This is a genomic window from Rosenbergiella collisarenosi (assembly GCF_018494085.1).
Taxonomy (GTDB): domain Bacteria; phylum Pseudomonadota; class Gammaproteobacteria; order Enterobacterales; family Enterobacteriaceae; genus Rosenbergiella; species Rosenbergiella collisarenosi.
The window spans coordinates 230,686-286,940 of sequence record NZ_JABBFP010000003.1 but is presented as its reverse complement, the minus strand read 5'-3'; the positions used below and the strand labels follow the sequence as shown (position 1 = coordinate 286,940).

Below are 56,255 nucleotides of genomic sequence, written 5' to 3'. Positions count from 1 at the left end.
GCTGAGTAAACATTGGGTCCACAGGTGATGCGGACTGTTCCTGCCGGTTAATCACGCAGTACGGTCAGAATATCCAGTTTGGCTCAAATTTCATCAATACGACTCCCTATAGCCAACAGCAGTCGTTCTCCAGCTGACGTCGGCGATACGCTGCGGGTGGTTCGCGTCAGTAGGCGAATTTGCATACGATCTTCAAGTGCAGAAATCGCCTGACTGAGGGCGGGTTAGGTGATACCCCACTGTGCAGTGGCACGGGTAAAACTGCTTTCACGGGCGACTGTGATAAAATAAAGAAGGCCGTTCAGGTTGCGTTTCATCAAAGACAGCCCTCATTAATAAGCAGTAGTTATAAATCCAATAAGTATTCATTAGCTAGTAATGATGTCCTTTGCGTGTAAAATTTCCAACAACTGATTGAACTGATTAACAACCCTAATAGTAGGGTAAATATTCTCAGCAGGGAATTCCTCATCAGGTGTGGTGGAAATCTTTACGTGACGCCAATAAAGCTAAGGCAGCCGCTATCACCAATAAGAGGCTACTAATGGTAAAAGTGCTTTGATAGCCGCTGTGGTCAAATGCTAATCCGCCGATTGTTGAGCCAAGTGCGATGGACAGCTGCACCACGGCAACCATCAGACCACCGCCAGCCTCCGCATCTTCCGGCAAAGTTCTGGCGATCCATGTCCACCAACCGGTAGGCGCGGCAGTGGCGACTAATCCCCATAAGCCAAGCAGCGGTGCAACAATCCATATGCTGTGACCAAAAGCGATCAGGGCGACGGCAATGACCGCCATCAGTAAAGGGATAGCAATAAGCGTGGAATAAAAGCCGGATTTTAAAAATAGGCCAATCATCAGGGTACCAATAAAGCCAGCAACACCGATGGTCAGCAAGATGAACGACAACGTGGTGATATTCACCTGCGTTACTGTTTCAAGGAACGGACGCAGGTAGGTAAACAAAGAAAACTGCCTCATAAAGAACAATCCACAGGCTGCAAGCCCAACGGCCACAACAGGGTTAGCAAAAAGGCGAAAAACAGTGCCGGTACGCTTATCTTCTTTATCCGCTGGCATTGTCGGCAGGCTGAACCACTGCCAGATAAAAGCAATCACCGCGACCGGAACGATACAAAAGAATGCACCCCGCCAGCCGATGACTGATCCCAGATAACTCCCCAGTGGGGCGGCTATAACAGTTGCCAGCGCGTTGCCCCCGTTAAAAACAGCCAGTGCACGGGGAACCTGATGCTGAGGAACCAGGCGAATAGCCGTGGCGGCAGATAGCGACCAGAATCCACCAATAACAATACCGATCAGCGCACGACCCACCATATAAATCAGATAACTGGGTGCTAACGCGACAATAGCGCCGGAAATCGCCATCAATGCAGTCATACTCAACAGCAATATCTTGCGGTTGAGCCCCCCGGCCAGTGTAGAGATAGAGAGACTCGTTATTACCGCAAACACGCCGGAAATAGCGATCCCCTGGCCACCCAGTCCCTCACTGACACCTAATTCTCCCGAAATAGGTGTTAGCAGACTGACAGGCATAAATTCTGAAGCAATTAGTGCAAAGACGCATAATGTCATTGCCAATACGCCGCTCCAGTACGCGCGCTCTTTGTGAAGATATGAGTCTCTCGACGGTGTGGTCATAAATTGCTGACTCCGAATCCCCCCGGCAGTTTTCAGTTAAGCCGGGGCCGGACGCTATTCACAGGAATAACGTCAGAAAATGAAAGGTGAAGTACGATGAAAAAAGCAACGGCATTAATTCACCATCACTGACGCATCTATTGTTGGAAATTTTACACGCAAGGTACATCATTACTAGCTAATGAATGCTTAATGACATCCACCATTAACAGGAGGATGTCAGCGCAGTTGATTATTTCAAATTAGTCTTAAAGAACTGATCGAATTTTGCCCACGGAATTTTGCCCGCAGCGTTGTCATAGAGGTCCACATGGTTAGCCCCAGGGATAATCACGAGTTCTTTTTGTTTACTACCGACGGCTTTGTATGCATCTTCAGCAAAATAGCGTGAGTGAGCTTTTTCTCCCGTTACGATAAGTGTAGGGATAGTAATTTCGTTTGCATAGCTCAGCAGCGGCATATTCATAAATGATAACGGCATTGTCGCATTCCAGGCACCGGCAGAGTTAACGGAGCGTTCGTGGAAACCGCGTGGCATCCGGTAATAATCAAAAAACTCTTTCAGTACCAGGTTAGGATTTGCCGGCAATGCTTCAGGAAGAATACGGTCAGATGCACTGACATTACCCTTCTCGTCCACGCTGATATCATGGCTACCAGGGGCGAAAGAACCCGTTTTTGCATCCTTCCAGCGCTGGTTGTTCAGGTACTGCAACACAGCACGACGATCGGTGGTGGAATAACGGTCCTTGCCATCGCCCACACCGTGGCCCATTGCGCGGCTCATGTCATACATCACGCTGGTCGCCACGGCCTTAATGCGGGTATCCATAGCTGCATCATTGAGCGCCATCCCACCCCAGCCGCAGATCCCGAGTAAACCGATGCGGGTGCGATCCACTTCTTTCTGTAATCCCAGGAAATCAACTGCAGCACTGAAGTCCTCAGTATTGATGTCCGGAGACGCGACATTACGCGGGTAACCACCGCTTTCACCGGTATAAGATGGGTCGAAAGCCAGTGTCACAAATCCGTGCTCAGCCAGCGTCTGCGCATACAGTCCGCTTGATTGTTCTTTGACAGCACCAAAAGGACCGCTTACGGCAATCGCCGCCAGTTGACGATCGCCCCGGTCTTTGGGAATGTAAAGGTCGCCGACTAACGTGATGCCATAGCGGGTCTGAAAAGTCACTTTACGGTGATCGACTTTGTTGCTTTGTGCAAACGTTTTGTCCCATTTGTCAATCACCGACACAGGGGCGGTGGGATTAGTTGGTGCTGCATAACTCATACTGGCGACTCCACTTAATGCGGTACACAGCAACATAGTTGCTGTCAGTTTTTTGGGTGCGAACGTAATCATAAAACATCTCCTGAAACACAGGTTGTGGATACAGAACAACCGGCGGACAACGTGATTTACTTAGTCAACTTGGCCGTCGTGTGGACGGGGTTACACTGATGCTCTGGGCAAACGCGCCGAAAGACAACATGGAGAAAACGCAGATGCCTACTTCGTTTCAATGCGCTAATTATACTCAGCATAAAAAAGATGATTAGAGGGGGTGATTAGATAACATTTATATCATATAGTTATTAATCTAATGGTTAAGGTATGGCCACTGAGCGAATTTATGCCTCCAGGGGGAAGTGATGGCAAAGAGGGGAAACTATAACGACCTCTATTTTTTCATGTTGGTTGTTCGGGAAGGGAGTTTTACCGCGGCAGCTCAGCGGCTGGGTCTGGCACAGTCCGGCATAAGTCGGGCAATCCGCGAGCTGGAAGCCAGGCTGGGCGTGCGACTGCTGGTTCGCACCACGCGTAAATTATCGCTGACTCAGGCTGGTGAACAGCTCTACCAGGCAACCCTGTCGGGATTTGACTCCCTGAATCAGGGGCTGGCCACCCTGGCATATTACCGCAACACTCCGTCCGGAACCGTTAGGATCAATGTCAGCCAGCACTGCATTGATAAAGTTCTGCTACCCAGGCTTGCCGTGTTTCAGCTGCGCTACCCGGATATCCGCTTGGAGCTAATCACAGAAAACCGGTTTGTGAATATCATTGATAAACGGTTTGATGCCGGGATTCGTCTTGGGTCGGATGTCGGGGAGGGAATGGTCGCCGTGCGGATCACCTCCGGCATGGAAATGGCGGTGGTCGGAACACCTGACCATATCCGGCGCTATGGTTTTCCGCATACCCCGGATGACCTGGTGTCACACCCCTGTATTGCGTATCAGTTTGCCGACGGTAGCCTTTATCAGTGGGAGCTTAATCAAGACAATAAAAAAATCACCCACCGGCCACAGGGACAGTGGGTATTTTCTGACAGCTACATGGAGGCTGAAGCGGCCAGACGGGGACTGGGGCTGGCCTATGTTCCGGAAGAGTTGGTCACCGACGACCTTACAAGTGGAAAATTAATCAGGGTATTACAGCCTTACAGTATTTCACTTGAAGGGTCATACCTGTATTACCCCCATCGCGACGTGTCACCAGCCCTAAGGGTGATTATTGATACGCTGAAAATCTGACAGCCCCCGGAAAGCACCGAAAGCGGTTCGTTTAACGTGCGTTTTTCGCTCAACACTGCCTGTCAACCTAGTCCGAATACCACAGCTCAGGTACACAAAAAACAACCTTAACGTACAGTAATTTTCGATATCCAAACTGCCCCTTATTACTAATATTCACACTTTACTTAAGGAAATAAATTACTAGTTATCAAACCCAAGCAGCAAAAAGTTGCTGCCTGAGCGGCTTAATGGATATATGAAGTCACTATGTTAGCGGCCTTTGCAAGAACATCCTTTCTTGGCAGTGCATCTTGCTGGAACTGAGTAAAGTAAACGACCAGAATGATAGGGTTATGTTTTTCAGTCCACATCACGGCCACATCATTGGTGGTGCCATAATCACCCGAGCCAGTCTTATCCGCCACTGTCCAGTTTGTGGGAACTCCCGCTTTTATACTGGCGTTACCTGTGGTGTTACCTTTCATCCATTGGGTTAATAGGTCGCGTTTATCTTTTTCTAATCCGTTACCCAAGGTCAATTTTTGAAGCGTGTGGGCCATCGCATAAGGGGTACTCGTATCCCTCTCATCCCCGGGGAGTGACGTATTCAAACTCGGTTCATTGCGTGTGAGTAAAAATAGTCGGTCACCCAATGTACGAGCAAATGCATTAATTGCGCCGATGCCACCGGCCTGCCGTAATAATAAATTCATCGCAGTATTATCGCTATATTGTAATGCAGCCTGACTGAGTGTCGAAACTGTCATGCGTTTGCCGACATTCTGTCCCGTTATAGGATTATAATTAGTAAGATCATTTTGTTGAATTGTCATCGCTATATTCATGGTCAGCGGGTTCGTTTGGCTGTCATGAAGGAGTTTAGCGACAACTAAAACTTTACCCGTACTGCAAAACGGAAATCGCTCATCGCCCTTATATGAATAGCTATCGTTATGGATGGGATCGATGAGGTAAACCCCTAATCGTCCAGGCACTGATGCTTCAAGCTGCGCTAACTGGGCGCTTATATTTTCGTCACGAGTCGTCATGGCGGCATCCGCGGATGAAGAAAATAGGGCGGTGATCATGGTTGAAAAGAGAACGGTAAAGAGGGAAAAGGCGATCGAACGTGAAGTTTTCATGGTTACTCAAAAGTTACTTACTATTAATTCAGAACTATAAAATAGTTACTATATGAATAATAGCTTAACTCTGAAAGTCATAACGAATAGCGTGGATATTACGGTCAGGGTTGATTAATTTTCTATGGGTGGGGAAGGGATTAATACCGCAACTTCTGCGCGAGTTTACGAAAAAAAGCCCTAATCCAAAGATTAGGGCTAACCGATTAGGCTTTAATGCGATTGCCGTTAGGCAGTGTGTTCACTCCCCACATACCGGCTACTGAACTGATGATCGCTCCTAATAGTAAGGCGATAAAGGACCATAAAGAGACCTTGGCGGCGGCTTTTGCAGCTGCGTCGGCTTTCTGTTTGGCTTCTTGTTTAAACTGCGCATACTGCGCTTTAGCTTGATTCACCTTATCTTGCAGCTGATCGATACTCTGATTAGCCTGTTGTACGGCTTTATCACGCGCTTGAATGAAGTTATCGACCGCTTGATCCGCTTGCTCTGGAGTCATGGAAGTATTTTGCGCTAATGCATTTTTAACATCATCACGATTAACAGACTTGCTAATGGTCTCGGTGCGAGATTTTAATTTATCTGTTAATTGGCTAATGATTTGGTCGCTATTTTCTGGATGAGTAGCAAATGCTTTACCGGCTTCCATCACATCATCGCCAGCTTGTTGCAGCTGATTTTGTAAGTATTCAGGTTGTAGCTCGGGAACATTCGATTTTCTTAGTGCATTGACGATATCTTGATTCGGATTGGCTGTCTCGATCTTGGTATTGATACCGAGTTTATCAAACAGGTCTTTTCCAAAATCAGCGCTATTTGCCACGGCTTTACCCGCGCCGCTGACAACCGTGCCTGCTCCTGACGCCACGGATCCAACCGCGCTACCCGTTAGTTTCAACAGGCCACCGACGGCTGAGAACCCTAATACGGTTGCCACGATTAGCGTGGTTCCCCAGATAAGGAATCCATGAATTAGGCCATCAGCACCCGCTAAGCGCCCGGCAACAAATCCGCCGGCAGCCAGACTGATGATTAATGCGACCACCGTCCAAATCATTACCGCCTTATCAGCACCATTAACGATATCATCTTGCGTCGGAGAGAGTAGCGAGAAGCCTAAACTTGCCCCAAGCGTGGTTAAGAGTAAGGAAACGGCGAGTACGGTAATGACACCCGCGATAATACTGCCCCATGAGATACGATTGGTAAGAGTGACTGCACGATTTAATTCCATCTTTAACTCCATTTTAAAAAGGATTACCCACTGATCACTCTAGACTAAAACTAGGATAATTCTAATATTGATGATTAAATCTGATATATGACACGCTATTCTCTCGTAGAACCCACCGAATTTCTGCGCTACCCTATGGCGTATTAACAACGAATAAGTAAATAGGTTCCCAATGTCTCAGTCCAAACGCAAATTCTGGATGATCACGTTGCTAGCAGTCATCGTCGTTCCTTGCCTAATTATGGCCGCATTATTGATTACCGTGATGTATGTAAAACCCTACTAGCCTTAACCTCTGGGAAGAGAAAGCTTTGGATCGTAGTAGGCAAAATTCCTTATCTTGCATTCAACCCCACCATCTTTGCGTAGATGTCGCAGTCAGGGGCAAGTTGTGTACTAAGCAATAGAGTCTCTAAAACGCCTTTACGGCTAACATTTTATCTGATTGATTAAGGGTTCTATTCCTTATGAGGCAATTTTGATGGAACATACTTACCACTCTACGATTATCTGGACCGGAAACTTAGGGAAGGGGACGGCGAACTATCGAGCCTATGCGCGAACATGGGATATTGCCGTGGAGGGAAAGGCCCCTATCGCCTGTTCTAATGATCCGTTACTCGGCGGTGATCCTAGCAAGATGAACCCGGAGGACCTGCTTATCTCATCGCTTTCTGCGTGCCATATGCTGTGGTATTTACATCTAGCCGCCGAAGCGGGTGTTACCGTTGTCGCCTATCAGGATAGTCCACAAGCGGTTGGGGAAGTCTTGGCGAGTGGGGCGGGGCGTTTCCTCTCGGCCACCTTAGCGCCGACTATTACCGTGCTACCGGGGACGGATCTAGACGTGGCGGAGGCACTCCATCAGCGTATTCATCAGGTTTGTTTTATCGCCCGCTCCGTTAACTTTCCGGTTGATTACCACACGACATTTATTATTGCAGGATAAGATTAAGGTTATTAAAGCCGATAGGGAGAAGGGAATTGCAGCGACTATCTTCACTAGTGCGGGACATAAAGATAACAGATTGGGTGAATATTAATCAGTTATTGGGTGCATTAGTCGCAACGTTACCGATATTGATTTTTTCTCTCCTTAAAAGGGATGATTTTTATTTATCGGGATGTGTTATCGCCACGGCTTTCTTTTATATCTTTGCGGTCGAAGAACAGTGGTGGAAAGTAGGCGTAGTGATCGGCATAAGCTACTGTTATATGCTGGCGTTTCTTTACTGGGGAGCGATATCGATAGTTGTCTATTACGGGCTAATTATTAGCGTTTCATTTTTGCCCGTTATCCTGCGGGTAGCCACGATTAAAAAGTCCTCGGGTCTCTACGCTGTAGTGGCAATACTCTTTTTTTCGATGCCCATTATCGAGCAACCCGTCCAGCATAATCTTACTGATTTTCACCTACTGTTTATTGTTAGTACACTTCCCGCGGGTTTACTTTTTTTATGCACCCAACGATGTAAACGAGTTACCGACGAACGTGTCGATATTTCGTGGCGTGAGAATCTTGCAGAGTGTCTGGCGCTTGCGATGTCGTTAGCGGTTAGCATGCTGGCTGTCATCAGTGTGGGCCAGCCGGTGACACCCATGCTGATCTGGTCTTGTTTGGTGATTAATAGTTGCCAATTTTCCTTCGCTAAAAATAAATTTCTCGACCGATTCCTACCGGGAATTACGGGAGTCGTCATCGGCTATTGCTTAGGTTTTTGGGTCCAAGGGAATAGTGTTATTTTTTATTTAGCCAGTCTTTTGACCTTATTATCCTTAGTCGCCGCTAAGCAGTACCGCAATGGGTTTTTCTTGCGATGTGTATGTTTTCCGTTGTCGATCTGTGCAGCCTCCCAATCCGATGGCGTTATTTTGGAGAGAGTCTTCGATATTATTTTAGGGGGAACCCTAGGCTTATTCGCCGTGTTTGTCTGCCATAGACTCTGCAAGGTTAAGTAATATTAAAAGAATACGATCCCTAATATTTCTGTGAGCACTATCACGTTGTGGTAGGCGATCGGCCGTGTTTACTCGATGATCTTTCTATAATCAGTCCACGACTATTTAATCTTTAACTCGGTAATTATTATCATGGAGAGACAATGAAAAAACTTCTTGCGCTAGGCCTCGTTATTTTTACGAGCTTATTATTGACGGGATGCGGGCAAACGAAGCCTGAAGATGTGGCGAAAAATTTCTATCAGGCGTTAGAAGATAAAAATGTCGATAAAGCGTACGGTATGCTTTACCTCGATACCAAGGCCTCACAGCATGAGATGGAAACTAAAGGCAAGTTGCAAATGATCGTGGGTGAAGTCTCTTCGCGCATCGAGCAGAAAGGCGGGACGCAGTCCATTGAGGTCGGCGATGTGGCAACGAAAGAGGACAACGCTCGCGTACAGTTACATATCACCTTTAACAATAAAACTCAGAGCGACGAGACCTTTAACTTACGCAAACAAAACGATGAGTGGAAGATCCGTTTATAGGGGCTGCGCCCTGATTTTGGGTTTACCGCTGCTTTGTTGGGGGAACCGTGTTCCCCCCTTGGTGGAGAGTGGTGATTTAGTCTTTCGTACCGGCGATGAGGCAATCAGCTCGGTCATCACCAGCATGGATAGCAGTGGTTTCAGCCATGTTGGGATACTTTATCTTGACCATCAACAGTACTATGTTATTCACGCCACGCCTGCTGAGCATCCCGGTGCGCGCGATGAAGTTGTCGTCGATACTCTCGAGTTTTTTAAGGCCCGCGCGAAATATCATCGTGTTGCTTACTATCATGTTAGCGCACCCGAACTTTCCCATCGTGCCGCCGTTAACGCGGCACTAGCCCAACGTGGTAGACCGTTCTCTGTGCTAGATGCACGAGGGATATATTGTACAGAGCTCGTCGACCAGGCCTGGGCAGCGGCAGGGTATCCACTCACCCAGGGACGTAAAACGTTACATTTGCCTGGCGCGACGGTAGAACTGATCCTTCCCCAACACCTGATTGCCTCACCAAGGCTAAAAAATATCGCTGCGACGCAATAAACTTTATATTTCTACCCCTAATTCAACATTGACCTTGCTATAAGGCTAGAAAACGATGAACTCCCCTAAGGTGACCCTGGTGACTGGCGGTTCGCGCGGAATCGGTAAGGCGACAGCCTTACTGCTGGCTGAGCGCGGACATCGGCTCTGTATCAATTATCGACAGCGTGAGGCAGAGGCGCTGGCGGTGGTGGAGACCATTCGTGAGCGCGGCGGGACCGCTATCGCCATTCGCGCGGATATTTCAGATGAGCAGCAGATTATTGAGTTGTTCACCCAAATCGATCAGCAGTTAGGGCCGATTACCGGCTTAGTGAATAATGCCGCACGGCTATTTACACAGGCAACCGTCGAGCAACTAGCGGCGAATCGCCTACACCAGCTGTTTGCCGCGAATATTAGTGGCTCTATCTTGTGTGCACGCGAAGCGGTAAAGCGGATGTCCACCCTGCATCAAGGGCTGGGTGGGGCGATTGTTAATGTCTCTTCTGCAGCATCAAGGCTGGGTTCGCCTTTCGAATATACCGATTATGCTGCGTCTAAGGGGGCAATCGATACCTTTACTCGTGGATTGAGTCTCGAGGTCGCCGGCGCGGGGATTCGGGTTAATGCGGTGCGTCCCGGCTTTATCTACACTGAGATGCATGCGCAAGGTGGGGAAGCGGGTCGCGTCGATCGCCTGGGGTCACAGCTCCCAATGGGGCGTGGCGGGCAACCTATCGAGGTAGCCTATGCGATCGCGTGGCTATTGTCCGATGAGGCCTCTTATGTGACGGGCAGCTTTATCGATCTCGCTGGTGGTAGATAACCCAAGTATTGCAAGTTTCCCTAAAATAGGTAGACTGGTCTGTCTATTTTAGGAGGTAGTTATGTCGGCGAAGCAAAAAATACGAGATGCGGCTCATACGCTGTTCTATAACCAAGGGATCCATGCCACCGGTATAGATAGCATTATCAAACGAGCAGGAGTGGCGAAACAGAGTTTTTATAATCACTACACTTCTAAGCAGGAGTTAGTGCTGGATTATCTCGATCTGCGTCATCAGCAGTGGCTCGACCTTTATGCCTTACGATTGCAGCACGCCACCTCGGCCCGTGATCGGATCCTAGCAGTCTACGACGCCTACCAAGATCATGCGGAGCATCGTTACGAAAACGGCTTTCGCGGGTGTGGTCTACTCAATGCCGCAGCGGAGTTTCCTGTTGCGTCGCCCGAGCGTCAGCGCGTGGCTGAACAGAAAGCGCAGATTCAGCGGTTTATCGAAGTGGCCCTCGCAGATCTAAAGCCAACGCTAGGTGACCAAGCAGGATATCTGGCACAGGAGTTTGCGTTTCTACTGGAAGGAAGTATTAGTCTGGCGGGCCTGACGGGCCATTCTGCACTAATCACTCAGGCTAAAGCCAGCGTCGAACAGCGTTTGGAGGTGCTATGAACCCCTCAACGATCGGTAATGGTTATGTGGTGATTGCTGCCCTATTGTGGGGCACGACCGGTACGGCAGCCCGTCTCGCACCGGCTCTCAGCCCGATAACTATCGCAGCGGTGGCAATGGGTATAGGCGGCCTACTACAAGCGTTGCTGGCGTGGTCTGCTATCACCACATCGCTATCTCTGCTTGCAAAACAGCGTCGTCTACTCGTCTCAGGAGCGTGCGCGGTAGCTATCTATCCGCTGGCTTTCTACAGCGCCATGGATTTTGCCGGAGTGGCGGTGGGAACCGTGGTATCGATTGGATCGGCACCGCTCTTCTCTGCCTTTATCGAAAACCGTCTAGAGCGTAGCCCACTTTCTAAACAGTGGTGGCTTGGCGCGATAATCGGTGTGAGTGGGATAATTCTTCTGGCGCAAAACCCTCATTCAACTACCCATGCTGCGAGCGATAGCGCGATTCATTTCATAACCGGCATTGGCTTAGGGCTCGTTGCGGGTCTTACCTATGCGTTTTACTCGTGGACAGCGAGAAATATGATGATGCAAGGCATGACAAGCCGTGCCGCGATGGGAGCCACCTTTGGCCTAGGCGGTCTATTACTCCTGCCGTTACTCGTCTATACCGGCGCGCCACTTGTCCATGCGTGGCGTAATGCCGCGGTGGGCGGCTATATGGCGCTATTTCCGATGTGCGTAGGGTATCTCTGCTACGGCGCCGGTTTGGCGAGAATAAAGTCGAGTGTTGCAACGGCTATCACATTACTTGAGCCGGTGGTTGCCGCCTTGCTTGCCGTCATGGTCTTAAATGAGGCGCTATCCCCAAGCGCATGGTTAGGGATAGCATTAATTGTCGGTAGTCTGGGCGTGATTGCATGGCCCACGCGACGTATTACGGCGTAGTGAGATTACGTGGCCCCGCCTGTCCGTAATCGAACGCTGCAAAGCGTTGCGCGAACAGCTTCAACTGCGGCGGAGCATCGAGTGGCTCGAAGCGTAGCTCGATAAATACGGCTCCGGTTCGGTGCTCTGCCGCCGCTAATGCACGCTCTAGCGATAACTCATCATCCACGATAAAACAGTGTGTAGGTTGAGTCTTATCAAACACCGCGGGTAACTGCGTATAGTGCCAATCACTCACGTCATTATAAGGGGCCCGCGCCCCTAAAATTAACCGCTCGATGGTATAGCCTCGATTATTAATCAGAAAAATTATCGGTGATAGTCGCTGCTGGAGAATAGTAGAGAGTTCTTGAGCAGTTAACTGAAAGGAGCCGTCTCCAATAAATAGTAGATGACGTTGTGCAGGGCGGGCGAGCTGCGAACCCAAGAGTGCGGGAAGCGTAAAGCCGATAGAACCCCAGATAATCTGCGAGATATAGTGCGCGCCAGTAGGAAGTCTTAGGCTTGACGCGCCACTGTGAGAGGTTCCAGCCTCGCCGATAATCACGTCATCCGGGCGTAAGAAATCCTGTATTTTTTCCCAGAAATAGGCTTGCGAAAAAGCGATGTCCGCCGCTGGCGTTACACTTTTTTCACGCGAGAGGAGCGGTGCCACTGCGCGGTTATCGGGCAATGCACAGAGCAATGCCGTCAATAGCTGTTTTAGCATAACGCCGGGAAACTCCTCTCCCTGAATCGCGACATCAAAGCGTCTCATCTCGATCAGCCGCTCCACCGGTAGCTGCTGGCTAAATAATCCCGTATTACAGTCCGTCAGCCGCAGTCCAATACCTATAATGCAGGTCGACTGGTGGAGGCACGCTTTGACATGGGGGAGGCTAGCATCGCCTGCATAGACGCCAAGATAGTTGGGCGAGTGCTCGTTGGCGATCCCCTTTGCACTAGGAAGTACGGCATAGGGGATCGCCAGTTTTTCTGCCAAGGCGTGTACGAGGTCGATGACGCCAAAACGATAAGCATCGCTATCCAGTAATAAGACGGGTTTCTCCGCGTGTCGGTAATGTTCGGTTAGCCTATCCACGACGCGGGCTAACTGATGGGGATCGCTGGCAGGCTCCGACAAGATCAGGGGGGTGACAGGGACCTCGATCAATAGATGCGTAATGTCTGAAGGCAGTTGTAGATGGACCGGTCGACGCTCTAACCAACAGACCTGTAGGAGTCGGTCGATTTCCATTACGGCGTTAGCGGGGGTAATACGGGTCTGGCCGACGGTGAATTCGGCGACACAGCGGCCAATGTTGTCGTAGTCTCCGTCTACCAGGGTGTGGTGGAGCAGCGCGCGTTGGTTTACGGCATGTAAAGGGGGAAGACCACTGATGTGTATCACGGGGATATTTTCGGCATAAGCCCCTGCGAGACCATTTAAGGCACTAAGGTCACCGACCCCCCAAGTGGTTAGAAAAGCCCCTATGCCGTTATTACGCGCATAGCCATCGGCGGCGTAGGCGGCGTTTAACTCATTACAATTGTTGATAAATTTAATAGGGGATGGAGAAAGTAATTGTTCGAGAAAAGAGAGGTTGAAATCGCCGGGTACTCCAAAGAGATGCTTGATGCCAATCTCATGTAATCGGCGAATTAAAAACTGTCCTATTTGCATTTGCATCGATGACACTCCCTCGTTACAGTGAAGAATGATTAGTGCATTAAATTAGAAATTTTAATCAGTCTAGCCGGAATTCAGCGCACGAAGGGTGCATGTTTAGAGGATAGTGGCCGTTATATGCATGAATAATGCAGGAGAGATATGGATAATTTTGATTGGAAGATTATTTCAGCGCTACAGCTCGATGGTCGGCTGACGAATCAAGAGATTGGTGAGAAAGTCGGGCTATCTGCCTCGCAGTGTTCACGTCGGCGTACTGCCTTAGAAGAGTCTGGGATCATTATGGGTTATTCGGCGCGGGTGAATGGTCATGCCATTGGCCTGCAAGTGCTTGCTTATGTACATATCAACCTACGCGCTCACGACCCGTATTCGATGGCGAGTTTTCAACAGATCATCGAGGCACAAGCCGCTATTCAAGAAGTACATATGGTGAGTGGGGAGGCCGATTATCTGCTGAAAATCGTGGCCAGTAATCTCGAGCAGCTCGCCGATTTCATCTCGCATAAACTGCTAGCCAGCGAGGTAATAAGCCATGTGAAATCGTTTGTGGTGTTAAAAAAGCTCAAGCAGGTGAGCCAACTGCCCACTCGACCCGTTTAGCGTAACGATTGCTCGCAGGCGTGGCGTAGCTGCTCGTGTTGATAAGGAGGGAGGGGCGCTATCATCATACGCTGGTAACTAATGCAGGCCGCAGTGGAACGCTGCATGGTAGCCTGTTTTGCCTGACAGCCGCTTAGGATGCTGGCGACTAAGACTATCCCTAATACGTGAATGCGCATAACTTTATTCCTTCTCGGCAATGAAACATTTATATAACAATTGTGACCGGTAACGCTGCAAAGAACATTACATAACATTACTATATATTTACATAAATAGTGTTTATTGGGATGCTCATATGAACGAACAGTCGATTCGGCAGCGTAAAGCAAAGTACTTCACTTGGTTTGTTGGCGGGATCGCCGCCCTCTCGGGGTTACTCTTTGGCCTAGATATTGGGGTGATTGCTGGCGCGCTCCCTTTTCTGGCTCACGATCTCTCCATTTCTAACCATCAGCAAGAGTGGGTCGTAAGTGCGATGATGTTTGGGGCAGCGATTGGCGCTCTCACCGCCGGCTGGATGTCTTATCGTCTAGGCCGTAAAAAAAGCATCCTTACAGGGGCGGTGCTGTTCGTTATCGGTTCTCTATGGTCGGCCTTCTCACCCGATGTCACAAGCTTAGTATGTGCGCGAGTATTGCTCGGTCTAGCCGTCGGGTTCGCCTCGTATACCGCACCACTGTATATTGCCGAGATTGCGCCAGAACGTTATCGCGGCTCGATGATCTCCATGTATCAGATGATGTTAACTACAGGCATCGTCGTCGCCTTCTTATCAGATGCGGCGTTAAGTTATAGCGGCAACTGGCGACTCATGTTAGGCGTTATCGCGCTACCCGCTCTGGTACTGTTTATCGGAGTACTCTTCTTGCCTAACAGCCCCCGCTGGTTAGCGGCGACCGGTCGCTATCATGATGCGCAGAAGGTACTGGAGCGTCTACGTAGTAGCGATAGCCAGGCGCAGCAAGAATTGAACGAAATTCGTGAAAGTTTACAGGTTAAGCAGAGTGGTTGGGCATTGTTTCGATCCAATACTAATTTTCGCCGCTCGGTCGGTCTGGGGGTGTTGCTGCAAGTGATGCAACAGTTTACTGGTATGAACGTCGTCATGTACTACGCGCCGAAAATTTTTGCGATTGCGGGATTTGCGAGTACTTCCCAGCAGATGTGGGGGACGGTGATCGTCGGCATCACCAATATGCTCGCAACACTCATCGCGGTAGGATTGGTAGACCGGTGGGGAAGAAAACCCATGCTGTTTACGAGCTTCTTAGTGATGGCCGTTGGGATGGGAGCCTTAGGACTCTTTATTCACATGGGGATCCACTCGTTAGCGGTGCAGTATGCCTCAATCATCATGTTATTACTGTTTATCGTCGGATTTGCGATGGCAGCAGGTCCGGTAATATGGCTACTCTGTTCAGAAGTACAGCCGCTGAAAGGACGGGACTTTGGCATCACGCTTTCGACGACCACTAACTGGGTAGCAAATATGATCGTGGGCGCCACTTTCCTGACGTTACTCGACAGTTTTGGTAACGCGAATACGTTTTGGCTGTACGGTGCATTAAACGTATTGTTTATTGTCATTACGGTGTGGTTAGTACCGGAGACCAAGAATGTCTCGCTTGAACATATCGAACGTAACTTAATGCAAGGCAAAGCATTGCGCCATATCGGTAAGTAGTTGACGAATGAGAGTGAGTAGAATCACTCTCATTCAATTACATTATTCTGCGACGAGCCACATATCCGCCTCTTCAAACATCTCTTCCAACATACGATTAAGCTTTTCGCGATCACTTTTGCTTGCATCGCTGTTTAAGGCATTAGCTTGCATTGGTTTTACTCTGACCTCTGCGTCGGGAAAGAGGCGTCTTACGCGCTGGGTTAACTCTTGCAGAATGATGTCCGCAGCGTTATCGAGTCCAGCAACATTTCTTTTGTCATACACTAATTCTACGTACATAGCTCACCCAATAACTGTATAGATAACCAGTATATTGCCTCGCGGATAAGTGCTTGTCAAGTAGGCATTTTGTGGGTTTTAGACATAATTTTCGGCTTAGCATAAGGTGGAGTAAGGATTAATCCTCTATGCTAGGGAATAGTGAAATTTTCTCTCTCAGATAACCCTGGAGCCTCTATGAAAGCGATAGTCTATCGTGATCCTCAATTACCGATTACTGATCCCCAAGCCCTGTATGAAATTGATACGCCGACCCCGACGCCGGGCGAGCGCGATCTGCTGGTGAAAATCGCGGCCCTTTCAGTAAACCCTATCGATACTAAAATTCGCCGTACGGCACAGACCGATGAACCGCGTATATTGGGATGGGATGCAGTGGGTGAGGTAGTCGCCGTCGGCGATAAGGTGAGCTTATTCTCACCGGGAGACAAGGTGTACTACGCGGGTTCATTAATACGCCCGGGGACCAACGCAGAATATCACTTGGTCGATGAGCGCATCGTCGCCAAAAAACCGGTGAAATGCAGCGATGCTGAAGCGGCGGCATTACCGCTGACCGCGTTAACCGCGTGGGAGCTGTTGTTTGATAGGCTCGATGTAGACACGCAACAGGAGAAAACGCTACTGATTATCGGTGCCGCCGGGGGCGTGGGTTCAATACTGACGCAACTGGCCAGTAAATTGACGAAGTTGCGGGTGATTGGCACTGCATCTCGGCCGGAGACGGCAGACTGGGTGCGTACCTTTGGCGCAGATCACGTCATCGATCATACCCACCCACTCAGTGAAGAACTCGCGAAGATTGATATTCAGCAGGTCGATTATGTCGCGAGCCTGACTCACACCGATAGTCACTACGATGAGATCGTCAAAATACTCGCCCCACAAGGCAAGTTAGGCTTGATCGATGATCCAAAATCTCTCGATGCGTTACCGCTGAAGCGTAAAGCGATTTCTCTGCATTGGGAGCTGATGTTTACGCGCTCGCTATTCGAGACGCCGGATATGATCCGCCAGCATGAAATCTTAAGCCAAGTGGCGACGCTAATTGATGAAGGCGTACTCACGACGACGCTCGCCGAGCAGTATGGGACCATCAATGCTGCTAATCTGCGCAAGGCGCATGCCATGATTGAGAGCAATAAGGCGAAAGGTAAGATTGTCTTAGAGGGCTTTTAAGACCTGTGGTCGAGGGGGGCTTTAACCCCCTCTATCATCGTTTTTTACTAGAACTGCGCCACTTCCTCTGCAGTCAGTGCCAGCGATTGACGGGCACCGCTCTGTGACGCTTTCACTGCCGCTTCGATAACCGCCATAACGGCTAATGCCTCAACAGGGGTGACCGGGTTCTTACCGCCTGGGCTCAGTGCATCGACGATACCTTGGTAGTAACGACTCTGATCTCCAGCGGGTGTGGGCAGATAGGTGGCTTCCCCTTGTGCTGAGTAATGGATAAGCTCATCACCATCTTTGCCCCATTCGCTAGATCCAGGGCGTAATCCAGAGACCAGCTGAGCCTCTTGCTGATCGGCCTCACGTTTAACTAAACTCCCTGCATGGCCATGTACCACAAAGCGTAAGCTACCACCTGCCGCAAGCATCGAGCAGTGGAGGATTACGCGGTGTTTGGGATAGTTAAGGACAACGTGAGCCCAATCATCAATTTTCGCGCCTTGTCTCAATAGGCTGATGTTACCGTCGACGGTGTCTGGTAGCCCGAAAAGTTGTAAGGCCTGATCAACCAGATGTGGGCCAATATCAAACCATAAGCCACTACCGGGTTGGGCATGTTCGCGCCAACGGTCACGAACCTCTGGGCGAAAACGATCGATATGCGATTCGAACTGAGCCACTTCACCAATTTTACCCGCTTCGATGGCGTGCTTAATGACGAGATAGTCACTGTCCCAACGACGATTATGGAATACGGAAAGGAGGCGCTGTTGGTGATCGGCCACCTGTATCAGTTCGCGAGCTTCAGCTAGATCCAGGGTAAAAGGCTTATCCACGATGACATGTTTGTTAGCGAGCAGCGCCCTTTTTGCCAATGGGGCATGGGTTGAGTTGGGGCTGGCGATGACGACGATATCGATATCAGGGTGAGTCACCGCCTGTTCTGGGCTAGCTATAACTTCGACATCTGGGTAATCGTGGTGTACTTTCTGGCTGTCGCTGGAAGCAATAACGGTTAATTCCAGTCCTTGAGTCGCCGCAATCAATGGCGCATGAAAGGTTTTGCCTACAAAGCCATAGCCGATCAAGGCGACCTTGAGCGGTGACACTTTTGGTAATGGTACCTGACTCATAGTGCTTCCTTTAAGTAGAGGGATGTAGCCGATTTGTTAATTCTGTAACCCTAGCAGGTTAGCGTTGGAACGTGAACCCTAACAACACTCTTGCTTTCATTACCTCACCTGTCTAAGGTGTTAATAACCTTCACTTAATGAGTATAGCACTATGCAGACATCCCTCAGTTGTCGCCCCAAAGTGTTAAAAAAATCTGGGTTACTTCTAGCGCTAGCGTTCAGTTGTATCAGCCCCTTTGCGACAGCTGAAGCGCTGACCGTGACTTATGCGGGCTCGATGGGCGTGGTGATGGATAATGGTCTCGGTCCGGATTTCGCGAAAACTCACCATGTTGACTATCAAGGTCAGGGGCAAGGGGCATACGCAATGGCACGTCTGCTGGCTGCGAAGAAGGTGGTGGCGGATGTATTTGTCTCAATTACCCCTGGCCCGATTGATGTGCTTAAACAAGCCGGTCTCGTCGGTCAAGCCCAGCCAGTGGCGAGTACACGAATGGTCATCGCCTATAATCCGCATAGTCGCTTCGCACAACAACTGGCGCAGTCCACAACGGCGCAACCCTGGTGGAAAACCTTGTCCGAACCGGGGCTGCGCTTTGGGCGGACAGATCCTACCAGCGATCCACAGGGACAAAACATTATTTTTACCCTGAAGCTTGCCGAGAAGTATTACCACCAACCAGGCCTAGCGCAGAAAATTATGGGGGAAGTCATTAACCCGCAACAGATCGCGGCGGAAGGTGGTCTGCTCGCTCGCTTACAAGCGGGGCAGGTGGACGCCGCATCGGGTTATGAGAGTGCCACGCGTTCAGCGAAATTACCTTATATCGTACTACCGGACGAGATTAACCTCAGTAATCCCGATTATAGCCAGCGCTGGTATGATACTGTTAGCTTTGAGGTAGCGGATAAGCAGGGCAAAGCGAAGACTTATCGGCCTCAACCGTTAGTGTTTTACGCGGTAGTCCTCAAAAATTCTCCTCATCCCCAACTTGCACAGCAATTCGTTGATTATTTAACGAGCGCACAGGCGCAAAAAATCTTTAAGGAAAACGGCTATGATCAACCTAAGGGTAAGTCATTTTAACCCTGCGCAGAGAGTCGCAGCGTCGCAATGTTAGCGCGTAGCCTGATGTTTCCAGCATTAGGCCTCTTAGCCGTGCCGTTTATTGCGTTATTAATCGTCACCCCATGGCACGATTTTCATTTAGCGTATGGCGATGGCCGAGCTGTCTGGACCTCGCTAACGCTTAGCGCTATCAGTCTTCCTCTCGTCGTGCTACTGGGTACGCCTGTAGCATTGTGGTTGGCGAGAACGGCCTCATCGTGGCGTGTGGCGGTTGAAATCGGGATATTGATCCCGCTACTCACCCCCCCGCTGGCGATGGGGATCCTATTGGTGACCGCTTACGGGCCTTACGGAACATTGGGGGAGGCGATTACCCGACTTGGTATCAACCTCACGAATACGCCTGCGGCATTTGTCATAGCGCAGCTGTATGCCGCGTTGCCTTTTTATATCCTGATGGCGCGTACCACTTTTGCAACGGTGCCAAGGGAGGTCGATGAGGTCGCTCAAACATTGGGGGCAAGTCGCGGACAACTTTTCTGGCGGGTTACACTGCCTTTGGCCAGAGCGGGGCTCCTCAATAGTCTTTCTCTCGCTTGGGCGAGGGCGCTTGGCGAATTCGGAATAGTAATGATTTTTTGCTATTTTCCGCAAGGGATCCCGGTAAAACTCTATGTTGACCTACAAAATAGCGGTGTTGAGGCGGTGTACGCGCTGCTATGGATTTTGCTATTAACGAGTTTGCCTTTTCCGTTGTGGTGTTTTTATCGCGCACAGAAGATCCGATGCTAGCCCGCACTGCGCGGGCATTCGCTTAATAGACAGAGTTTTCGCCTGTAGGGCGGGTCTTGAATCGACGATGCAGCCACATATATTGCTCGGGTGCCATCATGACACAACGCTCGACCAAGCGATTGAGGGCGGTTGCCGTACCGACATCTGAATCAAGGGGTATATCGTCAGCCTCGGGTAGGATAACCATCTCGTAGCCTTGATTGTTAGCTAGGCGTCGCGCCAGAAAAGGAATAATCGCCGGTTGTCCCATGCGAATCAACGCATAACTGCCTTTGGTAGAAGCCGCCTGCTCCATGGCAAAAAACGGCGCAAACACGCTGCTTTTAGGGCCATAATCGTGATCGGGTGCGTACCACAGAATATCGCCTTGTTTCAACGCGCGTAGCATCCCCTTCACATCGCGGCGATTCAGCATTGCTTTATTCGACCGCATACGACCATAAGTTTGTAACCAATCGAGTAGCGGGTTGTTATTGGGACGGTAGACGCCAACCCCCGGATTATAGATACCGAAAATTCGTGCGCCCAATTCGAGGGTCAGAAAGTGCACGCCGAGTAGCAGGATACCTTTACCTTCCTGCTGAGCTTTAGAGATATGCTCAAGTCCGGTCACTTTAAAATGTTTTTTTACGCGCTGATCGGACCAAAACCATGCCATTCCGGTTTCAAATAACGCCATCCCGACAGACTCAAAATTCTTTTTTAGTAGCTGCGCGCGTTCGCTCTCCGATTTTTCAGGAAAGCAGAGTTGTAGATTGCGTGCGGCAACATAAACGCGCTCGGTCATCACTTTCATCGCCAAACGGCCGACAAAGGGTCCCAAGGTATTTAGGCAGCGATAAGGAAGTTGCACCACCAAATAGAGTGTAGCAATCCCACACCACAGCAGAAAATAACGTGGATGCAATAATTGACGACTAAACTTAGGTAAAATGGTCATAATAAACCCTGATCATCTAAATAAATTTCAACACTATACCCGGTAGTATACCGTAACTTACGAGCTTTTGCTGGGCCGGGTTTGTAAAAGCTCGCCATATCAGTGAGATGAGGAGTATGACTACGGAACATACTGTATCTATCAAGCGCCATGCCTTTGCTACACTTAAGAGGACTATCAATAAAGAGAACCATTATGGCCCGTGAACATGAGAGTGAGCTTTATCGCTACCCGCAGCAGCTAAGAGATACGCTTGAACACCTACCGCGTACGCCTGGTGTCTATTTCTTTTGGGCGGCGAATAGTCATATTCCCCTCTATATTGGTAAGAGCGTCAATATTCGATCTCGCGTTCTCTCGCATTTACGTACGGTACGTGAAGCGAAGCTGTTACGACAAACGGATAGAATAACCTTCACAGAAACCGCCGGCGATATTGGCGCGCAACTACTTGAAGCAACCTTAATTAAACAGCTTATCCCTTTGCACAATAAACAGTTACGTAAACAGCGAGCACTTTTTTCTCTTCAGTGGAAAGAGACGGGTATCGCCTTTGTGAGTTCCACTGAACATAACTTTGCACGAACGCCAAACCTCTACGGATTGTTTCGTAATAAACGTGCAGCCATGGAGTTTATTCGTAATCTCGCCGATGCCCAGCAGCTCTGCTTGGCGACACTAGGTATTGAAACTCAGCAACGTGGACGCGGTTGTTTTCGCTCCATGCTCGGGAAGTGTCGCGGCGTCTGCCAGGGTAAGGAGAGTATAGAAGAGCATAATCGCCGAGCGCTAGAGGCGTTATCGTCGTGGCAGATTAAGATGTGGCCTTATGAGGGAAGGGTGGCGCTCCATGAGCAGCGTGAAGGATTTAACGACTACCACATCATTGATCACTGGCGATATATCAATACCGTTAATCAACTGGGTAAACTCCCTCAAGAGAAGCACGAGAATAGTTTCGATGGCGATAGTTACCGTATCTTATGTCGCGCATTGTTCAGCGGCGTAGAGGTGATCCCTCTCGACTAGAGGAGTTGCCAAAAAAAAGGTAAGTGACGCAGGTCGCTTACCTATTTTAGTGTGGTAAAAGGTCAAGTCATAATGGCAAAGTGCATATCTTCAATTAACAATGCACCCTGGCGTAATATTGTGCGTTTCCCTACATATTGTTCACGAATTTGCGGCCATTTCGGGAGCTCTTCACACTCTTTTTGCCACACACCACGGTAGTCAGGATTAATCGATTCAAATTCGGTTCTTGTTAAAGTAAACATTCGTCTTCTCCTCAGATTGCTCTACACCAGACCTACATAACAACGCTAAAACTTGATTAGGCTTTAGCTATCTTGGCGTCACCGCCAGTTCCTTACGTCCATATAACTACTATAGTGTGACAATCTCATGACGGTGGTTTTTTTTACAAAAACTGAACTTTCTTTTTTTATTCTGAATATCTAAACCGGAAAATAATGTGGCGGCTATCGGCAACGCGTCATTGAGGTATTGTGACGCATTACCGTAGCGAGCGTTTACAGCGGGCGACGACGTCTAAATATACGTATTCCGCCACTTTTTACGGTGACCAAGATGATACCAATGACGACGAGGTTTGCTCCCCAGACAAAGGTATTTTGAATAGTTTCATGCAGGAGTAATGCCCCCAAGACCACGCCAAACAGCGGAGTCATAAATGTCAGTACTCCTAATTGTGAGGCAACATATTTTTTAAGTAAGGCAAACCAAGCCAGAAAGCTGATAAAACAAATAACCACCGACTGAAACGTCAGTGCAGCGATATTTTTAAAGGTAGGCTCAAACAGCGTATTGCCGCTTAGCCAGCTAGCAATGAGTAAGAAAATAAAAGAAACAATCAGCTGGTAAAGCAGAATGGGTCGTGAGCCCATTTGGTTGACGCGAGTGCTACGGATCACCACCGTTGTTGCACCCCACATTAATCCAGAAAGTAGCGCAAAAAAATCGCCTTTAAGCATAGTGCTATCGCCAAACCCGCCGGAAAAAGAGACGCAGATACCGATAAACGAGAAGACGATACCTACCCACTGCAGTCCTGATAAACGTTCGTCTTTGATGGCAAAATTTAGCCCGACCGCAGCAAAGATGGGCGAGGTATAAAGGAAGACCACAACATGACCGGCCGTCGTGTATTTTACGGCTTCTGAGACGAAGAAATACTCGAGAGAGAAAAGTAACCCGACGAGCCCCCCCATCAACCACATACCCCTAGCGATAGGAAAGCGTTGGCGCTGTACGAGCATTAGCCCGGATAGCAGCAACGCGGCAATCCCTGAACGCATGGCAAGTAATAGCAGTGGGGAGAAGTTTCCGGCGATTTCTTTTAAAATGACTTGTTGCGAACTCCAAACGAGGCATATTAACAGCATTGCGACTACCGCGGTGCCATCAAGTTGTTTTCTAACGTCCATAAGACTCCTGATTAGTGGCTGAATTATCAGTGGCCGCGGACTATATCATAGAATTTATAGCGGGTTGGAGTGGGGAGCAGGCTAAAATCTTGGATAAAAAAAAGCCCGCACGAGGCGGGCAAGATAACTAGAGCAATGTGAGTAAGTTAGGCGAATATCTGATTGTGTCAATCAGGTACTCTGAACATCAAAAATAGCGACAGATCGCACGAATTGCAACATACTTTTGGTGCGTTAGAGCAAAAAAAAGCACCCAGAGGGTGCTTTTAACTGATTTCTGACGGTTATTTTCTGCCGAGCAGGTAACCGAAGGCAACACCAATCGCCGCCGCAACAGCTAGGCCAGCATAAGGCTTATCTGAAACTTGTTGTTTGATCGTATCAGCCGCGTCTTTCACTGCGTAGCTTGCTTGGGAAGCATATTTACGCGCTGCGCCTTTTGCTGAATGCTCATCTTGATCGGTCACGTCGCCATAAGCTTCTTGTGCTGCACCTGCGTACTCTTCAACTTTATCTTGGATTTTACTAACCATTGAAATGCTCCTTGGTAGGCTGATGTAATGTCGATGATTAAACTATAGCAAAGAAAATAAAAAATGTAGGGTTTACAGATTTTTCCTACGAAAATAGCACGTTAAGGCTTGGCAGCAGAGACCGGGCACGTCCAAGTGACCATGGAGTCTTGACGCGCATCGGCTAACCGAAAGCGGTCATTAGAAAGCCGTTGTGCTAAAAATCCGTCCTTCGTTGTCGTGCTAGGCACGTAGAGTGCAGGATTAGTACTGTGTAGATACCCACTGTGAACCGTTGTATCACCTTTAGTGATAGTAAAACGCTGTATCTCGTCAAACACCCATGCCTGAGAATGCCCCGTTACTTGTCCAGTAAGAGTAGAAACTTCCCCAGAACATAATCGACCATAAGGTTTGTGGCTACAACCTGTCACTGATAGTGCGATGGGGATTAGGTAAATAATGGCTCGCATGGTAACTCCCTTCCTGCACCATAATGATGATGATCAGTTAATCGACTAAATAAGGATAGCCAGAAAGTTGCAGGTGTCGTTGCTTTTCTTGCGCAATTAAGCTCGCTTGTGCGCCAATAGGGAGGGTCACCGTATCCGCGTCGTGGCCGAAATCGAGCTGATTGATAAACGGGACGCCCGTTTTTTTCTGAAGATAGTCCCACACGCTAGTGAGCTGGTAACCCGCGTCATAGTCATTAGGTTCACCATGAGTAAAACTTCCGGTGATGACAGCTTTTTGCTGACTGAGTATGCCAGCGTGATACAGCTGCAATAGCATGCGTTCCACCCGAAACGGACTTTCATTAATATCCTCGATGGCCAATATGCCGCCGGTCACCTTCGGTAACCAAGGTGTACCCACCAATGAGCAGATCATCGTAAGATTTCCCCCCCACAGTTGACCCTGCCATGAGCCAGTTAAGGGTTGGGTATCTTGCCAGGTGAGCGTATAGCTGGGTTGGGTTAAAATGCCCCAAAAATGGGTTTGTGTAAAAGAGGAGAGGGGATCTGCGCCAAAATTACCGGCTAACATCGGCGCACTGAAAGTCACCAAGTCAGCCTGGGCTAATAGTGCTAGCTGGATTGCAGTAAAATCGCTGTGGCCGCATATTGCGGTGGGCTGATTAGCAAAGCGCCGTTGTAGGCCCGCATAATCTATCGCCTCTAATAAACGGCTCGCGCCATACCCGCCTCTTGCCGCTAAAATAATGTCAGGTAATGAAGAGAGCTGCGCCAGCTCGTTAATATCGTTGAGGCGTTCGTGATCAGTGCCCGCGAAGCGCTGTTCCCTGCGACCAATTACAGTGGTGTTATCGATAGTATGTTCGATGGATAGACGTTCGATGCCACGTTTAGCGGCAATTTGGTTCTGGCAATATCCCGACGGAGCGATTAATCGTATAGAGCGAGGTCTGGGCATAGTCTACTCAGTATTTGGCAAAATTTTATAATAATGACCTGACGGATGAAGGCAAGATACCCGTCAAAAATATTTGATGATGGGGAATCAATATTAGGATTTTACCGATTTTTATGTTAAAAAATCGCCAACCGGGGAAAAAATCCGACTAATTCGGCATGCTGCGTCAGCATTTTTTAAGACAAACGGCCATATTTTAAATTTTTCTGCTGAGTAATATAGCTCGCAATTCATTATCTAGGAACTCCATGACGTGAAAAGCAAACTCTTGCTGTTGACGGTCCTCACGCTGTCAGCCTGTTCACAGCATCCGACACAGACCACAGAACTACCGGCTACCTCAAGCTCCAAGTTTTTACTCGATCCTCAAACGATCACCAAGCCAGGGAAAGTGATCACCAACGATCATTGGTCACACTATACCGAAGATGCCGCCAGTCATTATGGCGTTGACCCGAAACTCGTCAGCGCCATTATTAGTGTCGAATCAGGTGGAAATCCAAAAGTCGTCAGTCACTCTAACGCTATTGGACTAATGCAAATCAAAGCCTCAACAGCTGGTCGCGCCGTATATCAAGCGACAGGACGTCGCGGACAACCGAGTGGGCATGAGCTGAAGGATCCTGCTAAAAATATCCAGATAGGCACCGCGTATTTAAAACTCCTGCAAGAAAATGAACTATCGGGTATCAAAAATCCGGTAACGCTGCGTTATGCGACCATCGTCTCTTATGCGAATGGCGCAGGGGCCTTAATGCGCATATTTTCATCAAGTCGTGAGCGGGCTATCGCTAAAATCAATCATATGACGCCGGAACAATTTATTAGTTTTGTGCAGCGCGAGCACCCAGCAGCCCAAGCCCCACGCTATCTGCGTAAGGTGACTGAGGCTTACCAAGACAGTTAACATCATAAATAATAAAGTTTTTATTAATATTTATTCGCCACTCTGAAAATTATTGCCTATAATCGTCAAGACAGTGTTTAGAAATATTCATTAATCACTTTGTGAATGTATAAATCGATGTTTGTCAGATAAGGAGCAGTAAATGGGTATTCTTTCGTGGATTATCTTTGGTCTGATCGCAGGGATCCTTGCGAAATGGATTATGCCAGGTAAAGATGGTGGCGGTTTCATCGTAACCATTATTCTGGGGATTGTTGGTGCGGTCGTAGGCGGCTGGATCAGTACTTTCTTCGGTCATGGTCGTGTTGACGGCTTCAACTTCGGCAGCTTTGTGGTCGCTGTAATCGGTGCAATCGTTGTACTGTGGATCTACCGCAAAGTCAGAAGCTAAATTCTGACGAATCGAAAAGGCCATCTCATTGAGATGGCCTTTTTTTTACCCTATTTTTGATGAATCGATGCAGCGATGGGCCACCATGCTACAATCGCCCGATTATTTCGTTACTAATAGGCTACTCATATGAATGAATTTTCCGTACTTTGCCGCATTCTCGGCACGTTATTTTACCGCAACCCTAACGATCCTGCGCTGCAGCCGCTGTGGGAACTATTTAAAGAGGGTAAACTCAATCAAAACTGGCCACTCGAACAAGATGATTTATTGGCACAACTGCAACGTCACTACGACCGTGATGAGCTGAGTCGCGATTATCAGCAGCTGTTTGGCGATGAATCGCCTTCTGTCACACCTTTCGGGCATCAATGGCCACAAGGCCCCGCAGAATCCGAGGTTAAAAACTTTTTAACCACTCGTGGCATGCCACTTTCGACGACCGCTGCCGATCACTTTGGCCTATTACTCATTGCCGCTTCTTGGCTTGAGGACCATGCCGCCGCGGATGAAAATCAAGCGATCACCGCGTTGTTTGATGAGTTTTTACTCCCGTGGTGTGGTGCATTCCTGGGTAAAGTTGAAGCGCATGCGCAGACGGGCTTCTATCGTGCGTTAGCTATGACCACGCGTGGAGCGTTACAAGCGATGGCAGATGAGTTATTCGCTGGCGAGGAGTACGACGAAGATGAAGAGGCTTAGATGAACCCAACTTCTGCATTACTGGATGAGTTAACGGGCTTACGTCGCCACCTTCACCAGCATCCTGAGGCGGCATTCGAAGAAGTGGCCACTGCAGCGGCCGTCGAGCGCTATCTACGGCAGTGTAATATGGATGAAATCCACACCGGTATCGGTAAAACGGGGATCGTCGCGCTAATTAAAGGTAATCGACCGGGTAAAATGATTGCCTTACGTGCGGATATGGATGCCTTGCCGATGCAAGAAGGGCGTGATGCCTCGCAAGTTGAGTATTGCTCTACCGTAGCAGGCAGATTCCATGGCTGTGGTCACGACGGACACACGGTGATGTTACTCGGTGCGGCCAAACTACTCGGTCAGCACCGTGACTTCGCAGGCACCTTAGTGTTTATCTTTCAATGCGCAGAGGAAAACTTACTCGGTGCACCGGCGATGCTCAATGACGGGTTGCATCAGCGGTTTGCGTTCGAGGAAATTTATGGGCTGCACAATATGCCTGGCCGACCACGCGGCATCATCGAAGTTAATCAAGCTGCGACGTTAACGGCGAGTGATATTTTTACTCTAACGCTGCGGGGTAAGGGAGGACATGGTGCCGTTCCAGAGCGCTGTATTGATCCCATCGTGATGGCGTCGAGGCTCATTAATGATTACCAAACGATCATTAGTCGCTCGATTAGCCCCTTACAGACAGCGACAATCAGCTTCGGTTCTATTCACGGAGGAAGCTCGCATAATATCATTCCTGATCAGGTCGTCTTAACGGGCACCGTGAGGACGTATGACGCGCAAGTCAGGGTCGAGGTTAAACAGCGGATGCAGCAACTGCTCGATAGCGTTACACAAGGCTTTGGCGGTAGTGGTGAGATTACGTATATCGCTGGCTGTCCAGCCGTAGTGAACGACACGGCGCTCGCCAGTACTCTAGTAGAGTCCTTACAACAGTGGCGCGGTACCGATGCCTGTTATCTGGCGAACAGTCCGGTAGGCCCCTCTGAGGATTTTTCTTTCTACTTAGACTATGCGCCTGGCGTGTACGGCTTTCTCGGTATCGGCGACAGGCCGATGTGTCATCATCCCGATTACGATTTCGATGATGCCGTCATTGGCCAAGGTATCGATTGGTGGCTGAATATCGCGCACGCGCGTGCGGGCTATCGACGATAAGCTATCACGTTTTATCAGACCAGTTACGCTGGCACCGGTACACCCACGCGGGTGGCACGTTTTTGAGTACGCGCTGTCTCTCCCAAATAAAATACCGTGATAACTCCGGTTGGGTGAGAGAAGTGTACTGAAACTGTATAAACACTCCGCCCGGTGCCAGCGTTTCGTGAACCTTTTCTAAAATAGCATGGCGGGTTTGAGCGGGCAGTGAAAGCAGCGGTAATCCAGAAAAAATCACATCGTAATGGCCGGTGAGATGTTCGGCAGAATGCGAGTGGATCGCCATCCGCCCATCTTGAATCTGCCTAAGCTTTTTAACGAGAGGTGGGCTAATCTCAAACACATCGAGCGTAGCTTGGGGAGAGAGGTGCTGCAACAAAACGCGAGTAAGCACGCCATCTCCGGCTCCGAGTTCTGCGGCACGACTTACTCTTTGCCAATCAGCCCCTTGAGCCATGGTCTCGCAGAGTATTAGAGATGAGGGGGTTATGCTGCCGATTGCACGCGGATTCTTTATGAATTGTTGAACAAATCCGGCTTTCGAACGGAACATGTTTATGGCTGATGCCAGCATTGTTAACCTCCTGTTAGACCTCAATGACTACTTAGTCTTCAGTGTAGAGCGAAAGTGCCACATTAGAACCTTTTTTTTACGGTTTATAAGAATAGTCTGTCAGTAAAAAGAGTAAATTATTCTTACCAATCTCACAAAATAACCTCTTACCCTGTGACAGGGTCCCTTTTTTGTGTCTAATTTAACACATATTTAACATCGTCATGGGGGCACTATGCGCTATGCGTCACCGAAGGAACAGGGCTCGTTAATTAGCCTGAAAGACCGTTATCATAACTATATCGGTGGGCAGTTTATTCCACCGAGAGCGGGGCAATATTTTAAAAATAGCTCACCAATCGATAATTCGTTGATCGGCGAATTTCCGCGTTCACAGGCCGAAGATATCGATGATGCGGTCAGTGCTGCGGCCCAAGCCTTCGTTGGTTGGAGTAAGGTGTCGGTGCAACAGCGTGCTGATGTCTTATTGAAAATTGCGGATCGTTTAGAGCAAGCGGTTGAGCGATTTGCGGTGAACGAGAGCTGGGATAATGGTAAGCCGGTACGCGAGACCCTCGCCGCCGATGTTCCCTTGGCCGTGGATCATTTCCGCTACTTTGCAGGATGCCTCAGAGCACAAGAGGGAAGCTGTGCAGAGATTGATGAGACAACGGTTAGCTATCATTTTCACGAACCGCTGGGCGTTGTAGGCCAGATAATCCCATGGAATTTCCCCTTATTGATGGCTGCGTGGAAACTCGCTCCCGCACTGGCGGCAGGAAATTGCGTTGTACTGAAGCCTGCTGAGCAGACTCCGCTATCGATCACACTGTTTGCAGAGTTAGTGGGCGATCTCCTGCCCAAGGGCGTACTCAATATCGTTCACGGATTTGGGCGAGAGGCAGGAGAAGCGTTAGCCGGCCACACAGGGATCGCCAAAATTGCCTTCACCGGCTCGACGGCCACTGGGCGCCATATTCTCGAATTAGCGGCAAAAAACATTATCCCCTCTACGGTTGAATTAGGCGGTAAATCGCCGAATATCTTCTTCGAAGATATCATGGATGCCGAGGAGAGTTTTATTGAGAAGGCAGCAGAAGGACTGGTGCTTGGCTTCCTCAATCAGGGGGAGATTTGTACTTGCCCATCGCGTGCTTTAGTACAAGCCTCTATTTTTGATAAGTTTATGGCGGTGGTGATGAAGCGTATGCAAACCATTAAACGCGGCCATCCATTGGATACTGAGACTATGGTGGGGGCGCAAGCCTCGCAGCAACAGTTCGAGAAGATCCTTTCTTGGCTGGAAATTGCCAAACAAGAGGGCGCGCAGGTGCTTACCGGTGGACAGGTTGAGACGCTACCTGGAGAATTAGGGGCAGGCTTCTATATTCAGCCAACCTTGCTGAAAGGCAATAACCGCATGCAGGTATTCCAAGAAGAAATTTTTGGCCCGGTGATTGGCATAACGACTTTCAAAGACGAGGCGGAAGCCATCTCAATCGCTAACGATACCATTTACGGGTTAGGGGCGGGTGTCTGGACGCGTGATACGCATCGTGCTTATCGCGTCGGGCGTGCGGTACAGGCGGGCAGGGTGTGGACCAATTGCTACCATCTCTACCCGGCCCATGCCGCCTTTGGAGGCTACAAGCAGTCTGGTATCGGTCGCGAGACCCATAAGATGATGTTAGATCACTATCAGCAAACGAAAAATCTACTTGTCAGCTATGGGATTGAACCGCTAGGGCTGTTTTAAGAAAAAAGGGCGGTGAAGGATTAACCGCCCAGATACGTCATTAATGGAAGAACATCACCGAGACACAGAGAATACCGACGATCAACGTCAATAAGTTTCCAATACTGCGATAAGGCTTTAATTCCGCAATTAACCATGTCGAAAGCGTTGGCATGATAAACAGGATCATCGCGATAAGTGGGCCGCTAATCGCGTAGATCATCGATAAAGCATTAGGATTAATGCTACATACGCCAAACGTAATCAACGACACAATACATATCGATACTGCGCGGTTAAAGCGATGACTGCGCGTCACACCGATCTGCTTTAGGGTCGTACGCGTCAACTCTGTCGCGCCTTCTATGACCCCAAAATAGGTCCCGAGAAACGATTTTGACATCGCGACGATGGCGACCACAATTCCCGACACTGCAAGCCAAGCCGGGGAGTTAGGCTCCATCGAAAGCGCAGAGAGAATGGTCAAACCTTTATCCTTCGCTTCATGAATATAGGCATTCGGAATCGATAGATAGCAACTGAACACAAAGAAGAGCACGCTGATGCTGATCACCAAGTAGGACCAACGCATGATGCGTTTGCAACTCGACATTGCCTTATCGCCCTGTGACTCGCGCTGTGCCACCGAGAAGGTGGAAATAATCGGCGTATGGCTAAAAGCGAAGACCATCACCGGCAACGATAGCCAGATCTGGTGCAGACTTGCGGTCGAAAATTCGCCGTTTAGCGATAACAACTCTGGGTGCCAATCTTTTATCATGTAGCAAGAGAGAAAGAAAAAGTAGGCGAGGATAGGAAAAACCAGAAGGCTCATCACCCTAATAGTCGCTTGCCGTCCCATTAGGAAAATAGCGTTAAGCACCATGACCACTAAGAAACTCAAGCCTATGCGGGCAAGATGCGTCAAGGGGTGATGGACAGAGATTTGCTCGATAAGGGAATTCGTTATCGCGACGGCGTAAATTAAAATAATCACGAAAAAAGCGATAAAATAGAGGAAGGTAATGACATTACCCACACGCTTTCCATAGTAATATTTTACGGCATTAGTGATACCATCACCGGGTTCACGCGCTGGCGCCGCAAGGATAAACTGACTTAAGGCTTTGTGCGGCCAATAAGTGAGTGGCCACGCAACGAGGGCGGTGAGAAACAGGACGAGTGTTCCTGCGGAACCGAGTTGGATGGGAAGAAACAGCGTTCCCGCGCCAACGGCTGTACCGTAGAGGGCAAAACCCCATAGAGTAGCTTCTTTTGACCAAAATCTTGCCATCGATGAATTGATTATCCTGGTTAAATTGAAAAAGGCCGCTAATCTATCACATTAATTTGATTACTGTTAGAACGATTGATGGAGTCACTATGAGTAAGAAAGTATGGGTACTGGGCGATGCGGTTATCGATCTACTACCAGAAAGTGAAGGACGTTTACTTCAATGCCCCGGTGGAGCGCCTGCAAATGTAGCGGTCGGCATCGCCCGGTTAGGCGGTAATAGTGCTTTTATTGGCCGAGTCGGACAGGATCCCTTTGGTAAATTTTTACAAACTACGCTTAAAAAAGAACAAGTCTCTACCGACTATATGCACTTTGATCCAGAACAGCGCACCTCTACCGTAGTCGTCGGGCTGGATGACGACGGCGAGCGTTCTTTCACCTTTATGGTAAAACCAAGTGCAGATCTCTTTCTGGTCAATCAAGACCTTCCTGGATTCCAGGCCGAAGAGTGGTTACATTGCTGCTCCATCGCCTTAAGTCGCGAGCCGAGTCGCGCCACGACGCTTGAAGCCATGGCGCGAATTCGCCGTGCCGGAGGAAAGGTCTGTTTCGACCCTAATATTCGCGAGGATTTCTGGCCTAACGAACAGGTACTGCGCGATACCTTAGCACAGGCGTTGAGCTTGGCTGACGTGATCAAGTTATCCGAGGATGAATTACAGTTTATTAGTGGCAGCCACCAACTGGAGCAGGGGATTACGCGTATCGTCGAGGCCTACCACCCTGAGCTACTCGTCATTACTCGCGGTAAAGAAGGCGTCACCGCCTTCTATCAAGATAAGATGAGCTACCATGAAGCCAAGCCGGTAGTGAGCGTCGATACGACGGGTGCGGGAGACGCGTTCGTCGCAGGTTTACTTTACGGTCTTTCAACCCGTGGCTTCCCACAATCCTCTTCGCAATTAGAGAGCGTGCTCGCTTTAGCGCAGGTATGCGGGGCCTTGGCAACGACAGCAAAAGGGGCGATGACGGCACTGCCTTATTACTCCGAAATAACGAAACAGTTCTAAGCTCGCTTCTTATGGCGTTATTTTGCTGTGTTTAAAACGAAAAACGGTTACCCTATACCCACAAAGTATAGGGTTTTTTGTTTTAAGAAAATGAGGTTTTTTATGCAAGCACTTCCTCCTTGCCCCCACTGCCAATCTACTTTTACCTGGGAAAATGAGGGCACGTTCAATTGTCCAGAATGCGGGCATGAATGGTCGTTAGGGGCGACAAACGACGATGAGCAACTTGTGGTCCGAGATGCAAACGGAAACTTGCTGAGTGACGGCGATTCGGTCACGGTGATCAAAGACTTAAAGGTTAAGGGGAGTTCCACCCCCTTAAAGATCGGCACGAAAGTTAAGGGGATCCGCCTAGTTGACGGAGATCATAACATCGATTGTAAAATCGACGGATTCGGGCCGATGAAACTGAAATCAGAGTTTGTGAAGAAGAACGGCTAAGTACTGCTCGATGAAATGCCCGTTACGGGCATTTCTTCGTTGCTCACAAGAGTAATTTTTTCTCTGCTAGAGAAGGGAGCGTCCGCCTACCTAGTACTATCCCACCAAATAATAGCATCAGGCTTACGATCGCGGCGATAAGCCAAAATAGCGATTGATAGCCGTAGCGATCCTGTAGCGCGCCGATGGGGAAGGAGATCAGAACAACTCCGATTGAGCTAGCAACTTGGAATCCGACGAGAAAGATGGTCGATGAGAGGCGCTTATCAAAGTAAAGGGAGCTGTATTTGAACACGGCAATGACACACAACGGTACTTCGAGCGCATGGAGCAATTTAACGGCAGAGATAAGGGCAGGGTTCACACTTATCGCGCATGAAAATATTCTTATTGCCATGATCAGCACGCCAAGTAATAACGCATTCTTTGCCCCGATACGATTGACGAACAAGGGGGTTAGCGCCATAAACAGTGCTTCAAGGATCACTTGCGATGCATTGAGGTAACTATAGAGCTCTGCGCCCCGCGATGGAGAGCTAAACAATTGGGTATAAAAAATCGGAAATAGCTGTTGGTCGAAAATGGTATAGAAAGACCAAGTGCCCATCACAAAGCTTACGAATAGCCAGAAATGTTTATCCCTGAGTATTGCCATAAAATCTTGGCGAGTAATGACTTTTTGCTGAAGTATTGGCTGCGCTGGTGGGGTAAATCGTGCATTGAGGTAAGCGAAAGCGATCCCTAAAACAGAAACGAGCCAAAAATTAAGGCTGGGATCAATGCTGAATACTATTCCTGCAACAAACGCCCCCAACGCATAGCCCAATGACCCCCACGACCGCGCCGCGCCGTACTCGAAGTGAAAATGACGGCTTATTTTTTCAGAAAAGGTCTCGACCAACCCAAAACCCGCGAGATAACCGATACCGAGAAATAACGCCCCCACTAGCGCACCAGAGTAAAAGTGATTGAGCAACAGAGGTTGGTAGACCCAGGTCATAAACGGCCCGGTAAGGATCAATAATGCACTGACTAGCCACATCAACGTCTTCTTAAGACCTAGCTTGTCTTGGATAACCCCGTAAATCAGCATAAATATGATGCTGGTAGTTTGATTGACGGCATAAAGAAGTCCCAATTCGGCGCCAGACAGGCCGATACGTTGTTTAAGCCAGATGGCATACAGCGACCACCATAGCGACCAGCAAATAAAGAACAGAGCGGAGTAGCCCGATGCAATGCGGTAGTACGGATTTCTAAAGGGGATGGAATGCCTCATAAGGATCTCCCAGAGTCGTCGATAACAGATAGTGATACTCTGTTTTATTGTTCTGAGAATACTCTTAACGTCGAAGCTGTAATCTTCATCACATTTAGCGAGAGTTAACGTTAACATTTGTGATTCAGCGCACAAATAATTAAGTTAGAGCCTTTTATTTGTAGCGCATTAACGTTAACAATACAGAAAAATGTATGCGGGAGACAACGATGAACACCCTCGATCAAGCTCAACAAGCCCTAACGCGACACCTGCCATCTCGCAAAGATCGCTATTACCCCGCTTTCCATCTTGCGCCGCCAGTAGGCTGGATGAATGATCCGAATGGCCTCGTCTATTTTAATCATCGTTATCATGCCTTTTATCAACATCACCCATTTAGTGCCGATTGGGGGCCAATGCATTGGGGACACGCCATCAGCGAGGATATGGTCCACTGGCACCATCAACCTATCGCTCTAGCACCGGATAGTCCCATGGATTGCGACGGCTGTTTTTCCGGTAGTGCTGTGGTGGACAATGACCGCTTAGCATTAATTTATACCGGCCACCGTTGGTTGGGTGAGGTCGGTGATGACAGCCAAATCTGTGAAGTACAGTGCCTGGCAACGAGTGAAGACGGTATCACCTTCACCAAGCAGGGGGTTATTGTCACGCCACCGCCGGGAGTGATGCACTTTCGTGACCCTAAAGTATGGGCTGAGGATGGAAGCTGGTGGATGGTAGTCGGTGCGCGCGATCACCAAGAACGGGGGCAGGTGCTGCTCTATCGTGGTGAATCCCTCACCGCATGGCGCTTTGAGCGAGTACTGGCCGAGGCTAAGCCCGGCGAAGGCTATATGTGGGAATGTCCCGATTTTTTTAAGCTCGGGGAGCATCACTATCTGATGTGTTCACCACAAGGTATTACGACCCAAGGCGACCGATTTGCTAACCTGTTTCAAAGCGGAGTCATGGCGGGACACTGGTCACCGGGTAACGATTTTACCGTCCAGCACGGATTTACTGAACTGGATAATGGGCATGATTTCTATGCCCCGCAAAGCTTCACTGCGGCAGATGGCCGACGCGTGATGATGGCGTGGATGGATATGTGGGAGTCGGTCATGCCGACTAAACAAGAGGGGTGGTGTGGCAGCTTCACGCTACCCCGTGAGCTGTCAGAAGAAGCGGGACGGCTACGTCAGCGACCGCTGCGAGAGCTTCAAGCATTGCGCCAAGAAGAGTGGCGTCTGACAGAGCAGAAAATCTGTGGGGACTATGTTCTAGCTCAGGAAGCGTCGAGCGCAGAACTATTTCTGCAGTGGGGACCGCGCCAAAGCTCTGTCGCCCAATTCGGACTAAAAATAGGTGACGGTGTAACATTGAGTTATCACGTGGTCGAAGGGTACCTGTCACTTAAACGCGATTATCCGGAATTAGGTATTCAAGATAGCCGCCGTGTGCACATTGATCAGACCGCCAAACAGACGTGGCAGATCTTTATCGATCGCTCTTCGATCGAGGTCTTTATCAATGATGGCCAGGTGGTTCTGAGTAGCCGAATCTATCCTGTCCAGCATGATTATCAGCTGCGACTGTTTAGCGAAGAGGGTGAGCTAGAGGTTGAGACCCTCTCTTTCTGGCCACTGCGGTCGGCGATGGAATGACGAAGTAACAGTGGGCAGTCGACAGGATGCGTACCAGGGCTGTCCCACTGCTCAATAAGGTGACGAGCGGCAAGTTGGCCAATTTCTTTATGCGGCAGCTGTAGCGTTGTGAGGCCGGGCAAGAACAGATGGCCAACCCCTACGAGGTTATCGAACCCCAGTACGGCAATATCGTCGGGAATTTTCAGCCCAAGGGTGAGGAGTTGTTGATAGGCGACGAACGCCGTTCGGTCATTCCCGCAGATAAGCAGGTCGTAAGGGAGCGACCCCGCGCGCATGCTATGTTCGATATATTTCGCCACCGCTAAATAGCCTTCATCACCCGGGGGCATATGAATTTGCATCGCCTGATCCAGCGACTTCCCTGACTCGCGCCAAGCCTGCTCGAAGCCTAAGCGCCGTGCGCTAGGCGCCAGTTCATGCTCGGGTAGCCAGTAGCAAAGCGGCCGTTGATAACCTTGCGCGATCACATAACGCGTCGCGTGATATTGGGCGTGGTAGTCGTCCGGAATATAACTGGCGAGATGAGGATCGTCAGAGAGACAATTTGCGAGCACAATCGGTAAAGGCTGTAGCGCCTCGGGCAGTTGGATTTTACGCAAGCCCATCGTGGTATAGATTATCCCATCGGGGCGGTGAGCTAGCACCTCGCGAGCGGCCCGCTGTGTATCTCCCGCTGACGAGATATTAACAATATAGTTTTCCCAGCCAAGCTCTGTGGCCGTCTGTTCGATGGCCAGTAGAAGATCCACCGAAAATGGCGTAGTTGCCGTATCTTCCGCCAGTACTGCGAGCGTTCGCGGCTTGTTGGCTTGCCCGCGCATCTTTTGGGCGGAGAGATCAGGAACATAATGCAAGGTATTGATCGCATGTTCGACGCGTCGACGCGTGTCGTGATTAACGCGCGGAGCATTATTGATGACGCGCGAAACAGTCATCATCGACACGCCAGCCAGCTGTGCGACATCTTTTAGTGAAGCCATGCTACTCCCCTCGTTAGCCAGCCGCTAGTCTAGCAAAAACCGTTAGCGGACACAGTATTTACCCTCACAACCCGCTAATCTCTGCCGACCAATACAAAGATATCCAAGCAAGATCACAAAACGACAAGGGACAGCTATTTTGTCCATATTTTCGCAAGTTCCTCCTCTGACTCGAGACCCGCGAATGCATTACTGTGAAGACGTTTCCATAACCGCTATAGGCAAAGATTATGAACATCGCTGAAAATAATAAAAAAGGGGCTCAGGACAATCGCCGTATGACCCTGTTTGTTTCACTGGCCGCTGCGGTCGCCGGCCTATTATTTGGATTGGATATTGGAGTCATTGCTGGAGCGCTCCCGTTTATCGCCGACCATTTTACGCTGAGTAATCGGTTACAGGAATGGGTGGTGAGTAGCATGATGCTCGGCGCGGCGATTGGGGCGCTCGGTAATGGCTGGTTATCGTTTCATTTGGGGCGTAAGTACAGTTTGTTAATCGGTGGGGTATTGTTTGCATTAGGATCTATCGGTTCCGCTCTAGCGTCTAATATCGAGCTGTTGTTGGTTGCCCGTGTCTTGCTGGGGATAGCGGTCGGTATCGCCTCTTATACCGCGCCGCTCTACCTTTCGGAGATGGCGAGCGAAAAGGTACGCGGTAAGATGATCAGCATGTACCAACTGATGGTTACCCTCGGTATCGTTTTAGCCTTTCTTTCTGACACGGCGTTCAGCTATTCCGGAAACTGGAGAATGATGCTGGGCGTGCTCGCTTTTCCTGCCGTTGCCTTAATCGCCATGGTGGTGTTCCTGCCCAATAGTCCTCGTTGGTTGGCAGAGAAGAGTAGAGATATTGAGGCAGAAAAAGTACTACGACTACTGCGCGATAGCTCGGAACAGGCGCGCAATGAGCTGAATGAGATTCGTGAGAGCTTGCGCATTAAACAAGGAGGCTGGCGTTTATTTCTGGCGAACCGCAACGTCCGTCGGGTCGTCTTTCTCGGGATGTTGTTGCAGGCCATGCAGCAGTTCACCGGGATGAATATCATTATGTATTATGCACCGCGTATCTTTAAAATGGCAGGTTTCACGACCACTGAGCAGCAGATGATCGCGACGTTACTTGTCGGCCTAACGTTTATGTTTGCCACCTTTATCGCCATCTTTATGGTCGATAGAGCCGGGCGTAAACCCGCGTTAATCATCGGCTTCTGCGTGATGTCAGTAGGCACCTTCGTGCTCGGTTACTGCTTGAAGCTGTTCGAGCAAGGCCATGCATCGCCGCTGTTGCCGTGGTTATCCGTGGCGATGACCATGATTTGTATTGCCGGATACGCAATGAGTGCCGCACCGGTAGTCTGGATCCTTTGCTCAGAAATCCAGCCGCTAAAATGTCGTGATTTCGGGGTAACCTGCTCAACGACGACGAACTGGGTGGCCAATATGATCATCGGGGCGACTTTCCTCACCCTACTCGATGCTATCGGTGCCGCGGGGACCTTCTGGCTATATACCGTCTTAAATATTGCCTTTATCGCCGTCACCTTCTGGTTAATTCCGGAAACGAAGAACGTCACATTAGAATTTATTGAGCGCCGACTGATGCGTGGAGAAAAACTACGTAATATCGGCGTATAAACCCTAACTGGCCAGGGCGTTAGCGCTGGCCTTCACATCCCTGCCGGCGAAAGCTCTGTCTAAATTCGCTCGGGCTACTGCCAGTACACTTGCGAAACACCCGCGAAAAATAGAGCTGATCATCAAACCCCACGCTACAGCCAATCGATGCGATGGATAGCTGACTGGTACTGAGTAACAGCTTAGCCTGATTAATCCGCTGATCCTCTCGCCACTTCAAGACACTGACCCCAAGATGTTGCCTAAAGAGATGCGATAAACGCGAGGTAGAAAGGCAGACGTGTTCCGCAACATCGCTAATCTCCCATTGATTATCACCAAGATGCTCGTTCATATACTGGCACGCTGCATGAATACGCGGGTCGAGCTGTCGTTGCAACGGATCGGCCACCGCTTGCTGTCGGCGAATGAGTAGTTGCTCGAGTAGATTCATGGCTAGCATCTCCGAGTAGGGGCCGCCGACACTAACCGTGTCGATAATCTGAGAAAATAAACCACTATAGAGTGCAGCCTCTTGTTCATGAGGGCGATGCAGGCCAGTCTCAGCAAGTAATGCTGGCCATTTAAGCCATTCGCTCCAATAGGCGCGCGGACGAAAATAGACCCATTGATGGTGCCAAGATGTAGCCTCGGGATGTCGTCCATAATGGTGAATCGCCTCGGGTGAAAACAATAACAGATCGCCGCTCTGGCACGGGTGCTGAACATTATCGCCTAAGACAAGCCCTTGGCCTTTTACCGTGTGATTAATGATATAGCCTTGCATACCCTCGGGACGATGGATAAAAAAGTCGAGATGCCCCTCTTTTTCAATCGGCGTGAGTCCCGCCACTAGGTGGGTGTTAAAAGAGAAGCCGGGAAGGAGCGGGTCGAGTTGTGGCTCGAGATGCGCCTGGGAAGAGGCTCTTCGGAACATGGCATTGTCCTTATCGTTGATCGCTAACGGGCAGTTTTCCGCGTGTCTCTCCCCATAGTAAGGAGCTTTCATCGGTTAAGACGATTCTTCGTTGCAGAAACCGGACTTCTATCACAGATCAGTAACAGATAGCCTTTTTCTCCATATCCTCAGCATCCCTAGCCTGACCCCTATATCGCTCCCTCCAGTAAGGTGACTCCTAGAGTGATGACGAAGGAGGAGCAGACGATGCCCTTAAGCTTAGGTCTTGATTTTGGTAGTGATTCAGTACGGGCATTGGCGGTCGATTGCCAAAATGGCGCAGAAGTCGCGAGCGGTGTTGCGTATTATCCCCGCTGGCAACAGGGGCTTTATTGTCAGCCGGAACATGGACAATTTCGCCATCATCCCCTCGACTACCTCGACGCGCTGCAACAAGCGATAGCGGATACCTTACAGCAGTTAACGGCGGAGCAACGGGCTGGGATTATTAGTATCGGGGTAGACAGCACAGGCTCGACACCTGCACCGATCGATGCACAAGGGCAGATTTTAGCCCTGCGTCCAGAGTTTGCGGATAACCCTAATGCCATGTTCCTTTTGTGGAAGGACCATACGGCAGTCCAAGAGGCTGAAGAAATTACGGCGCAGTGCCGCCTAGCGGGTGCGACTGATTACACCGCCTACACGGGCGGCGTCTACTCGAGCGAGTGGTTCTGGGCGAAGATTATCCATGTTACACGTCATGATCCGCAGGTTGCTCAGCAAGCAGTTTCTTGGGTCGAGCTCTGCGATTGGGTGCCAGCACTCCTTACCGATCAGCTAACGCCAGAACGCTTAGTCCGGGGCCGCTGCAGTGCGGGTCATAAAGCGTTGTGGCATGACGATTGGCAAGGCTTGCCTCCCCAAGCATTTTTCGATGCGATCGAGCCACAGCTTGCACAGCATCTACAATTACCGCTGTTTACGCATACCCATACCGCCGACCATGCCGTCGGTCAGATCAGTCCAGCTTGGGCAGCACGGCTCGGGCTGCCTGAGTCCGTGATCATCAGTGGAGGGGCGTTTGATTGCCATATGGGGGCGGTGGGTGCGGGGGCCGGCCCTCATACTTTAGTAAAAGTTATCGGTACCTCAACTTGTGACATTGTCACGGTCGAGCCGCAGCAGCTTGGGCGTAAAACCATTAGAGGGATTTGTGGCCAAGTCAGCGGTAGTGTCGTACCGGAACTCATCGGGCTGGAAGCCGGCCAATCGGCGTTTGGCGATATTTATGCATGGTTTGAACGTGTCTTACGCTGGCCGCTGCATCAACTGAGCGTGCAACAGCCCGCCTTAGCGCCTGCGCTTAACGATTATCAACAACACCTGCTCCGTGACCTGACCGAGGCCTGGCAGCAAGATCCTAAGCTCGATCATTTACCGATCATCATTGACTGGTTTAATGGTCGGCGCACACCGGTAGCGAATCAACGGCTGAAAGGGGTGATTACCGGCCTGAATCTAGCGACCGATGCACCTGCCTTATTTGGAGGCTTAATTGCGGCTACCGCATTTGGTGCGCGAGCGATTATGGAGTGCTTTATTCAGCAAGGCGTGGCGATCGATCATGTGATGGCGCTGGGGGGGATCGCCAGAAAGAACCCGGTAATTATGCAGGTATGCTGTAACGTGCTTAATCGCCCCCTAGAGATCCTCGCCTCCGACCAATGTTGTGCGCTCGGCGCCGCAATTTTTGGTGCGGTAGCGGCCGGCTATTATCCGGATATTGCCGGTGCGCAGGCAGTCATGGCCAGTAAGGTTGAGCGAACGCTCTCACCACAACCCGACTTAGTCAACACTTATCAGCAGCTTTTTCAACGCTATCAACAGTGGGCCGAGTGTGTCGAACCACACTATTGCGCCCCCAATCACCAAGACCCCCTTTAGTAGGAGAATACGATGAAATCTATTTTTGACCACTACGAAGTGTGGTTCGTTATCGGCAGCCAGCATCTCTATGGCGAAGAAACCCTAAAGCAGGTGGTTGCTCAGGGTGAAAAGGTTGTTGCAGCGCTTAATCACTCGGGGACGTTACCTTGCAAACTGGTCGTTAAGCCGTTAGTCACTACGCCCCATGAGGTGATAGCGTTAACGCGTGAGGCGAATTATCGCACGCAGTGCGCGGGGCTTGTCGTGTGGCTCCATACCTTTTCACCGGCCAAAATGTGGATCAACGGTCTAGTCGATCTCCGCAAGCCCTTGCTTCAGCTGCATACCCAATTCAATGCGGCGTTACCTTGGGGCGAGATCGATATGGACTTTATGAACCTCAATCAGACGGCACACGGTGGTCGCGAATTTGGCTTCATTGGTGCGCGGATGCAGCTTGAGCATCAGGTTATTACCGGTCACTGGCAACAGCCTGCGACACAACGCCGCCTTGCGCAGTGGATGCGCACTGCCGTCGTTAAGCAAGATACTCAATCGCTTAAAGTCGTGCGTTTTGGCGATAATATGCGCGAAGTCGCGGTAACCGAAGGCGATAAGGTCGCCGCCCAAATCCGGTTTGGCTACTCCGTAAACACTTGGGGGGTCGGAGATCTCGTTGCGGTCGTGAATCAGGTGAGCCAGGGTGATATCAACGCTTTAGTCGATGAGTACGAGACGCTCTATCAGCTCACCCCGGTGGCGCAACGTCATGGGGAAAAACGACAGAATGTTATCGATGCCGCACGTATTGAACTGGGGATTAAACAGTTCCTGGAAGATCGCGAGGCCCATGCCTTTACCACCACCTTTGAAGATCTGCATGGTTTGGCGCAACTCCCCGGCTTAGCGGTTCAGAGGCTGATGCAACAAGGCTATGGCTTCGCCGGGGAGGGTGATTGGAAAACCGCCGCGCTGGTACGCATGCTGAAGGTGATGGCCACAGGGTTAGCGGGGGGGACTTCATTTATGGAAGACTATACCTATCACTTCGAAGAGGGTAATGATTTGGTACTCGGGTCGCATATGCTGGAGGTATGTCCAAGCATCGCGACGGCGCAGAAACCTATCTTAGAGGTACAACCGCTAGGCATTGGGGGTAAAGCCGACCCCGCACGCCTTATTTTCTCGACCGCGACCGGCCCCGCTATCAATGTTAGTCTAATCGATATCGGCGACCGCTTCCGTCTACTCGTTAACCAGGTTGATGCGATCGAGACACCTCATGCCCTACCTAAGCTGCCGGTTGCCAATGCACTGTGGCGCGCTCAGCCAGACCTGGCTACCGCCTCTGAGGCGTGGATGATCGCGGGGGGTGCCCACCATACTGTGTTTAGCCAAGCGTTGACCATTGCGGATACGCGCCTGCTCGCAGACCTCTATGGCCTGGAGCTAGCAGTCATTGATCAGCATAGTACCATTGCGAGCTTTCGTGACCAGCTACGCTGGAACGAGGCTTATTTTCGTCTACAACGGTAAACCTGAGAGGAGGTTCTATGCTTGAAGCACTAAAGCAGCAGGTCTTCGCCGCAAACCAGGCACTAGTCGAGCACCATCTCGTCACCTTGACGTGGGGAAATGTAAGCGGGGTGGATGAGTCCCGCCAGTGGCTTGTGATCAAGCCTTCTGGCGTCGATTACCGTGGCATGTCGGCCGACGATATGGTGGTCGTCAACTTAGAAAGTGGCGAGGTGGTGGAAGGGCGCTATCGTCCTTCTTCGGATTTACCGACCCACCGCTACCTCTATCTTACCTATCCACAGCTTGGCGGCATTGTGCACACCCACTCGCGGCATGCCACCATTTGGGCGCAAGCCGGACGCAGCCTACCGGCGTTTGGGACGACTCATGCCGACTACTTCTATGGCGAGGTGCCCTGTACCCGTGCGATGCGTAACGAAGAGATTAACGATCACTATGAGTGGCACACCGGTGTGGTGATCGCGGAAACCCTACGCCAGCACCAGCGTCCCCCCGAGGAGATGCCGGGTATTCTGGTCCATTCTCATGGGCCGTTTACCTGGGGGAAAGATCCCGCGCACGCCCTTGAGGCAGCGATCGTATTGGAGGAGGTTGCCTATATGGGGATATTTAGCCAGCAGCTGGTGCCTGAATTACCGGCGATGTCGACGGCGCTGCTGGATAAACACTATCTGCGTAAGCATGGCGAGCACGCTTATTACGGTCAATCTCGCGGGTAGCTACTGGCTGAATACGGTGAGTTACTTGAACTTAAGTAATTTTACCGTTTCATCAATATCCACTTCATCTTCGCTAAACGTCAGGGTCTCGCCTTGGAAAGTGGTAATTGCGATCTTACGTAACGTACGCATTGCATCAGGGCTTTGATCGGTCTTCGGTCGGATCGTATTCATCAACATGCCAACACTTAAGATGGTGTTGGCTTTATCGATAGATTGATTCGCCGGAACCTCTTCACTAAATAAGCGATAGTCTTTAATCGCCGTCAGTTTTACCCGCTCTCCCGCGATAAACAGGTATTTACTTGCTGGGATCACTTTCACCGCATAGGCCGAGAGGCCTTTATTATTGGTGGTGGGCTCGAAGGTTACCGCCGCATCTTTCTTGATCAGATCAGGGTTGCTCACCTTGACCTCGTGAAAATAACGGTTATCACCATTTTCATCTTTGATAAAACCAAAGCCTTTCTCTTTAAACCAAGTGGTGATGGTGCCGTTTAATGCCATGTTGTCCTACCTTATATCTGACTGTCTTAACTGCGCGCAGTGTAATGCATATTGCGGTGAGACTCTATCGCTTAACGCGACGGTGGGGGAAATTAGCCAGCTTATCTGCGTGAGGGCGATAAGGAGCCTGATGGGAGTCAGGCTACACGAGTTCTGCTAACGCAAACCGGCCTCTTTCCGCGACGGAGGGTGACTTATCTGCGGCGAGTAAACGTGCGAGCGCAAAGGCGTTATCGCCGATATGTTCGATTTCCTTAATCAGAATTTCTCCTGCGAGTCGCCGAACCTGTGGCGATCTGTCGTGTGCGGCAGTATCCAAGTGTTGGCTTAGCAAAACGCACTGCGTAAGGTTGCGCACACTAAAAACTGGAACGCGTTTTCTTTTTCCTTGGGATTTATCTACCCATTGCCATGTTGTCCCCTCACACGCAACGAGTTGCGCCTCGAAAATCGCCCGGTAGGCCTTAGCGCGTAAACTGGGCTGCCTAGATTGTTGCGCAAACTCTAGAAGGCAGTGGTCGAAAACGCCTGCGCGCGCGGGGTGAGAAAAGATCAGCGCAACCGGGCCTTGGGCGGCAGAAATAAGCCGATTTTTTAATGCTTGAGTCACCGCAGTGATTTGTATGACCTGAATGAAGATCTGTTTTTCCAGATCGGTGAGTCTTCCCCACACGTTCCAGTTGGGGAGGGTAACAAATAAGGCATCCACGACGATTTCAGGATCAGAAACTGCAGCAACACGTAATAAAGCTTCGCCAGCTGCTTTTCTGACCTGCGGCACCCAATCATTAAGCCGACGCATAAGTAGGGATAGTAAAAAACGGTTTGGTGCTGGCTTGTCTAACAGCATTAAGGCCTTCTCGCGCCTAAAGCCATTATTATTCACTATATCTAACCAGCGCAGCGAGCCTACTTGGTGGTGTTTAAAGCGGGCAGAGAGTGCATTAGCCTCATAGAGGCTGCTCTCTAGGCTATGTCGAATCAACCGTTCCCATGCCTTCAAGTGCTTAAGGGGGATGTTCGACGTCGCAGTAAGGTAAGGCGTGATATCTGGGCGCAGTCGCTGATATAAGAGGTCGCCGGTCAGCGACGTATCGATAGCAGTGATAACATCTTGGCGTAAATTGTCGCAGAGTGTCATTAATCTATCCTTAGAATGGAAACCTAGTCGGATTTATTTATACCGCGATTTGTGAGGAAAAACCAAGGAGGTCAAGATTTGCACACTTCGAATAAAGGCGAGCATATTGCAAGAGTGTTACTCGATGTACTGACTAAAACGTAGTAGGTACCCATCTGGGTCCTGGAGGAGGAATTCCCGCTGACAGGCGATATGGTTTCCAATATCGTAGTGACTATCTTTGAGCTCTCTGTAGAGCGTGACGTTATTACGCATTACCCGACGATAAATCACGTCTATATCGTCAACGTCGATTTGGAAATTAACACCCCGGCCGAAGGGTTTGATGAGCTCTGCGGTATTCCAAGCATCACTACTATACTGCTCGAGCATCAATTGTGCTTCGCCAAGATTGATATAGGCAAAATCAGGATCGCGACGTCTAACCATGATGCTAAAACCGAGTATTTGGGTATAGAAGTTAAGAGAGACCGAGAAGTCAGTCACTGATAACTCTGGCACCATACGGTTCCAATAAACGTCATTAGATAAAGTCATCGCCCATCCCTCTTTTTAGCATGAACCAATATATCCTATCTAGAGGAGACGTCGTTACTTCTTAATACTTATTTATCGCTGGAATACACAAAAAATAAACCCCCACGCTTAGGGTGGGGGTTATGAGCTATCTTAAGCCATCTGGTGGTCAAGATGTATCGCGTTCTCTAATGTCGGCGAGATCTAAGCAACGCTCATAGAGAGGAGATAGGGATTAGACGTTAAACAAGAAGTTCATAATATCGCCATCTTTAACGATATACTCTTTCCCTTCAGCACGCATCTTGCCAGCTTCTTTCGCGCCTTGCTCGCCTTTATTGGCAACGAAGTCATCGAAACCGATAGTTTGCGCGCGGATAAAGCCTTTTTCGAAATCGGTGTGGATTTTACCCGCGGCCTGTGGTGCCGTCGCGCCGACTGGGATGGTCCAAGCACGAACCTCTTTCACGCCAGCGGTGAAATAAGTCTGTAGGTTAAGTAAACGGTAACCTGCACGGATCACACGGTTTAGGCCCGGTTCTTCGATTCCCAGTTCTGCCATAAACTCATCGCGTTCGTCGTCTTCGAGCTCAGAAATATCAGATTCGACGGCGGCGCAGACTGGCACGACGACGGATCCTTCTTGCTCGGCGATGGCGTAGACTTGGTCTAAGTAAGGATTATTTTCGAAGCCATCTTCATTAACGTTAGCGATATACATCGTCGGCTTAAGCGTCAGGAAGCTTAAGTAGCGGATAGCCGCTTTCTCGTCAGCATCTAGAGCGAGGCTACGTAACATGCCCGCATTTTCTAAATGCGGCAGGCATTTTTCGAGTACCGCGAGTTCGGTTTTCGCATCTTTATCGCCGCCTTTAGCTTTCTTCTGTAGGCGTTGAATTGCGCGCTCGCAGGTATCTAAGTCAGAGAGTGCGAGTTCGGTGTTGATCACATCGATATCGTCAGCCGGGTTAACGGTACCGGAAACGTGGATGATGTTGTCGTTCTCGAAGCAACGCACAACGTGGCCGATCGCTTCAGTCTCACGAATGTTGGTCAGGAACTGGTTACCCAGGCCTTCACCTTTCGACGCGCCTTTAACAAGGCCAGCAATATCGACAAATTCCATCGTCGTGGCGATAGTACGTTGCGGCTTTACGATCTCCGCGAGCTGGTCGAGGCGAGCGTCGGGCATTGGTACAACACCGGTATTGGGCTCGATGGTACAGAACGGAAAGTTAGCCGCTTCGATACCCGCTTTAGTCAGTGCATTAAAAAGAGTGGATTTACCGACATTTGGCAGGCCCACGATACCGCATTTGAATCCCATGCTTAACTACCTTATTACGTTATATGCTAGGCGACAGCGCGCTCAATAGCAGAAAATTTGTCGCATTATACACAGATTTAACGAAGAGGGCAGCGGCCTCAGCTCGCTTTAAAACTGTGTAAACGATTCATCGCACGTAAGCGATCCTCTTTTAGCCACACCTCGGTACAGCGAGCGGCTTCATCCACAGCATCGTCGATCAGTTTCTGTTCACTGAGAGGGGGTTTACCCAACACGAAACCGGTAACTTTATTACGGTCACCCGGATGACCGATACCGATACGTAAACGATGAAAATCGGCGACATTACCCAGTTTACTAATAATATCTTTCAGCCCGTTGTGGCCGCCGTGACCGCCGCCTTGCTTGAATTTTGCTACGCCGGGAGGGAGATCCATCTCGTCGTGAGCAACGAGGATTTCGTCCGGGTTAATACGGTAAAAATTCGCCATTGCCGCAACGGCTTTACCGCTAAGGTTCATAAAAGTAGAGGGGACGAGTAGACGAATATCTTGTCCGGCAATGGCAAGACGCGCGGTCGCACCAAAGAATTTCGCTTCTTCTTTTAAGGGTTGGCGAAATCGGTCGGCCAGTAAATCGGTATACCAGGCACCAGCGTTATGACGGGTTGCCGCATACTCAGTACCGGGATTCGCTAAGCCAACAATTAATTTAAGGGTACTCACTGAGATAATCCTATGCGCGACAAAAGCATAGTGTACTGCAAGGGGAGAGTTAAGTTCAAAAACATTACCTTATCGCGTCACTCTTACGCCGCACAAAAAGTTAAAAATTCGTAGACTGTGATCTAGGTTAAAGATAATTGTCAGGCTAACGCTTAAACTTTTGTCAATTAATGTAAGAGCCGGACAAGGAGTAAATAATGAAACGCGTGCACACGTCATTATTAGGCAATGGTTTGATGGTAGTAGGGTTAGTATTATCGGTAAGTAGTTTATTAATCGCACTACTGAGTCAGGCAGAAGGATCGATTTTCACCGATAGCTGGGCGACGGGTTCAGTGCTGGGGATCTTTCTCGGGGCATTTTTCTGGCTGATGGGCGCACAACTTAGCGGACGGGAAAAAGTATGTGAGAAATATTATCTTCTACGTTTTCACCAACAGCATCGTCATCATCGCCGTCACTCGTAGGCTGCAAACAAAATGGGCCCTCGGGCCCATTTTACTACCTATTAATGCTCAAACATCGCAGAAATAGACTCTTCATTACTGATACGACGAATGGCTTCAGCCAACATTCCCGACAGGGTCAGAGTTCTTACGTTAGGTAACGCTTGAATTTCTGGTGCCAGAGGAATGGTATCGCAGACTATCACTTCATCGATCACCGAGTTTCGTAGGTTTTCTAATGCATTCCCTGAGAAAATCGGGTGGGTTGCATAGGCGAATACGCGCTTTGCGCCACGTTCTTTCAATGCTTCTGCAGCTTTACACAGCGTTCCACCGGTATCGATCATATCGTCAACCAGAATACAGTCACGCCCCGCAACATCCCCGATGATATGCATCACTTGCGATACGTTCGCCCGTGGGCGGCGTTTATCGATGATGGCCATATCGGTATCATTCAGCAGTTTTGCGATCGCGCGTGCACGAACGACCCCACCGATATCGGGAGACACCACGATAGGGTTCTCCATTTTCTGTTGTAACATATCTTCGAGTAGAATCGGGCTACCGAACACGTTATCGACGGGAACATCGAAGAACCCTTGGATCTGTTCAGCATGCAGGTCAACGGTAAGGACACGGTCAACGCCAACGCTAGACAGGAAGTCAGCAACGACCTTTGCGGTAATCGGTACCCGTGCGGAACGTACACGACGGTCCTGACGAGCATACCCAAAGTAAGGAATGACGGCGGTGATACGGCCGGCTGAGGCACGACGCAGTGCATCAATCATAACGACCAATTCCATTAAGTTGTCATTGGTCGGTGCACAGGTAGATTGGATGATGAATACGTCACCGCCCCGTACGTTTTCGTTGATCTGAACACTGACTTCTCCGTCGCTGAAACGGCTAACTGCGGCGTTTCCTAGAGTCGTGTACAAACGATTGGCAATGCGTTGCGCTAGTTCCGGCGTGGCGTTACCAGCAAAAAGCTTCATATCAGGCACGAGTTAAACCTCAGGCTTTGGGTCCAAAGAATGCCCGGCTAATCGGGCATTCTCACAGGTATAGGTGAGTTACAGCATGCACAGACTCTGGAACAGGTGAGCCTGTTACACGCCGTCAATCACTCCAGCATCTGCCGATGCAGCGGGGAGATATTTGCCCCTTTTGCAACAAAACAGGTCATCCAAGATGGAGTGAGAGTTAGGACTTGACGAGCAGCAGCTTCACTGTCGAATTCAGCAAACACGCAAGCGCCAGTGCCCGTCAGTCTTGACGGAGCGTATTCTAGCAGCCAGTTGAGCAATTCATCAACCTTACGAAAACGTTTTCTTGCGATCGCCTCGCAATCGTTACTCCAAGGAGAATCCATTAGCGCCGTGATATTGCGTACTGCCGTGTCACGGGTAAGATCCGGATCGTTAAAAATAACGGGCGTTGGAATACTTACTCCTGGATGGGCAATAAGATACCACTTTTCTGCAGGGGCGACGGGCGTCAGTTGCTCGCCAATGCCTTCGGCTAGCGCCGCATGGCCATGAATAAAGATCGGTACATCAGCCCCGAGCGTTAACCCAAATTCGGCAAGTTGTTGGGGACTGTAGTCTAGCGACCATAACTGGTTTAACGCGATAAGCGTGGTCGCGGCATTGGACGAACCGCCGCCTAGCCCCCCACCCATGGGGAGTTTCTTATCGATTCCGATAGTCACACCTAGGTTGGCAGCACCTTTGCCATCATCGACGGCATGATGTTTTAACAGGGAGGCCGCACGGAATATCAGGTTCTCTTCACACGCGACATTATCGATAGCGTTCTGTAGCGTAATATAGTTGTTCTGATCCACGGTAAACGTCAGCGCATCTCCGTAATCAATAAATTGGAACAGGGTCTGCAAACAGTGGTAACCATCATCGCGCTGGCCAGTAATATATAAGAATAAGTTCAGTTTTCCAGGGGAGGGCCAGTGGTGCATTATTGTGTCTTCCAGCTATCCATACGGAGCTTGATACGTTGACCTTCGGTGGTCAGCTCTACGTTCGCCGGTAAGGCTGGGGAAACCTCGTTATTGTAACTCGTGATGGTCACATGCCAGGTCACGCCTTGCTGCGTATAATCAGCGCTTTGCAGTTGGTAGCGGTCGTTCAGGGTAAAGTGGTCGGCATTGCCGGGAAGGCCTAACATCCATTGGCGAAGGTTATCAAGAGGGATCTGCATACCTGTCAACTTGGTGATCATCGATTGAGCATCGTGGCTCATATACCGTTGACCTTTACTGTCTACCAGTTGCACGGTATTTCCCTGCTGGTCGAGTTGTAACTCAGTGCTGCCGATAGGGCTGGTTAGGAGCAGTCGGTAGCGGTCAGCCGCTTGCTGTTGCCAGTTAAAGCGCGCATAGACTTTTTGTTTGTCAGAGAGGTAGGCGAAAGCGCCGCGGGTTTCAAAATGCGTTACGCCAGTCACTTGCGCTTGGTGCTGTTTCCACTGAGCCGAATCAGGACTGGTAGAAGGGCCTTTAGGTGTTTGCTGAGAGACGCATGCACTTAACAGCAGAGCAATGGCTGGAATAACGATGCTGGAACGATTTGCAGGGATAACTCGCACGCTTTTCTCCTTGAGAGTGGCCGTCTGTGACGGCGGACTTTAACGATCAATGCTATATTGAGCATAACACATGCCAGAAAAGAATCTTATTACACACTTATCTTTTGTATGGCTTTTCATGACAGGTTGCATCTTGTAGAATGGCCGCACAAAAATGCCTGTAAGGTTTGTAGGGTAAATTAAGCACATTATTATGACGCTGCTAGCACTCGGAATAAATCACAAAACTGCTCCTGTCGCGCTCCGCGAACGGGTGGCGTTTGGCCCTGATATCTTAGATAACGCGTTAGAGAGTCTCTTATCGCAGCCCTCTATTCATAGTGGCGTGGTGCTTTCCACCTGTAATCGTACGGAACTCTACCTGAGTGTCGACGAGCAGCAGGACATCCAGCAGCAGCTGATTAATTGGTTATGTAATTACCATCATCTCGATGAAACCGACGTGCTTAACAGCCTGTATTGGCATCATAATAATGCCGCGGTCAGCCATCTAATGCGGGTCGCAAGTGGCCTCGATTCTCTGGTTCTAGGTGAACCGCAAATACTTGGACAAGTCAAGAAAGCCTACGCAGAATCGCAGCGCGGCCATGTTATCAATGGCGAATTAGAGCGAATGTTTCAAAAAACGTTCTCGGTAGCGAAACGCGTACGTACCGAAACCGACATTGGCAGTAGTGCGGTATCGGTGGCATTTGCGGCCTGTACGCTCGCCCGGCAAATTTTTGAATCACTCAAACAAGTGACGGTTATGCTGGTTGGCGCGGGCGAAACCATTGAGCTGGTCGCCCGCCATTTGCGCGAGCACCAAGTTAAGCGTCTAATGATTACTAACCGTACACGCGAGCGAGCTGAACGCTTAGCCGACGAGGTAAATGCCGAAGTCGTCGATTTTGCCTCGTTACCCGAAAAGATCGCCTCGGCCGATATTATTATTTCGTCAACGGCCAGTCCGCTACCCGTTATCGGTAAAGGCATGGTTGAACGGGCGTTGAAGCAGAGGCGTCATCAGCCCATGTTGATTGTTGACATCGCGGTACCGCGCGACGTTGAACCTGAAGTGGGTAAGCTCGACTCGACCTATCTTTATACCGTCGATGACTTACAAACCATTATTCAACACAATATGGCGCAGCGTGAAGCCGCTGCCGTTGAGGCAGAAACTATAGTTGTCGAAGAAAGTGGCGAGTTTATGGCTTGGCTGCGCGCACAAAATGCGGTCGATGTTATCCGCGACTATCGCCATCAAGCGGAAGATATTCGTGAAGAGTTAACGCAACGCGCACTCGCCGCACTGTCGCAAGGACAGGATCCCCAGAAAGTCATGCAAGAAATGGCTCATAAACTCACCAACCGCCTGATCCACTCACCGACTAAATCTCTCCAGCAAGCTGCGCGTGAAGGCGATGCTGAACGTTTACAAATCCTGCGTGATAGCCTCGGCCTAAGTTAGGCCGGGTTGTTTCCCCTTTTGTTATTGGATAAATAATTCATACATGAAATCTTCTATTGTTGCCAAACTTGAAGCCTTACAGGAACGTCATGAAGAAGTTGAAGTAATGCTCGGTGATGCCGGCGTTATTGCTGACCAAGAACGCTTTCGGGCGCTTTCTCGAGAATATGCTCAGCTGACGGATGTCACGCAGTGTTTCCGCCAATGGAGTCAGGTACAAGAAGACATTGAGACCGCCAACGAAATGCTGGCTGATCCAGAGATGCGTGAGATGGCCGCGGAAGAGTTGAAAGAGGCTAAGGCACAGAACGAAGTCCTCGAACAGTCTTTACAAGTCTTGCTCCTCCCTAAAGATCCCGACGATGAGCGCTCCTGTTTTGTCGAAGTCCGCGCGGGAACGGGTGGCGATGAAGCCGCGCTGTTTGCGGGCGACCTATTTAGAATGTATAGCCGCTACGCCGAGGCGAATCGCTGGCGTGTTGAGATTGTCAGCGCGAATGAGGGCGAACATGGGGGTTACAAAGAGGTTATCGCAAGGATTGAAGGGGCAGGCGTTTACGGCCGCATGAAGTTCGAATCGGGTGGACATCGCGTACAGCGCGTTCCCGAAACTGAATCCCAAGGACGTATTCATACGTCGGCCTGTACCGTCGCCGTGATGCCCGAGATCCCGGAGGCCGAACTGCCCGATATTAATCCGTCAGATCTGAAAATCGATACCTTCCGCTCTTCCGGAGCAGGGGGACAGCACGTCAACACCACTGATTCCGCCATTCGGATCACCCACTTACCGACCGGGATTGTGGTGGAGTGTCAGGACGAACGTTCGCAGCATAAGAATAAGGCTAAGGCGCTCTCTGTACTTGGCGCGAGAATACACGCCGCCGAAATGGCGAAACGTCATGAGGCTGAAGCGTCTACCCGTCGTAACTTGTTAGGCAGCGGTGATCGTTCTGACCGTATTAGAACCTACAATTTCCCGCAAGGGCGTATTACGGATCACCGTATCAACCTGACGATCTATCGGTTAGATGAGACAATGCAGGGTAAACTCGAAAGCCTGATTGAACCCGTCGTTCAAGAATATCAGGCAGACCAGCTTGCGGCCCTAGCAGGCCAAGAGTAATGCAGATCCGTCACTGGCTGCGCGAAGCACAGTCCTTACTGCAGCACAGCGACAGCGCGAAACGTGATGCTGAGATAATCCTCGGTCATGTATTGCAGAAGCCTAGGAGCTGGCTAATTGCTTTTGACGATGTAGCGGTGACGGCTGAACAGCAGGGCGTACTGGCCGAGTTAGTGGCGCGACGTCAACAGGGTGAGCCTATTGCCTACCTTTGTGGCGAACGTGAATTTTGGTCGTTACCCTTGGCAGTTTCACCGGCGACCCTGATCCCACGTCCTGATACTGAAGTTTTGGTGGAGCAGGCGTTAAGCTTGTTGCCTGCCACGCCAGTCAAGGTATTGGATCTCGGGACGGGTACCGGTGCAATTGCGCTAGCGCTCGGAAGTGAGCGGCCCGAGAGTCAGTTTCTCGGGGTTGACCGAATCGACGAGGCTGTGACTTTGGCGCAGCGTAATGCTGATCGTCTGCAGATCGCCAACTGTCGCTTTCAACGTAGCAACTGGTTCGGTGATCTTGCGGCCACTACCTTTCAAATGATTGTCACGAATCCTCCCTATATCGATGCTGACGATCCGCATCTCACTCAAGGCGATGTCAATTTCGAGCCACGCAGCGCGCTTGTCGCTGAGGGACAGGGACTCGCCGATCTGCGATTGATAATTGAGCAAGCGCCGCAGTGGTTAGCGTCAGGAGGTTGGCTACTGGTTGAGCACGGCTGGCAGCAACACCTGTCGGTGCAAGCGCTTTTTGTCGCAGCGGGATTCGACTCTGTCGCAACGCGATACGATTATGGTAATAATCCACGCGTGACTTATGGTAAATTCTCTCACATATCGAACTCGTTATTGTGAACTATGAATTATTTCAAAAATCTTTTTCGAAAAAGTAGAGCATTTTGCCTCTCTGCTTTTCTGCCCACAGGGAGAAAACTATGGCTCCCATAGATACACAGCGTTCGTTGTCTGAAGCGATGATTGCTCTAACAGTGCAAGTCCGCGAAGACTTTTCAGAATCATGGGTACGTGATCAACTCGCCTCGTTGCTGGTTGAAGCAAAAAGCTATATAGCCTGCGAATCTAATCCCGATATGAGACTGGAGCGTTTACTCGAGCTCTTCTTTAAAAAGTGGGGATTCGCCAGTATCGGTGGGGTATATCGTCTTTCCGAGGCGCTTTGGCTAGATAATGTTCTCAAGCATCGCCGCGGGAGTGCGGTCTCACTGGGTGCTATTTTACTCTATCTCAGTGAACATCTCGATCTGCCTCTTTTTCCGGTCATCTTTCCCACCCAGCTTATTCTGCGTGCCGACTGGGTCGATGGTGAGATGTGGCTGATCAATCCTTTTAACGGCGATACACTCGACGAGCATACCCTGGACGTTTGGGTAAAGGGTACCATCGGGCCTACCTCGGGGATCGACGATGTCGATTTAGAGCCGGCTAGCCCTGAAGAGGTTATCCGTAAACTTCTCGAAACGCTCAAGGTTTCGTTAATGGAAGAGAACCAGATGGAGTTGGCGTTACAAATCAGCAAAGTACTCGTCGCGCTCGACCCCGATGATCCTTATGAAATCCGCGACCGTGGTCTTATTTATGCCCAACTGGAATGCGAGCACATTGCGCTGACTGACCTGGCGTATTTTGTCGAGCAGTGCCCGGAAGATCCGGTCAGTGAGATGATCAAAATACAGATGCACACGATTGAATATAAATCGTTCACTTTGCACTAGTGAACCTTATTAACAGCTAATTTAAAGGATAAGAGTATGGTCGAAAAAGTGGTAGCTATCGGTGATATCCGCGTGGCGAATGATCTACCTTTCGTATTATTTGGTGGTATGAACGTTCTGGAATCGCGTGACCTCGCCATGCAAATTTGCGAGCACTATGTCACCGTCACTGAAAAGTTAGGCATTCCATACGTTTTTAAGGCGTCTTTTGATAAAGCCAACCGCTCATCC

Annotated in this window: 58 protein-coding genes and 2 pseudogenes (2 of these 60 only partly in view); 32 read left to right on the top strand and 28 right to left on the bottom strand. The window is 49.8% G+C overall.

The window, feature by feature from the left end:
* From HGT70_RS07110 to HGT70_RS07100, 3 genes and pseudogenes are all read right to left on the bottom strand, one after another.
* Window positions 1-317, bottom strand: a pseudogene (locus HGT70_RS07110) (LysR family transcriptional regulator); its annotated part reaches 195 nt to the left of the window's first position; the annotation flags it as partial.
* A 154-nt stretch (window positions 318-471) separates the two neighbouring features.
* Entirely contained in the window at window positions 472-1,665 is a 1,194-nt protein-coding gene (locus HGT70_RS07105) for an MFS transporter (RefSeq protein WP_214195400.1), read from the bottom strand.
* Between the two features lie 232 nt (window positions 1,666-1,897).
* A complete protein-coding gene (locus tag HGT70_RS07100) occupies window positions 1,898-3,025 on the bottom strand; it encodes an alpha/beta hydrolase (protein WP_214195504.1) in 1,128 nt (375 codons plus the stop codon).
* Between the two features lie 293 nt (window positions 3,026-3,318).
* Between HGT70_RS07100 and HGT70_RS07095 the strand changes: the two genes are divergently transcribed.
* Complete coding sequence (locus HGT70_RS07095; RefSeq protein ID WP_214195399.1) at window positions 3,319-4,203, top strand: LysR family transcriptional regulator; 885 nt, start codon at window positions 3,319-3,321, stop codon at window positions 4,201-4,203.
* A 227-nt stretch (window positions 4,204-4,430) separates the two neighbouring features.
* Here HGT70_RS07095 and bla read toward each other — a convergent pair whose 3' ends face one another.
* Window positions 4,431-5,327 carry a class A beta-lactamase gene (gene bla, locus HGT70_RS07090; RefSeq protein WP_214195398.1) on the bottom strand — a complete coding sequence of 299 codons (897 nt, stop codon included), beginning with the start codon at window positions 5,325-5,327 and terminating at the stop codon, window positions 4,431-4,433.
* A gap of 206 nt (window positions 5,328-5,533) precedes the next feature.
* Window positions 5,534-6,562 (bottom strand): TIGR04086 family membrane protein, encoded by a 1,029-nt coding sequence (locus tag HGT70_RS07085; protein ID WP_214195397.1) that lies wholly within the window; start codon window positions 6,560-6,562, stop codon window positions 5,534-5,536.
* A 481-nt stretch (window positions 6,563-7,043) separates the two neighbouring features.
* Here HGT70_RS07085 and HGT70_RS07080 point away from each other — a divergent pair, with 481 nt between their 5' ends.
* The 7 genes from HGT70_RS07080 to HGT70_RS07050 all read left to right on the top strand — a co-directional run bounded on the left by HGT70_RS07080 (window position 7,044) and on the right by HGT70_RS07050 (window position 11,930).
* Window positions 7,044-7,511 carry an OsmC family protein gene (locus HGT70_RS07080; protein WP_071430416.1) on the top strand — a complete coding sequence of 156 codons (468 nt, stop codon included), beginning with the start codon at window positions 7,044-7,046 and terminating at the stop codon, window positions 7,509-7,511.
* An 83-nt stretch (window positions 7,512-7,594) separates the two neighbouring features.
* On the top strand, window positions 7,595-8,521 hold the full coding sequence (locus HGT70_RS07075) for an FUSC family protein (protein WP_214195396.1): 927 nt from the start codon (window positions 7,595-7,597) through the stop codon (window positions 8,519-8,521).
* A gap of 143 nt (window positions 8,522-8,664) precedes the next feature.
* Complete coding sequence (locus tag HGT70_RS07070) at window positions 8,665-9,051, top strand: DUF4878 domain-containing protein (protein WP_071430412.1); 387 nt, start codon at window positions 8,665-8,667, stop codon at window positions 9,049-9,051.
* A complete protein-coding gene (locus HGT70_RS07065; RefSeq protein WP_214195395.1) occupies window positions 9,029-9,598 on the top strand; it encodes a YiiX/YebB-like N1pC/P60 family cysteine hydrolase in 570 nt (189 codons plus the stop codon). Before HGT70_RS07070 ends, HGT70_RS07065 begins: the two co-directional genes overlap by 23 nt.
* Window positions 9,599-9,653: 55 nt before the next feature.
* Window positions 9,654-10,406 carry an SDR family oxidoreductase gene (locus HGT70_RS07060; RefSeq protein WP_214195394.1) on the top strand — a complete coding sequence of 251 codons (753 nt, stop codon included), beginning with the start codon at window positions 9,654-9,656 and terminating at the stop codon, window positions 10,404-10,406.
* 61 nt (window positions 10,407-10,467) lie between these two features.
* Window positions 10,468-11,031, top strand: a complete 564-nt coding sequence (locus HGT70_RS07055) for a TetR/AcrR family transcriptional regulator (protein ID WP_071430408.1) — start codon at window positions 10,468-10,470, stop codon at window positions 11,029-11,031.
* Window positions 11,028-11,930, top strand: a complete 903-nt coding sequence (locus HGT70_RS07050) for a DMT family transporter (protein ID WP_214195393.1) — start codon at window positions 11,028-11,030, stop codon at window positions 11,928-11,930. Before HGT70_RS07055 ends, HGT70_RS07050 begins: the two co-directional genes overlap by 4 nt.
* On the opposite strand, the gene HGT70_RS07045 is transcribed toward HGT70_RS07050, so the two are convergent.
* Complete coding sequence (locus HGT70_RS07045; RefSeq protein WP_214195392.1) at window positions 11,920-13,599, bottom strand: alpha-keto acid decarboxylase family protein; 1,680 nt, start codon at window positions 13,597-13,599, stop codon at window positions 11,920-11,922. The two genes, HGT70_RS07050 and HGT70_RS07045, sit on opposite strands and share 11 nt — an antisense overlap.
* A 141-nt stretch (window positions 13,600-13,740) precedes the next feature.
* On the opposite strand from HGT70_RS07045, the gene HGT70_RS07040 reads away from it, so the two are divergent.
* Window positions 13,741-14,202 carry an Lrp/AsnC family transcriptional regulator gene (locus tag HGT70_RS07040; RefSeq protein ID WP_071430402.1) on the top strand — a complete coding sequence of 154 codons (462 nt, stop codon included), beginning with the start codon at window positions 13,741-13,743 and terminating at the stop codon, window positions 14,200-14,202.
* On the opposite strand, the gene HGT70_RS07035 is transcribed toward HGT70_RS07040, so the two are convergent.
* Window positions 14,199-14,381, bottom strand: a complete 183-nt coding sequence (locus HGT70_RS07035) for a hypothetical protein (RefSeq protein WP_071430400.1) — start codon at window positions 14,379-14,381, stop codon at window positions 14,199-14,201. The genes HGT70_RS07040 and HGT70_RS07035 overlap by 4 nt on opposite strands.
* A 119-nt stretch (window positions 14,382-14,500) precedes the next feature.
* On the opposite strand from HGT70_RS07035, the gene HGT70_RS07030 reads away from it, so the two are divergent.
* Window positions 14,501-15,889, top strand: coding sequence for a sugar porter family MFS transporter (locus HGT70_RS07030; RefSeq protein ID WP_214195391.1), 1,389 nt, complete (start codon window positions 14,501-14,503; stop codon window positions 15,887-15,889).
* Window positions 15,890-15,931: 42 nt separating this feature from the next.
* Here HGT70_RS07030 and HGT70_RS07025 read toward each other — a convergent pair whose 3' ends face one another.
* A complete protein-coding gene (locus HGT70_RS07025) occupies window positions 15,932-16,171 on the bottom strand; it encodes a DinI family protein (protein WP_071430396.1) in 240 nt (79 codons plus the stop codon).
* Between the two features lie 177 nt (window positions 16,172-16,348).
* Here HGT70_RS07025 and HGT70_RS07020 point away from each other — a divergent pair, with 177 nt between their 5' ends.
* Window positions 16,349-17,350 carry a zinc-binding alcohol dehydrogenase family protein gene (locus HGT70_RS07020; protein ID WP_214195390.1) on the top strand — a complete coding sequence of 334 codons (1,002 nt, stop codon included), beginning with the start codon at window positions 16,349-16,351 and terminating at the stop codon, window positions 17,348-17,350.
* Window positions 17,351-17,397: 47 nt separating this feature from the next.
* Here the strand turns inward: HGT70_RS07020 and HGT70_RS07015 are convergent, their stop codons facing one another.
* The gene (locus HGT70_RS07015) at window positions 17,398-18,477 is read right to left on the bottom strand and encodes an oxidoreductase (protein WP_071430394.1); all 1,080 of its coding nucleotides are present in this window, start codon (window positions 18,475-18,477) and stop codon (window positions 17,398-17,400) included.
* Window positions 18,478-18,628: 151 nt separating this feature from the next.
* Here HGT70_RS07015 and HGT70_RS07010 point away from each other — a divergent pair, with 151 nt between their 5' ends.
* The gene (locus HGT70_RS07010; RefSeq protein WP_071430392.1) at window positions 18,629-19,564 is read left to right on the top strand and encodes an extracellular solute-binding protein; all 936 of its coding nucleotides are present in this window, start codon (window positions 18,629-18,631) and stop codon (window positions 19,562-19,564) included.
* Between the two features lie 27 nt (window positions 19,565-19,591).
* Entirely contained in the window at window positions 19,592-20,338 is a 747-nt protein-coding gene (locus HGT70_RS07005) for a molybdate ABC transporter permease subunit (protein ID WP_071430390.1), read from the top strand.
* A gap of 22 nt (window positions 20,339-20,360) precedes the next feature.
* Here the strand turns inward: HGT70_RS07005 and HGT70_RS07000 are convergent, their stop codons facing one another.
* Entirely contained in the window at window positions 20,361-21,281 is a 921-nt protein-coding gene (locus HGT70_RS07000) for a Kdo(2)-lipid IV(A) acyltransferase (protein ID WP_071430388.1), read from the bottom strand.
* A gap of 195 nt (window positions 21,282-21,476) precedes the next feature.
* On the opposite strand from HGT70_RS07000, the gene HGT70_RS06995 reads away from it, so the two are divergent.
* A complete protein-coding gene (locus HGT70_RS06995) occupies window positions 21,477-22,310 on the top strand; it encodes a hypothetical protein (RefSeq protein ID WP_071430386.1) in 834 nt (277 codons plus the stop codon).
* Between the two features lie 62 nt (window positions 22,311-22,372).
* Here the strand turns inward: HGT70_RS06995 and HGT70_RS06990 are convergent, their stop codons facing one another.
* The 5 genes from HGT70_RS06990 to ldcA all read right to left on the bottom strand — a co-directional run bounded on the left by HGT70_RS06990 (window position 22,373) and on the right by ldcA (window position 25,671).
* The gene (locus HGT70_RS06990; protein WP_071430384.1) at window positions 22,373-22,555 is read right to left on the bottom strand and encodes a hypothetical protein; all 183 of its coding nucleotides are present in this window, start codon (window positions 22,553-22,555) and stop codon (window positions 22,373-22,375) included.
* 255 nt (window positions 22,556-22,810) lie between these two features.
* Complete coding sequence (locus HGT70_RS06985) at window positions 22,811-23,725, bottom strand: DMT family transporter (RefSeq protein ID WP_214195389.1); 915 nt, start codon at window positions 23,723-23,725, stop codon at window positions 22,811-22,813.
* A gap of 284 nt (window positions 23,726-24,009) precedes the next feature.
* Complete coding sequence (locus tag HGT70_RS06980; protein ID WP_071430380.1) at window positions 24,010-24,258, bottom strand: CsbD family protein; 249 nt, start codon at window positions 24,256-24,258, stop codon at window positions 24,010-24,012.
* Between the two features lie 101 nt (window positions 24,259-24,359).
* Window positions 24,360-24,710 carry a hypothetical protein gene (locus HGT70_RS06975; protein ID WP_157725300.1) on the bottom strand — a complete coding sequence of 117 codons (351 nt, stop codon included), beginning with the start codon at window positions 24,708-24,710 and terminating at the stop codon, window positions 24,360-24,362.
* A gap of 37 nt (window positions 24,711-24,747) precedes the next feature.
* The gene (gene ldcA / locus HGT70_RS06970; RefSeq protein ID WP_214195388.1) at window positions 24,748-25,671 is read right to left on the bottom strand and encodes a muramoyltetrapeptide carboxypeptidase; all 924 of its coding nucleotides are present in this window, start codon (window positions 25,669-25,671) and stop codon (window positions 24,748-24,750) included.
* A gap of 253 nt (window positions 25,672-25,924) precedes the next feature.
* On the opposite strand from ldcA, the gene HGT70_RS06965 reads away from it, so the two are divergent.
* From HGT70_RS06965 to HGT70_RS06950, 4 genes are all read left to right on the top strand, one after another.
* Window positions 25,925-26,578, top strand: a complete 654-nt coding sequence (locus tag HGT70_RS06965; RefSeq protein ID WP_214195387.1) for a transglycosylase SLT domain-containing protein — start codon at window positions 25,925-25,927, stop codon at window positions 26,576-26,578.
* 142 nt (window positions 26,579-26,720) lie between these two features.
* Window positions 26,721-26,969: a GlsB/YeaQ/YmgE family stress response membrane protein gene (locus tag HGT70_RS06960; protein WP_071430376.1), complete on the top strand. Its 249-nt coding sequence runs from the start codon at window positions 26,721-26,723 to the stop codon at window positions 26,967-26,969.
* A 129-nt stretch (window positions 26,970-27,098) separates the two neighbouring features.
* Entirely contained in the window at window positions 27,099-27,671 is a 573-nt protein-coding gene (locus HGT70_RS06955; protein ID WP_214195386.1) for a TorD/DmsD family molecular chaperone, read from the top strand.
* Window positions 27,672-28,838 (top strand): amidohydrolase, encoded by a 1,167-nt coding sequence (locus tag HGT70_RS06950; protein WP_071430372.1) that lies wholly within the window; start codon window positions 27,672-27,674, stop codon window positions 28,836-28,838. It abuts the gene before it with no gap.
* 4 nt (window positions 28,839-28,842) lie between these two features.
* Here HGT70_RS06950 and HGT70_RS06945 read toward each other — a convergent pair whose 3' ends face one another.
* Complete coding sequence (locus tag HGT70_RS06945) at window positions 28,843-29,412, bottom strand: class I SAM-dependent methyltransferase (RefSeq protein WP_071430370.1); 570 nt, start codon at window positions 29,410-29,412, stop codon at window positions 28,843-28,845.
* 214 nt (window positions 29,413-29,626) lie between these two features.
* On the opposite strand from HGT70_RS06945, the gene HGT70_RS06940 reads away from it, so the two are divergent.
* On the top strand, window positions 29,627-31,147 hold the full coding sequence (locus HGT70_RS06940; RefSeq protein WP_214195385.1) for an aldehyde dehydrogenase family protein: 1,521 nt from the start codon (window positions 29,627-29,629) through the stop codon (window positions 31,145-31,147).
* Window positions 31,148-31,187: 40 nt separating this feature from the next.
* Here HGT70_RS06940 and HGT70_RS06935 read toward each other — a convergent pair whose 3' ends face one another.
* Window positions 31,188-32,420 carry an amino acid permease gene (locus tag HGT70_RS06935; RefSeq protein ID WP_214195384.1) on the bottom strand — a complete coding sequence of 411 codons (1,233 nt, stop codon included), beginning with the start codon at window positions 32,418-32,420 and terminating at the stop codon, window positions 31,188-31,190.
* A gap of 89 nt (window positions 32,421-32,509) precedes the next feature.
* Between HGT70_RS06935 and HGT70_RS06930 the strand changes: the two genes are divergently transcribed.
* Together HGT70_RS06930 and HGT70_RS06925 are read left to right on the top strand one after the other, a co-directional pair.
* A complete protein-coding gene (locus tag HGT70_RS06930) occupies window positions 32,510-33,433 on the top strand; it encodes an aminoimidazole riboside kinase (protein ID WP_071430364.1) in 924 nt (307 codons plus the stop codon).
* A gap of 102 nt (window positions 33,434-33,535) precedes the next feature.
* The gene (locus HGT70_RS06925; RefSeq protein WP_214195383.1) at window positions 33,536-33,874 is read left to right on the top strand and encodes a zinc ribbon domain-containing protein YjdM; all 339 of its coding nucleotides are present in this window, start codon (window positions 33,536-33,538) and stop codon (window positions 33,872-33,874) included.
* Window positions 33,875-33,917: 43 nt separating this feature from the next.
* On the opposite strand, the gene HGT70_RS06920 is transcribed toward HGT70_RS06925, so the two are convergent.
* On the bottom strand, window positions 33,918-35,153 hold the full coding sequence (locus tag HGT70_RS06920) for an oligosaccharide MFS transporter (protein WP_214195503.1): 1,236 nt from the start codon (window positions 35,151-35,153) through the stop codon (window positions 33,918-33,920).
* A 209-nt stretch (window positions 35,154-35,362) separates the two neighbouring features.
* Between HGT70_RS06920 and HGT70_RS06915 the strand changes: the two genes are divergently transcribed.
* Window positions 35,363-36,802 carry a glycoside hydrolase family 32 protein gene (locus HGT70_RS06915; RefSeq protein ID WP_214195382.1) on the top strand — a complete coding sequence of 480 codons (1,440 nt, stop codon included), beginning with the start codon at window positions 35,363-35,365 and terminating at the stop codon, window positions 36,800-36,802.
* Here HGT70_RS06915 and HGT70_RS06910 read toward each other — a convergent pair.
* Window positions 36,796-37,785 (bottom strand): annotated as a pseudogene (locus HGT70_RS06910) (LacI family DNA-binding transcriptional regulator); the annotation flags it as partial. The gene HGT70_RS06915 and the pseudogene HGT70_RS06910 overlap by 7 nt on opposite strands.
* 230 nt (window positions 37,786-38,015) lie before the next feature.
* Between HGT70_RS06910 and HGT70_RS06905 the strand changes: the two are divergent.
* A complete protein-coding gene (locus HGT70_RS06905; protein ID WP_214195381.1) occupies window positions 38,016-39,422 on the top strand; it encodes a sugar porter family MFS transporter in 1,407 nt (468 codons plus the stop codon).
* A gap of 19 nt (window positions 39,423-39,441) precedes the next feature.
* Here the strand turns inward: HGT70_RS06905 and araC are convergent, their stop codons facing one another.
* Complete coding sequence (gene araC / locus HGT70_RS06900) at window positions 39,442-40,338, bottom strand: arabinose operon transcriptional regulator AraC (protein ID WP_214195502.1); 897 nt, start codon at window positions 40,336-40,338, stop codon at window positions 39,442-39,444.
* 228 nt (window positions 40,339-40,566) lie between these two features.
* Between araC and HGT70_RS06895 the strand changes: the two genes are divergently transcribed.
* Genes HGT70_RS06895 through HGT70_RS06885 form a run of 3 tightly spaced genes read left to right on the top strand, consistent with a single transcriptional unit; the run spans window position 40,567 to window position 44,486 of the window.
* Window positions 40,567-42,246: a ribulokinase gene (locus HGT70_RS06895; protein WP_214195380.1), complete on the top strand. Its 1,680-nt coding sequence runs from the start codon at window positions 40,567-40,569 to the stop codon at window positions 42,244-42,246.
* 12 nt (window positions 42,247-42,258) lie between these two features.
* Window positions 42,259-43,764 carry an L-arabinose isomerase gene (araA, locus tag HGT70_RS06890; RefSeq protein WP_214195379.1) on the top strand — a complete coding sequence of 502 codons (1,506 nt, stop codon included), beginning with the start codon at window positions 42,259-42,261 and terminating at the stop codon, window positions 43,762-43,764.
* Window positions 43,765-43,781: 17 nt separating this feature from the next.
* Window positions 43,782-44,486 (top strand): L-ribulose-5-phosphate 4-epimerase, encoded by a 705-nt coding sequence (locus HGT70_RS06885; RefSeq protein WP_214195378.1) that lies wholly within the window; start codon window positions 43,782-43,784, stop codon window positions 44,484-44,486.
* A 21-nt stretch (window positions 44,487-44,507) separates the two neighbouring features.
* Here HGT70_RS06885 and HGT70_RS06880 read toward each other — a convergent pair whose 3' ends face one another.
* The 5 genes from HGT70_RS06880 to pth all read right to left on the bottom strand — a co-directional run bounded on the left by HGT70_RS06880 (window position 44,508) and on the right by pth (window position 48,663).
* Window positions 44,508-44,993: a cold-shock protein gene (locus HGT70_RS06880; RefSeq protein WP_071430343.1), complete on the bottom strand. Its 486-nt coding sequence runs from the start codon at window positions 44,991-44,993 to the stop codon at window positions 44,508-44,510.
* Between the two features lie 142 nt (window positions 44,994-45,135).
* Window positions 45,136-46,134: a hypothetical protein gene (locus tag HGT70_RS06875; protein WP_214195377.1), complete on the bottom strand. Its 999-nt coding sequence runs from the start codon at window positions 46,132-46,134 to the stop codon at window positions 45,136-45,138.
* 117 nt (window positions 46,135-46,251) lie between these two features.
* Window positions 46,252-46,671 carry a bleomycin resistance protein gene (locus HGT70_RS06870; RefSeq protein ID WP_214195376.1) on the bottom strand — a complete coding sequence of 140 codons (420 nt, stop codon included), beginning with the start codon at window positions 46,669-46,671 and terminating at the stop codon, window positions 46,252-46,254.
* A 214-nt stretch (window positions 46,672-46,885) separates the two neighbouring features.
* On the bottom strand, window positions 46,886-47,977 hold the full coding sequence (ychF, locus tag HGT70_RS06865; protein ID WP_071430339.1) for a redox-regulated ATPase YchF: 1,092 nt from the start codon (window positions 47,975-47,977) through the stop codon (window positions 46,886-46,888).
* A 98-nt stretch (window positions 47,978-48,075) separates the two neighbouring features.
* Window positions 48,076-48,663, bottom strand: coding sequence for an aminoacyl-tRNA hydrolase (gene pth, locus HGT70_RS06860; protein WP_214195375.1), 588 nt, complete (start codon window positions 48,661-48,663; stop codon window positions 48,076-48,078).
* A gap of 197 nt (window positions 48,664-48,860) precedes the next feature.
* Between pth and HGT70_RS06855 the strand changes: the two genes are divergently transcribed.
* On the top strand, window positions 48,861-49,130 hold the full coding sequence (locus HGT70_RS06855) for a DUF2583 family protein (RefSeq protein WP_071430335.1): 270 nt from the start codon (window positions 48,861-48,863) through the stop codon (window positions 49,128-49,130).
* 41 nt (window positions 49,131-49,171) lie between these two features.
* Here the strand turns inward: HGT70_RS06855 and prs are convergent, their stop codons facing one another.
* The 3 genes from prs to lolB form a co-directional block, all read right to left on the bottom strand.
* The gene (gene prs / locus HGT70_RS06850) at window positions 49,172-50,119 is read right to left on the bottom strand and encodes a ribose-phosphate diphosphokinase (protein ID WP_071430333.1); all 948 of its coding nucleotides are present in this window, start codon (window positions 50,117-50,119) and stop codon (window positions 49,172-49,174) included.
* 119 nt (window positions 50,120-50,238) lie between these two features.
* Window positions 50,239-51,093: a 4-(cytidine 5'-diphospho)-2-C-methyl-D-erythritol kinase gene (gene ispE / locus HGT70_RS06845; RefSeq protein WP_214195501.1), complete on the bottom strand. Its 855-nt coding sequence runs from the start codon at window positions 51,091-51,093 to the stop codon at window positions 50,239-50,241.
* Window positions 51,090-51,719, bottom strand: coding sequence for a lipoprotein insertase outer membrane protein LolB (gene lolB, locus HGT70_RS06840; protein WP_214195374.1), 630 nt, complete (start codon window positions 51,717-51,719; stop codon window positions 51,090-51,092). Before lolB ends, ispE begins: the two co-directional genes overlap by 4 nt.
* Window positions 51,720-51,912: 193 nt before the next feature.
* Between lolB and hemA the strand changes: the two genes are divergently transcribed.
* From hemA to kdsA, 5 genes are all read left to right on the top strand, one after another.
* Entirely contained in the window at window positions 51,913-53,169 is a 1,257-nt protein-coding gene (gene hemA, locus HGT70_RS06835; RefSeq protein WP_071430327.1) for a glutamyl-tRNA reductase, read from the top strand.
* Between the two features lie 43 nt (window positions 53,170-53,212).
* Window positions 53,213-54,295 (top strand): peptide chain release factor 1, encoded by a 1,083-nt coding sequence (gene prfA, locus HGT70_RS06830; protein WP_214195373.1) that lies wholly within the window; start codon window positions 53,213-53,215, stop codon window positions 54,293-54,295.
* Window positions 54,295-55,146 carry a peptide chain release factor N(5)-glutamine methyltransferase gene (gene prmC / locus HGT70_RS06825; RefSeq protein ID WP_214195372.1) on the top strand — a complete coding sequence of 284 codons (852 nt, stop codon included), beginning with the start codon at window positions 54,295-54,297 and terminating at the stop codon, window positions 55,144-55,146. Before prfA ends, prmC begins: the two co-directional genes overlap by 1 nt.
* Window positions 55,147-55,226: 80 nt before the next feature.
* On the top strand, window positions 55,227-56,024 hold the full coding sequence (gene sirB1, locus HGT70_RS06820; protein WP_071430321.1) for an invasion regulator SirB1: 798 nt from the start codon (window positions 55,227-55,229) through the stop codon (window positions 56,022-56,024).
* A 36-nt stretch (window positions 56,025-56,060) separates the two neighbouring features.
* Window positions 56,061-56,255: the beginning of a 3-deoxy-8-phosphooctulonate synthase gene (gene kdsA / locus HGT70_RS06815; protein WP_214195371.1), read on the top strand. It continues 660 nt past the right edge of the window; the window shows 195 of its 855 coding nt (coding positions 1-195); the start codon lies at window positions 56,061-56,063; its stop codon lies off the right edge, out of view.

Excerpts from the sequence above, each read along its gene's own strand:
- HGT70_RS06960 (WP_071430376.1), top strand. The coding sequence starts at position 26,721 with ATGGGTATTCTTTCGTGGATTATCTTTGGTCTGATCGCAGGGATCCTT.
- HGT70_RS07085 (WP_214195397.1), bottom strand. The coding sequence starts at position 6,562 with ATGGAATTAAATCGTGCAGTCACTCTTACCAATCGTATCTCATGGGGC.
- HGT70_RS07050 (WP_214195393.1), top strand. The coding sequence starts at position 11,028 with ATGAACCCCTCAACGATCGGTAATGGTTATGTGGTGATTGCTGCCCTA.
- HGT70_RS06895 (WP_214195380.1), top strand. The coding sequence starts at position 40,567 with ATGCCCTTAAGCTTAGGTCTTGATTTTGGTAGTGATTCAGTACGGGCA.
- araA (WP_214195379.1), top strand. The coding sequence starts at position 42,259 with ATGAAATCTATTTTTGACCACTACGAAGTGTGGTTCGTTATCGGCAGC.
- HGT70_RS07060 (WP_214195394.1), top strand. The coding sequence starts at position 9,654 with ATGAACTCCCCTAAGGTGACCCTGGTGACTGGCGGTTCGCGCGGAATC.
- prfA (WP_214195373.1), top strand. The coding sequence starts at position 53,213 with ATGAAATCTTCTATTGTTGCCAAACTTGAAGCCTTACAGGAACGTCAT.
- HGT70_RS06955 (WP_214195386.1), top strand. The coding sequence starts at position 27,099 with ATGAATGAATTTTCCGTACTTTGCCGCATTCTCGGCACGTTATTTTAC.
- HGT70_RS06885 (WP_214195378.1), top strand. The coding sequence starts at position 43,782 with ATGCTTGAAGCACTAAAGCAGCAGGTCTTCGCCGCAAACCAGGCACTA.
- HGT70_RS07105 (WP_214195400.1), bottom strand. The coding sequence starts at position 1,665 with ATGACCACACCGTCGAGAGACTCATATCTTCACAAAGAGCGCGCGTAC.
- HGT70_RS06915 (WP_214195382.1), top strand. The coding sequence starts at position 35,363 with ATGAACACCCTCGATCAAGCTCAACAAGCCCTAACGCGACACCTGCCA.
- HGT70_RS06980 (WP_071430380.1), bottom strand. The coding sequence starts at position 24,258 with ATGGTTAGTAAAATCCAAGATAAAGTTGAAGAGTACGCAGGTGCAGCA.
- HGT70_RS07015 (WP_071430394.1), bottom strand. The coding sequence starts at position 18,477 with ATGAGTCAGGTACCATTACCAAAAGTGTCACCGCTCAAGGTCGCCTTG.
- HGT70_RS07005 (WP_071430390.1), top strand. The coding sequence starts at position 19,592 with ATGTTAGCGCGTAGCCTGATGTTTCCAGCATTAGGCCTCTTAGCCGTG.
- HGT70_RS07055 (WP_071430408.1), top strand. The coding sequence starts at position 10,468 with ATGTCGGCGAAGCAAAAAATACGAGATGCGGCTCATACGCTGTTCTAT.
- HGT70_RS07070 (WP_071430412.1), top strand. The coding sequence starts at position 8,665 with ATGAAAAAACTTCTTGCGCTAGGCCTCGTTATTTTTACGAGCTTATTA.
- HGT70_RS07095 (WP_214195399.1), top strand. The coding sequence starts at position 3,319 with ATGGCAAAGAGGGGAAACTATAACGACCTCTATTTTTTCATGTTGGTT.
- HGT70_RS06930 (WP_071430364.1), top strand. The coding sequence starts at position 32,510 with ATGAGTAAGAAAGTATGGGTACTGGGCGATGCGGTTATCGATCTACTA.
- HGT70_RS06905 (WP_214195381.1), top strand. The coding sequence starts at position 38,016 with ATGAACATCGCTGAAAATAATAAAAAAGGGGCTCAGGACAATCGCCGT.
- sirB1 (WP_071430321.1), top strand. The coding sequence starts at position 55,227 with ATGGCTCCCATAGATACACAGCGTTCGTTGTCTGAAGCGATGATTGCT.
- ldcA (WP_214195388.1), bottom strand. The coding sequence starts at position 25,671 with ATGCCCAGACCTCGCTCTATACGATTAATCGCTCCGTCGGGATATTGC.
- HGT70_RS07080 (WP_071430416.1), top strand. The coding sequence starts at position 7,044 with ATGGAACATACTTACCACTCTACGATTATCTGGACCGGAAACTTAGGG.
- HGT70_RS06940 (WP_214195385.1), top strand. The coding sequence starts at position 29,627 with ATGCGCTATGCGTCACCGAAGGAACAGGGCTCGTTAATTAGCCTGAAA.
- HGT70_RS07045 (WP_214195392.1), bottom strand. The coding sequence starts at position 13,599 with ATGCAAATGCAAATAGGACAGTTTTTAATTCGCCGATTACATGAGATT.
- bla (WP_214195398.1), bottom strand. The coding sequence starts at position 5,327 with ATGAAAACTTCACGTTCGATCGCCTTTTCCCTCTTTACCGTTCTCTTT.
- HGT70_RS06920 (WP_214195503.1), bottom strand. The coding sequence starts at position 35,153 with ATGAGGCATTCCATCCCCTTTAGAAATCCGTACTACCGCATTGCATCG.
- HGT70_RS07000 (WP_071430388.1), bottom strand. The coding sequence starts at position 21,281 with ATGACCATTTTACCTAAGTTTAGTCGTCAATTATTGCATCCACGTTAT.
- araC (WP_214195502.1), bottom strand. The coding sequence starts at position 40,338 with ATGTTCCGAAGAGCCTCTTCCCAGGCGCATCTCGAGCCACAACTCGAC.
- HGT70_RS06990 (WP_071430384.1), bottom strand. The coding sequence starts at position 22,555 with ATGTTTACTTTAACAAGAACCGAATTTGAATCGATTAATCCTGACTAC.
- HGT70_RS07010 (WP_071430392.1), top strand. The coding sequence starts at position 18,629 with ATGCAGACATCCCTCAGTTGTCGCCCCAAAGTGTTAAAAAAATCTGGG.
- HGT70_RS06995 (WP_071430386.1), top strand. The coding sequence starts at position 21,477 with ATGGCCCGTGAACATGAGAGTGAGCTTTATCGCTACCCGCAGCAGCTA.
- HGT70_RS06880 (WP_071430343.1), bottom strand. The coding sequence starts at position 44,993 with ATGGCATTAAACGGCACCATCACCACTTGGTTTAAAGAGAAAGGCTTT.
- HGT70_RS06950 (WP_071430372.1), top strand. The coding sequence starts at position 27,672 with ATGAACCCAACTTCTGCATTACTGGATGAGTTAACGGGCTTACGTCGC.
- HGT70_RS07020 (WP_214195390.1), top strand. The coding sequence starts at position 16,349 with ATGAAAGCGATAGTCTATCGTGATCCTCAATTACCGATTACTGATCCC.
- HGT70_RS06870 (WP_214195376.1), bottom strand. The coding sequence starts at position 46,671 with ATGACTTTATCTAATGACGTTTATTGGAACCGTATGGTGCCAGAGTTA.
- HGT70_RS06935 (WP_214195384.1), bottom strand. The coding sequence starts at position 32,420 with ATGGCAAGATTTTGGTCAAAAGAAGCTACTCTATGGGGTTTTGCCCTC.
- HGT70_RS07030 (WP_214195391.1), top strand. The coding sequence starts at position 14,501 with ATGAACGAACAGTCGATTCGGCAGCGTAAAGCAAAGTACTTCACTTGG.
- HGT70_RS07040 (WP_071430402.1), top strand. The coding sequence starts at position 13,741 with ATGGATAATTTTGATTGGAAGATTATTTCAGCGCTACAGCTCGATGGT.
- HGT70_RS06875 (WP_214195377.1), bottom strand. The coding sequence starts at position 46,134 with ATGACACTCTGCGACAATTTACGCCAAGATGTTATCACTGCTATCGAT.
- HGT70_RS06855 (WP_071430335.1), top strand. The coding sequence starts at position 48,861 with ATGAAACGCGTGCACACGTCATTATTAGGCAATGGTTTGATGGTAGTA.
- prmC (WP_214195372.1), top strand. The coding sequence starts at position 54,295 with ATGCAGATCCGTCACTGGCTGCGCGAAGCACAGTCCTTACTGCAGCAC.
- HGT70_RS06945 (WP_071430370.1), bottom strand. The coding sequence starts at position 29,412 with ATGCTGGCATCAGCCATAAACATGTTCCGTTCGAAAGCCGGATTTGTT.
- hemA (WP_071430327.1), top strand. The coding sequence starts at position 51,913 with ATGACGCTGCTAGCACTCGGAATAAATCACAAAACTGCTCCTGTCGCG.
- HGT70_RS06925 (WP_214195383.1), top strand. The coding sequence starts at position 33,536 with ATGCAAGCACTTCCTCCTTGCCCCCACTGCCAATCTACTTTTACCTGG.
- HGT70_RS07035 (WP_071430400.1), bottom strand. The coding sequence starts at position 14,381 with ATGCGCATTCACGTATTAGGGATAGTCTTAGTCGCCAGCATCCTAAGC.
- HGT70_RS06975 (WP_157725300.1), bottom strand. The coding sequence starts at position 24,710 with ATGCGAGCCATTATTTACCTAATCCCCATCGCACTATCAGTGACAGGT.
- HGT70_RS07065 (WP_214195395.1), top strand. The coding sequence starts at position 9,029 with ATGAGTGGAAGATCCGTTTATAGGGGCTGCGCCCTGATTTTGGGTTTA.
- ychF (WP_071430339.1), bottom strand. The coding sequence starts at position 47,977 with ATGGGATTCAAATGCGGTATCGTGGGCCTGCCAAATGTCGGTAAATCC.
- HGT70_RS06985 (WP_214195389.1), bottom strand. The coding sequence starts at position 23,725 with ATGGACGTTAGAAAACAACTTGATGGCACCGCGGTAGTCGCAATGCTG.
- HGT70_RS07025 (WP_071430396.1), bottom strand. The coding sequence starts at position 16,171 with ATGTACGTAGAATTAGTGTATGACAAAAGAAATGTTGCTGGACTCGAT.